Source organism: Sphingomonas kaistensis (assembly GCF_011927725.1).
Classification (GTDB): Bacteria; Pseudomonadota; Alphaproteobacteria; order Sphingomonadales; family Sphingomonadaceae; genus Sphingomicrobium; species Sphingomicrobium kaistense.
This window is the reverse complement of the sequence record NZ_JAATJC010000001.1, coordinates 448,257-503,920: the sequence shown is the minus strand read 5'-3', so window position 1 is coordinate 503,920 and position 55,664 is coordinate 448,257. Positions and strand designations below refer to the sequence as shown.

The following is a 55,664-nucleotide window of genomic DNA, read 5'->3' as shown; positions in this document are numbered from 1 at the left end:
AGCTCGGCGAATTGCGGCACGGCGGCGATCGGGACGACATTGGCATAGGTCAGCCCATGCCCGGCGTGCGGTTCGATCCCGTTCTTGGCGGCCAGCGCGGCAGCGTCGGCGAGACGCCTCAGTTCGGTTTCACGCTCCTCCTCGGGCAGGTGGGCGTAGCGGCCAGTGTGAAGTTCGACTACCGGTGCGCCGAGGCGGACGGCGGCGGCGATCTGCGCCGCGTCGGGCTCGATGAACAGCGACACGCGAATGCCCGCGGCGCCAAGCTCGCCGATGAAGCGGCGCAGATGGTCGAACTGACCGGCGGCGTCGAGCCCGCCCTCGGTGGTGCGTTCCTCGCGCTTCTCGGGAACGATGCAGGCGGCATGGGGGCGGGTCGCAAGCGCGATTCGCAACATCTCGTCGGTCGCCGCCATCTCGAGGTTGAGCGGCAGCGCGATCTCGTTCTTGAGACGGACGAGGTCGTCGTCGCGGATGTGGCGGCGATCCTCGCGCAGGTGCGCGGTGATGCCCTGCGCGCCGGCGGCCTCGGCCACGTGGGCGGCGCGGACCGGATCGGGAAAGTCGCCGCCGCGCGCATTACGGATGGTCGCGACATGGTCGATGTTGACGCCGAGGCGAAGAAACCCGCTCATCGTGCCGACATGGCAGCGCGCCGCGCGATGTTCAATCAGGCGGCCGCGCGGCTTCCGGGCTTGATCGCAGGGATGGCGGCAAGCTCTGGCGGAAGCGCATCGGCGGCGTAGGTCGGGACATCGAGGCGGATCAGCGGGGTGAAGGGTACGCCGAGATCGGCCGTCCCGTTGGAGCGGTCGACCAGCGCAGCGGCGGCGATCACTTCCCCGCCTGCCTCGGCGATGGCCAGAATCGCTTCGCGGCTGGAAAGGCCGGTGGTGACCACGTCCTCGACCATCAGCACGCGGGTGCCGCGGTCGAGGCGAAAACCGCGGCGCAGTTCGAAAGTGCCGGTCGGCCGCTCGACGAACATCGCGGGCAGACCCAGCGCGCGGCCCATTTCGTGGCCGATGATGACGCCGCCCATCGCGGGGGAGACCACGGCCTGCAGCTCGGCGCGAAGAGCGGGATCGATCCGCTCGGCGAGGGCGCGGGCGAGCCGCTCGGCGCGGATCGGGTCCATCAGCACCCGCGCGCACTGCAGGTAGCGCGACGAGCGGAGGCCCGAGGAAAGGATGAAATGGCCCTCGAGAAGCGCTTCCGCCGCGCGGAACTCGGCCAATATCTCCTGCTCGGTCATGCGCTTGCCCCTTCTGCTCATGGTCTTTGGACGACCTTTCCCCTGCCGTGCAAGAGGTGCAGAGACAAGCGCTTGAGAAGGCGGGCACCCCTGCCTATAAGGCCGCCACTTTCAGGCGGCCCAGCCGGGCCCTTCCTGTGATTTGAACCTGTGACCGGGGTCGTGATGAAGTTGAAAACTGGGCTGATCGCGCTTGCTGCCGTCGGGATGATCCCGATGGCGGCGCAAGGACAAACGGCGGCCACCACGGCTGCTCCGGCCGCGCAGAGACAAGCTGCCGCTCCGGCCGCGACGACCGCCGCTCCGGCCGCGACGACTGCCGCTCCGGCCGGCCCGAACGCCGCTGCCGCCAATCCCAGCGCGACTCCGGCTGCCGGCGTCGATGCGACGGGTGCAAGCGCGGTGGCACCGGGCGGTGCCGCGGCCGCCCCGGCGTTCGACTATGCCGCCCCGACCCCCGGAATCGGCATGCCCGACGGGCGGATGGGCCTGCAGGACCAATTCACTCCGGTCGGCCGCGAAGCCTCGGCGTTCCACAACAACTGGCTGCTGGCGCTGTGCGCCGCGATGAGCCTGCTGGTCCTGGCGCTGCTGCTGTGGACCATGGTCCGCTATCGCCGCAGCGCGCACCCGACCCCCAGCCGGACCAGCCACAACACCTTCGTGGAAGTGATCTGGACCCTGGTTCCGGTGCTGGTGCTGGTCGCCATCGCGGTGCCGTCGATAAGGCTGATCCGCCACCAGTACAGCCCGCCGCCCGCCGACCTCACCGTCAAGGTGATCGGCAACCAGTGGTACTGGAGCTACCAGTATCCCGATAACGGCGGCTTTGAGATCGTCTCCAATATGCTCAAGGAGCGCGGCGAGGTCGCGGCCGGCGCCCGCTTCCGCACCGACGCAGACGGCCCGCGCCTGCTGGCGGTCGACGAGCGGCTGGTGATCCCGGCCGGCAAGGTGGTGAAGTTCATCGTCACCTCCAACGACGTCATCCACAGCTTCGCCATGCCGGCGTTCTGGACCAAGACCGACGCCAACCCGGGCAGCCTCAACGAAACCTGGGTCAAGGTCGACAAGCCGGGCGTCTACTTCGGCCAGTGCTCCGAACTGTGCGGCGCGCGCCACGCCTTCATGCCGATCGCGATCGAGGTGATGGCTCCCGACCGCTTCGCCCAGTGGGTCGCGGCCAAGGGCGGCACCATGCCGGGCGCGACCCCGGCGGCGGCCGACAGCACGGCGGCGACGCAGGTCGGCCCGGCAGCGGTGACCGCTCCGGCTCCGGCCGCCGGCGCAGCTGCGGCGGCTCCGCCCAGCGCGGCCCAGTCTGCGGCACCCGGCAACACCACTCCCTCCGTCGCCAATCGCGCGACCGACGGCACCAATTAAGACAGGTACGGACCGATCATGGCCACCACTGCAGACACGCTGAAGCTCGAGCCCGCCAACGCCGGCGGCCATGCCCATGCGCACGACGATCATGACCACAAGCCGGGCTTCTTCGCCCGCTGGTTCATGTCGACCAACCACAAGGATATCGGGACGCTGTACCTGATCTTCGCGATCATCGCGGGGATCGTGGGCGGCGCCCTGTCGGGGATCATGCGGGCCGAGCTGATGGAGCCCGGCATCCAGTATCTGACCCGGGCCTGGCCGATCGGCGCGGGCAGCGCCAACATCGACGAAGCTTATCACCACTGGAACGTGCTGATTACCGGCCACGGCCTGATCATGGTCTTCTTCATGGTCATGCCGGCGCTGATCGGCGGTTTCGCCAACTGGTTCGTGCCGATCATGATCGGTGCGCCGGACATGGCCTTTCCGCGGATGAACAACGTCAGCTTCTGGCTGACCGTTGCCGGCTTCTGTTCGCTGCTGCTGTCGACCGTGACCAGCGGCGGCACCGGCATCGGCGCAGGCACCGGCTGGACCGTCTACGCGCCGCTGTCGACCAGCGGCTCGGCCGGACCGGCGGTCGATTTCGCCATCTTCGCGCTTCACCTCGCGGGTGCCGGCTCGATCCTTGGTGCGATCAACTTCATCACCACCATCTTCAACATGCGTGCGCCGGGCATGACCCTGCACAAGATGCCGCTGTTCGTGTGGTCGATCCTGGTCACCGCTTTCCTGCTGCTGCTGGCGCTGCCGGTGCTGGCGGGCGCGATCACCATGCTGCTGACCGACCGTAACTTCGGCACCGCCTTCTTCGACGCGAGCGGCGGCGGCGACCCGGTCCTGTACCAGCACCTGTTCTGGTTCTTCGGCCACCCCGAAGTGTACATCATGATCCTGCCGGCGTTCGGCATCGTCAGCCAGATCATCGCCACCTTCAGCCGCAAGCCCGTGTTCGGCTATCTCGGCATGGCCTATGCCATGGTCGCGATCGGCGTGGTCGGGTTCGTGGTGTGGGCGCACCACATGTTCACCGTCGGCATGGACGTGAACGTGAAGATGTACTTCACCGCCGCGACCATGATCATCGCGGTTCCGACCGGCGTGAAGATCTTCAGCTGGATCGCGACCATGTGGGGCGGGTCGATCACCTTCCCGACCCCGATGCTGTTCGCGATCGGCTTCATCTTCCTGTTCACCGTCGGCGGCGTGACCGGCGTCGTGCTCGCCAACGGCGGCGTCGACACCTACATGCACGACACCTACTATGTGGTGGCGCACTTCCACTACGTGCTGTCGCTGGGCGCCGTGTTCGGCCTGTTCGCGGGCTTCTACTACTGGTTCCCGAAGATGACCGGGAAGCTCTACAACGAGTTCCTCGGCAAGATTCACTTCTTCGTGATGTTCGCGGGCGTGAACCTGATCTTCTTCCCGCAGCACTTCCTGGGTCTCGACGGCATGCCGCGGCGTATCCCGGACTACAACGACGCCTTCGCTTACTGGAACTACATCTCCACCGTCGGCTACATGATCACCGTGGCCTCGATGGGCGTGTTCTTCCTCAACGTGTTCCTGTCGCTGATGAGCGGCAAGAAGGCCCCCGACAATCCGTGGGGCGAAGGCGCGACGACGCTCGAATGGACGCTGTCGAGCCCGCCGCCGTACCACCAGTTCGACGTGCTGCCGAAGATCGACTGATCTTTCGCACGGCACCGAACACGAAAAAGGCCCGTCCTGCACCAGCAGGGCGGGCCTTTCTCTTTGGGCGCGTTCAGGCCGAGGCGGGCTTGGCGACCTGGTGGATCAGGAGGGCGGTGCCGGCGAGCAGCAGGGCGTCCTCGACGAAGCCGGTGCGGGCCTGACCCCAGCGCTTCATCGCCGCCAGCCGGGCGGCAAGGCCGAGATGGGCGGCGGTGACGGCGGTGAGCGCGGCAAAAAGGCCACCAGCAACCTTGTGTTCGCGTGGTGCGAGCGAGGCGCCTGCGGCCGCCGCGGTCAGGAAGCGGGCGGTGCTGCCCGACAGCACGGTGCGGTTGGGTGCCTTAGGCCATTTGTCGCCGACCATCTCGGCCACCGCGACAGCGAGGAGGCCGCCCGCGACCAGCTTGTTGCCGAGCAGGGGCACCGCCTCGCTGCCCTCTGGAAGCCGGTCGCGCGCGGCGGTGATCGCGACCGCCGCGATGGGGCTGAGGGCGCGTTGGCCCGACAGGGCGCCGATGAGGATTGAGGGAAGCATGGCTGGTCTCCTGGACGGTTCGGCAACCCAACGGGCGCGGGCGTGGGAGGCTCCCGGTGACGATCGTGCTTGGCGACCGGCAGCCATGCGGCCATGCTGAGCCGATGCGTATCCTCCTGCTCCCGCTTGCCGCCCTCGCCCTCACTGCCGCCGGGCCGATCGATCCCGCGCGGATCAAGGCCGACGTCCGGACCCTGTCCTCCGACGCCTTCGCCGGGCGCGGGCCGGGCGAACCGGGCGAGGCAGCGACCATCGCCTTCCTCGCCCGGCAGATGGCGGCGGCCGGGCTCGCCCCGGGCGGCGAGAATGGGGGCTGGTACCAGAAGGTCCCGCTGGTGCGGCTCGACACGCTGCCGGGCGGCACGGCCACCCTGAGCGCCCGCGGTCGTGCGACGGTGCTGCGCGACGGGCCCGACCTCGACATCAACCCTACCAATGCCGGCGTCACCGACGTGCGAAACGCGCCCCTGCTGTTCGCCGGCTGGGGAGCGCCCGATCCGGCACGCGGGTGGGATGCGTTCCAGGGCGTCGACGTGCGCGGCAAGGTGGTGGTGATGCTGGCCGGCGACCCTGACCTCGAGGGCGGCAGGGACCTCGGCTTCGGCGGGCGCGCGCTGGTGGTCGGCGGGCGCGGCGGGACCAAGACGGCGGCGGCGGCCAAGGCCGGTGCGCTTGGCGTACTCTTCATCCACGAGACCGCGGCCTATAGCTGGCCCTACGCGCAGGCCGGCGACAGCATCCGTGTGCCGAGCTTTGCCTACGCACCGCTGAAGCCCAACGCGCTCCAGTTCAGCGGCATCGTGCGCGGGCCGGCGATCCTGCCGGTGCTGGCGCGGCTTGGCCTGACCCTGCCGGCGCTGAAAGCCCGCGCCCGCTCGGCGAGCTTCCGCGCTTTTCCGCTGCAGGCGACGGTCAGCGTCGCCGCGACCAATCGCGCGCGTGAGGTGGTCAGCCACAATGTCGTCGGCGTCCTGCGCGGCGCCGCCCGGCCGGACGAGTTCGTCCTCTATGGCGCCCATTGGGACGCCAACGGCCACAATGGCCCCGACCGGACCGGCGACGCGATCCGCAACGGCGCGGTCGACAATGCCACCGGCACCGCCGAACTGCTGGAGGTGGCGCGCGCCTTCGCCTTGGCCAGGCGCCCTGCACGCTCGGTCGTGTTCGCGGCCTGGACCGCCGAGGAGAAGGGGCTGCTCGGCGCCGAATATTACGCCCAGCATCCGCTCTATTCGCTGGCGCGCACCGCGGCGGTGATCAACCTCGATCCCCATGTCGTCCTGCCCGCCGCCCGCAATCTCGAGCTGATCGGTCCGGGCCAGACCGACCTTGAGTCGCTGCTGGTCAGCGCCGCCCGCGAGCAGGGCCTGCGGGTCGATCCCGAGCCAAGCCCCGAGGCCGGCTGGTACTTCCGCTCCGATCATTATCCCTTCGCCCAGCGCGGCGTCCCGGCGCTGGCCTTCCGTGCCGGGCGCGACCTCAAGGTCGGTGGCCTCCGCGCCGGGCAGCGGGTCGTCGGCGCCTACAACGAGCGCTGCTACCATCAGCCGTGCGACGAATTCTCGCCCGCCTGGACCTTTGCCGGGACCGCGCAGGAAGCGCTTGCCGCTTTCCGGGTCGGGCAGATGGTCGCGAACAGCAGCGCCTGGCCGGGCTGGACCGCGGGGTCCAGCTTTGCGACCGTCCGGGCGGCAAGCGCCGGAGACCGCCGCTAAGAGGTATTGGAGCCGGCCGCGCCCGGCGCTATCCTGTTGAAGAATGGAAGCTTCCGGCTGTTATTACACGATTCTCGGGGTCGAGAGCAGCGCTGACGATGCGGCGATCCGGGTCGCTTATCGAAAGCTGATGCGGCTCTATCACCCCGACGTGAACCGGGCCGAGGAAGCCGCCGCGCAGGCGCAATCGATCAACGAGGCCTATGCGTGCCTGCGCGATCCCGACGAGCGCGCGGCCTATGACCGGCAACGTGCGGCGCCGCGGTCGTCGGCCAGGCCCAATTTCACCGCCGGCCAATGGTCGCCACCGCGCGGCCCCGGCTGGCAGCCGCCACGGCCCAATGCCTATGTCGTCGAGGTCGAGCCGCCGCCGCACAAGATCAGGGTCAGCATCCTGTTTTTGGCGCTGATCGTCACCGCCATTACCTTTGCCGCCACCTCGGCGATCCCGCCGATCGAACCCGTCGCGCCGCCGGTGGTCAAGGTCGACACCACGGCGATTCCTTCAGGCGAGGCGCGTTAGGGCGTTACGGTCCGGGTCGTGCGGATCAGAACCTGAGGCGAGAGCATCTGGCCCTTCATCGGTCCGGCGCCCTTGTCGGGATCGACCGGCGAAGCGAAGATCGCTTTCACCACCTCCATCCCCTCGACCACCTTGCCGAACGGCGCGAAATCCTCGCCAAAGGGAATGGCGCCCAGGGTGATGAAGAATTCGCTGCGCCCGGTGCCGGGGCCGGCATTGGCGAGCAGGATGGTTCCGGGCTCATGCTTGATGCCGGTCTTGCTGGACGGCTCGTGCGCGATCGGCGGGAACAGCAGGCGGGCGTCCTTGGTGATTCCGGCCTGGATCAGCCCATTGCCCTCGCCATAAGGCATCGCCCGGTAGAAGCTGATTCCATCATAGCGCCGGGCATCGACGTAGCGGAGGAAATTGGCGACCGTCAGCGGCGCCCGGCCACGGTCGAGCGCGAGCAGGATCGGCCCCTTGGCGGTATCGAGCCGGACATGGACGATGTCCGCCTTGGCCTCCGCCGTGGCAGCAGCCGGCGCCGTGGGGGTCTGTGCTGCGGCCGAAACCGGGACAAGAAGCGCCAAGGCGCTGAAAGCAAGAACGATTCGGTTGATCATGGCCTCTAGTCTAGCTGCTTCCGCAGGGGAGCAAAGAGGCCTATAGGCGCCTGAATCATGAGCACCGCTGTCCAAACCCACGACCTTCCGGCCGACTGGCGCGACCTGTTCGCGCTGACCAAGCCGCGCGTCATGACGCTGGTGGTGTTCACCGGCCTGTGCGGGCTGCTTGCGGCCCCGGGCTCGATGCACCCGGTATTGGCGTTCACCGCCGTCCTGTGCATCGCGGTCGGCGCGGGCGGGGCGGGCGCGCTCAACATGTGGTACGAGGCGGACATCGACGCCAAGATGAAGCGCACCGCCAAGCGGCCGCTTCCGGGCGGGCGCCTGAAGCCCGAGACCGCCTTCCAGTTCGCGGTCGGCCTGTGCCTTGGCAGCGTGGTGCTGATGGACCTTGCCGCCAATCACCTGGCTGCCGGCATCCTTGCTTTCAGCATCTTCTTCTATGCAGTGATCTACACCGCCTGGCTGAAGCGCCGCACGCCGCAGAACATCGTGATCGGCGGCGCCGCCGGGGCCTTTCCGCCGCTGATCGGCTGGGTCGCGGCGACGGGCAAGGTCGAACTCCTGCCGGTGCTGCTGTTCCTCAACATCTTCCTGTGGACGCCGCCGCACTTCTGGGCGCTCAGCCTGTTCGTGAAGACCGATTACGCCAATGCCGGCGTGCCGATGCTTCCGGTGGTCGCTGGGTTCGAGACGACTCGGCGGCAGATCGCACTCTACACCCTTCCCATGGTGGCGGTGGCCGTCGCGCCCTGGCCGCTAGGCCTTACCGGCGCCTTCTACGGCGTGGTCGCAAGCGTTCTGAGCGCGGTCTTCCTGGTGCTGAGCCTGCGGGTGCTCGCCAACAAGGCGACCGAGCCGGCCGGCATGGGCCCGGAAAAGGCGCTGTTCAAATTCTCCATCCTTTACCAATTCGCCGTGTTCGGAGCCCTCGTCGTGGATCGTTTCCTGTGAGCCCGGAAGACGAGGTCGTGCGCGCCCGGCAGCGCAAGGCGGCGCGGGTCACCGCGATCCTGCTGTTCGCGTTCATCGCGCTGACCTTTGCGGTGACCATCGCCAAGATGACGGTGAACCGGTGACCACCGCGACCGTGGCCAAGGACGATCTCGCCGCCAGGAACCGCAAGGTCGCGGGCCGCGCGGTGCTGTTCGTGCTGTTCATGGTCGGCCTCGCCTATGCGTCCGTGCCGCTGTACCGGATCTTCTGCCAGGTGACGGGCTTCGGCGGGACCACGATGCGGGCCGATGCCGCCCCGGGCGCGCAGGCCGCGCTGGCCCCGGTCGGCGTGCGTTTCGACGGCAACGTCAATTCGGCCCTGCCGTGGACGTTCAAGCCCGAAACCAACAAGACGAAGGTCGTCCCGGGTGCCCGGATCGTCACCTATTACACCGCCAAGAACCTGACCGCGCGCGAAAGCACGGGCACCGCCAGCTTCAACGTGACCCCGGCCATCGCCGGGCAATATTTCAGCAAGCTGGAGTGCTTCTGCTTCACCGAGCAGACGCTCCACGGTGGGCAAAAGGTCGAAATGCCGGTGGTGTTCTTCGTCGATCCGAAGATCCGCACCGACCCCGCGACGCGCCACATCGAGGAGATCACGCTTTCCTACACCTTTTACCCGGTGGAAAAGCGCGCAGAGGCCCGCTAGAGCGCGGTCCATCATCAGTTAAGCGACAAGCTTTCGAGGACCCATGGCCGCGACCCGCAACCATCCGTATCACATCCTTCCGCCCAGCCTCTGGCCGCTGATCGGAAGCTTTTCGGCGCTCGCGCTGGCCGCCGGCGGCGTGCTGTGGATGCACGACAACCCCTACGGCAAGTTCGTCCTGCTGGCCGGCCTGTCGGGCGTCCTGCTGACCATGTTCAGCTGGTGGCGCGACGTGGTGCATGAAAGCCATGCGGGCGACCACACCCCGATCGTGCAGCTTCACCTGCGCTACGGGATGATCCTGTTCATCGCCTCGGAAGTGATGTTCTTCCTTGCCTGGTTCTGGGCCTTCTTCGACAATGCCCTGTTCCCCAGCGCGGTGGAAAGCGTCGGCGGCGTCTGGCCGCCCAAGGACATGCCGGTCATCAACCCGCTCGGCTTCCCGCTGCTCAACACCCTGATCCTGCTGTGCTCGGGCACCACGGTAACCTGGGCCCACCATTCGCTGATCAACGGCGATCGCCAGGGGCTGAAGAACGGCCTGCTCGCGACGATCGTGCTGGGCGTCATCTTCAGCGCCATCCAGGCCTATGAATATGCCCACGCGCCGTTCGGCTTCGTCAGCGCCAGCGGCGGCAACGTCTATGGCTCGACCTTCATGATGGCGACCGGCTTCCACGGCGCGCACGTGCTGATCGGCACCATCTTCCTGATCGTCTGCTACGTCCGCGCGGTGAAGGGCGACTTCACCCCGCAGAAGCATTTCGGCTTCGAGGCGGCCGCCTGGTACTGGCACTTCGTCGACGTCGTCTGGCTGTTCCTGTTCGTCTCCATCTACCTGTGGGGTGGCTGGGGCGCCGAGTGGCACGGCTGACCAGCCCTGGCGGCTCGGCGGGCCAGTGGCTCGCCGGGACCTGCCCCGCTTGCGAGAAGGGCCGGCTATTTGCCGGCCCTGTTCGTTTTGCGGAGCGCTGCAACCAGTGCGGCCTCGATTTCTCGCAATTCAACGTCGGCGACGGACCGGCGGCGTTCCTGATCCTGATCGTCGGCGCGGTGCTGGTGGTCGGTGCGCTGGTGGTCGATGCCTCGTTCGAGCCGGCCTGGTGGGTGCACCTCGTCTGGCTGCCGGTCGGCGCCGCCCTGACGGTGGGCGGGCTTCGGCTGGCGAAGGCGTGGCTGCTCGGCGCCGAATATCGCAACGCCGCCCACGAAGGACGGCCGGTCCGGTGAAGCGCCCTCCCATCTTCGCTACCCTGATTGTCTTGCTCGCGGTCGCGACGATGGTCGGACTGGGGATCTGGCAACTCGGCCGTGCGGACGAAAAGGAAGCCGCCATCGCGCGGATTGCTGCCAACGTCCGGGCCGCCCCGGCCGCGGTGACCCGCGATCTCGACCTGCAGGCCAATCTGTTTCGCCCGGTGCGGGTCGACTGCGCGGGCAGTTCCCCGACGCGGCTGGCGGGCGCGGGCAAGTTCGGCTTTCGCGTGATTGCCGATTGCGCGGCCGGTCTGTCGGCGCCGCTTCCGGTGCAGCTTGGCACGGTGCGCCAGCCTTCACCGACCTCGGCCTGGGCTGGCGGGCCGGTGCTCGGCTATCTCGCGCAGGCACCCGACAGCCGGTCACTGCTTCGCCAGTTGTTCGATCGCAGTCCCGCGGGGACGATGGTGGTCGCCAACCCGCCGCTAGCCGGCCTTGCCGCCAATCCTCCGGCCGACCTCGAGGGCATTCCCAACAATCACCGCAGCTATGCTGTGCAATGGTTCGCCTTCGCCGCCATCGCGCTGGTCATCTACGTGCTGGCCCTGCGGAGGCGCGCGGCGTGACGCAGATCGCAACCCTCGCCAACGGCCTGACCGTCATCACCCGGCCGATGCCGGGGCTTGAGACCGCCAGCATCGCGCTGTTCGCCGACGTCGGCTCGCGTCACGAGGAGGAGAGGCTGAACGGCCTCGCCCACCTGTTCGAGCACATGGTCTTCAAGGGCGCGGGCGGGCGCTCGGCACGGCAAATCTCCGAAGCGATCGAGGATGTTGGCGGCGAACTCAACGCCTGCACCGAGCGCGACCAGACCAGCTTCACCGCCGCGGTGCTGAGCGACCATGTCGGCCTGGCCGTCGAGTTGATCGGCGACCTCGTCTGCCGGCCGGCCTTCGAAGCGGCCGAACTGGAACGCGAGGCGGAGGTCGTTCTGCAGGAACTGGCCGAGGCCGAGGATACGCCGTCCGACATCATCTTCGACCATCTGTGGAGCCAGGCCTTTTCCGGCCAGGCGCTCGGCCGCTCGATCCTCGGCAGCGAGGAAAGCGTCCGGGCGATCCGGGAAGCCGACCTGTTCGCCTGGCGCGACCGTCATTATCGCGGGGCCTCGATGGTGCTGAGCGCTGCGGGTGCAGTGGAGCATGACGCGGTGGTCGCGCTCGCCCAGCGGTATCTGGGGGCGCTCGGCGGCGGGTCCGCCCCCGACGCCGCGCCCGCCCGCTTCACCGCAGCGGCGCGGCACGAGAAAGCCAAGGCCGACCAGGCGCAGATCACCCTGGCCTATGCCGGGCCGGGCCAGAAGGCCGATGATTATCTCGCCGCGCGGCTGTTCGCCGATATCGCCGGCGGCGGCGCGTCGTCGCGGCTGTTCCAGGCGGTGCGCGAGGACCGCGGCCTTGCCTACACCGTCAGCGCGGGCCTCCACGGCCATGACGAGGTCGGGCTTCTTCACGTGCATGCCGCAACCGCTCGCGCCCAGGCCCGGGCCGCGCAGGCGCTGATCGAGGACGTGCTGCATCAGACCGCGGCAGGGCTCGAGCAGCGCGAACTGGATCGCGCCCGGATCCAGGTCCGCGCCGGACAGGCAATGGCGCTCGAGACTCCGTGGGGCCAGGCCGCGCAGGCGGCGCGGCAGTGGCTGGTGCATGGCCGGTTGATCGGACGCGAGGAACTGGGGCAGCGGCTTGCGGCGCTGACGGTCGAGCAGGTCCGCGCGGCGGGCGCCCGGATGCTGGCCGGGGCGCCGGCACGGGCGACCTTCGGCGTGGCGGCGGCGAAAGCGGCATGAGTGACCTTCTGACCATCATCGCCGAGCCGTGGGCCGACTGGGGCCTGATCGACTGCGGCAACGGCGCCAAATATGAGCGCTACGGCCACATCCGCGTGGTCCGGCCCGAGCCGCAGGCGATGTGGGCGCCGGCGCGCGACGATTGGGACCCGGATGCGACCTTCGTGCCCGGCAGCGACGAGGACGGCGGCGGGCGCTGGGTCCAGCACCGCCCGGTCCCGCGCAGCTGGCCGCTCAGCCGCGACGGCGTCCGCTTCGAAGCCAGCCTGACCCCTTTCCGCCACCTCGCCTTCTTCCCCGACATGGCCCCGCAATGGGACTGGATGCGGGCCCGCTCCGAGGGCGCGGAGATCATGAACCTGTTCGGCTATACCGGCGTCGGCACTCTGCTGTTGAGCGAGGCGGGGGCCAAGCTGACCCACGTCGACGCGTCCAAGAAGAGCGTCGAGCAGGGCAAGAACAACGCCCACCTTTCCGAACTCGACGAGCGGCCGGTCCGCTGGATGATCGACGACGCCGCCAAGTTCACCGCGCGCGAAGTGCGGCGGGGGCGGCGCTATGATGGGATCCTGCTCGATCCGCCCAAATTCGGGCGCGGCCCGACCGGCGAGGTGTGGCGGCTGGAAGAGCATCTGCCCGGCCTGATCGAGGATTGCGGCCGCCTGCTCGACGAGAACAGCCGGTTCCTGGTGCTGACCGTCTATGCCGTGCGGATGAGCGCCATCAGCCTGGGCGAACTGCTGCGGCAGACGCTTGGCCACCTCGGCGGCCGGATCGAGGTCGGCGAGATGGCGATGCGCGAGGAGGCCCGGGGCCTGCTCCTGCCGACCGCGCTGTTCGCGCGCTGGGTGCGGGACTAGGCCACAGGCCCGGAGGGCCGGCGATCAGGTCCGCGCCGCCCGCAGCGCCGCTCCGGCGACGAACGGCGCTCCGACGACCAGGAACAGGCTGACGGCGGCTTCGAGCTGCAACGCACCGGCGCGCGGGTCGCCGGCGGCGGAAGCGGCGAAGATCAGCAAGGGAATGGCGAGCGGCAGAAGCAGCAGCGCGCCCAAGGCCGAAGCCTGTCGCAGCCCGGCGGTCATGCTGGCGACGGCGACGGCGAGGGCGGCGAGCCCGGGGGTCCCGATCGCCAGCGTCAGCAGCGTCCGCGCCAGTGCTTCCCCCGACATGCCGAGCAGGGCGGAGGCGGGAAAAGCCGCGATCAGCAGCGGCGGTCCTAAGCCGAGCCAGTGGGCGACCATCCGCGCGAAGGCGACTTCCTCCATCCGCAGCCCGGCAAGCGCCAATTGGTCGAGGTGGCCCGAAGCGCGGTCGGGCTCGACCAGCCGCTCGATCGGGAGCAGGGCGGCGGTCAGCGCGGCGACCCACAGCAGGCCCGGGCCGACCCGTCCGAGCAGCTTCGCGTCGGGCCCCACCGCGAACGGCATCATCGCCGCGACCAGCAGGAAGAACAGGATCGGAAGCAGCGCATTGCCGGTGAGCGTGCGGCGCAGGTCGCGGCGGATCAGCCGGCCGATCACCGCGCCAGCTCCAGCGTCTGCCACCGGGCCCCGCCGAGCGGCTGGTGCGATGCGGCAAGGATCGCCCCGCCGTCCGCTAGGTGACGTGCGACCAGCGCCGCGAGGAGGTCGAGCGACCCGGCGTCGAGGCCGTTGGCCGGCTCGTCGAGCAGCCACAAGGGCGCGCCGCTGAGGCTCACCCGGGCCAGCGAGGCGCGCCGCAGCTGGCCGGTCGAGAGCAGCCTGACCGGGACCTCGGCCAGCGCGTCGAGCCCGGCCGCCGTGAGGGCCGCGGGGACAGCGCCGCCGGCCGGCGCCCAGAAGGCCAGCGCCGCGGCGAGCGGCAGTTCGGGATCGAGCGCGGGGCGTTCGTCGGCGAGCGCGCAGCGGGCGGCCTCGACCCTTCCGCCAAGCGGCCGGAGCAGCCCGGCGGCGAGGCGCAGGAGGCTCGATTTGCCGGTGCCGTTGGGCCCGGTCACCAGCATCGCGTCGCCCGCCTGCAGGACGAGGTCCAGGCCGTCGAACAACAGCCGCCCGCCGCGCCAGCAGGCGACATTGTGCAAGGCGAGCAGGCTCAACCCGCGGCTTCCTCGAAAGCGTTCATGTCCTCGTCGCTGAGCCCGAAATGATGCCCGATCTCGTGGATCAGGATATGGGCGACGAGGTGTTCGAGCGTTTCCTCGCTTTCGCTCCATTCAAGCAGGATCGGTGAGCGGTAAAGGAACACCTGGTCGGGGAAGCGGCCGGATTCATCGACGTTGCGCTCGGTCAGGGGACGGCCGACGTAGAGGCCGGTCAGCTCGTAGGGATCGTCCATCCCCATCTCGCGCAGCGTGTCGTCGTCGGCATATTCCTCGACCCGCAGGACGACCTCGCGCGCGGTGGCCAGGAACGGTTCGGGCAGGCGATCCAGCGCCGCACGGGCAAGCGCTTCGATTTCGCCGAGGCTGGGGGCAGGACCGAAGGCACGCATCGCCACCGTGTAGCGCGTGGGCGCGCAGGCCCCAAGCCGGGTTGTTCCTTTGGCTGCAAGCCCCTAAGAGCCCGCCCAGTCCAGGCACAACCAAGTGCGGAGCGGTGGCCGAGTGGTCGAAGGCGCTCGCCTGGAAAGTGAGTATACGGCAAAACCGTATCGAGGGTTCGAATCCCTCCCGCTCCGCCATTTTCCCCGAATAGACGATGTCGGTCCTCAGCATCAGGACCGCTCTCCGGCGCCGCCTGCCGCCTGCTTGACTTAATATAAGAAAAACCTAAATAAGCGACTTCTTACGGAGAGTCGCATGGATCCGGAGCTTCTCGCTCAATTCGGTGCTCAGGCCGCGAAGGCCGTGAGGCTGCTCAAGTCGATGGCCAACGAATGCCGGCTGCTGGTGCTCTGTCACCTGGCGGCCGAGGGCGAGCTGTCGGTCGGGCAGCTGCAGGATCGCGTCGGGCTGGGTCAATCGGCCCTGTCGCAACACCTCGCCAAGCTGCGCGAGGAGAGGCTCGTCGCCACCCGCAAGGAATCGCAGACCGTTTTCTACAGCGTCTGCGACCCCAAGGCGCAGCAGGTTCTGGCGCTTCTCCACGATCTTTTCTGCCCCGAGCTTGGGGCGTCCACGACCAGCAGGAGCTAGTCGGATGACCACCGCTTCGATCAGCGATCGCCACCTCGACCACGCCGTCGCGCAAGTCGCGGACGTGCTTCACGGCAAGCGTCGCGCACCGCAGGTGAAGGCCTTCTTCGACGAGTCGACCTTCACCGTCAGCTATGTCGTCAGCGACCCCGCGACCAGGCGCGCGGCGATCATCGACAGCGTCTGGAACTTCGACCAGGCCTCGGGCCGCACCAGCTTCGACAGCGCCGACAGGATCGTCGCCTATGTCGAGGCGCAGGGCCTGTCGGTCGACTGGATCCTGGAGACGCACGCCCATGCCGACCATCTGTCGGCGGCGCCCTACCTCCAGCAGAAGCTGGGTGGGAGGATGGCGATCGGGCACGAGATCGTGACGGTGCAGGGCGTCTTCGGGAAGATCTTCAACGAGGGCACCGGCTTCGCCCGCGACGGGTCGCAGTTCGACAGCCTGCTCGAGGATGGCGACGTGCTCGCCGTCGGCGGCATCCCGCTGATCGCGCTGCACGTTCCCGGGCACACTCCGGCCGACATGGCCTATGTCGTCGGCGACGCGCTGTTCACCGGCGATACGATGTTCATGCCGGACTATGGCTCGGCCCGCGCCGACTTTCCGGGCGGTGACGCGCGCCAGCTCTATCGCTCGGTCCGCCGGCTGATGAAGCTGCCGGATGAAACCCGCGTATTCCTGTGCCACGATTACAAGGCGCCAAACCGCGACGAGTTTGTGTGGGAAACCACCATGCTCGCCGAGCGCACCGCCAACGTTCACATCCACGAGGGCGTGAGCGAGGACGATTTTGTCGCCATGCGCACCCAGCGCGACGCGACGCTGTCGATGCCCAGGCTCATCCTGCCCTCGCTGCAGGTGAACATGCGCGGCGGGCACCTGCCCGAGCCCGAGGACAATGGCGTGCGCTACCTCAAGCAACCGATCGACCTGCTATGAGCGACCTGTTCGCCCATGCGCAGCCGCTTCACGGCCTCGTCGGCGGCGTAATGATCGGCCTTGCGGCGGCGCTGATGCTGCTCGGGGCCGGCAGGATCGCCGGTGTGTCGGGCATCACGGCGCGCGCCACCGGGCTTGCCGACAGTGGCATGTCGCGCAGCAGCGCCTGGATGTTCCTGATCGGCTTGCCCCTTGGAGCCCTCCTTGCCGCAGCCCTCACCGGAGCGGGACAAGCCGAGTTCGGTTCTTGGCCAATGCTGGTCGTTGCCGGTCTGCTGGTCGGCATCGGCACTCGGATGGGGAGCGGCTGCACCAGCGGTCACGGCGTGTGCGGCGTCAGTCGGCTGTCCCAGCGCTCGATGATCGCCACCGCCACCTTCATGGCGGCGGGGATCGCCACCGTCGCCTTCACCAATCTCGCGGGAGCTGTGTGATGCATGTCGCTCGACGCTTCCTCCCGCCGCTCCTGTCCGGCGCCCTGTTCGGCGGTGGCCTGAGCATCGGCGGGATGACTGACCCGGCGCGGGTGCGCGGCTTCCTCAACCTGTTCGGCGCGTGGGATCCGACGCTTGCCTTCGTCATGGGCGGCGCCGTCATCGTCATGGCAATCGCCTGGCGCCTGCAGGCGAGGATGGCCCGGCCTTTGTTCGGTGAGCGCTTCGCCCTGCCGGACCGGACCGACCTCGATGGCAAGCTGATTGCCGGCTCCTCTCTATTCGGCATCGGCTGGGGCATCGCCGGCCTGTGCCCCGGGCCAGCCGTCGCTTCTCTCGCGCTGGCGCCCGCCGCCGTCCTTCCGTTCCTGGCCGCCATGCTGGTCGGCATGGCCGCCGCCCGTCTGATTCCCGAGGGCCGCCGGGCGCTTGCACCGCAAGGATCCTGAATCATGAAGCTCGCCGTTCTCACCCCCAATGTCACCGCCCTGGCCCAGCCCTCGGCCAACGACATCGCCGAGCTCGCCCGCCGCGGCTACCGCTCGATCATCGGTAATCGCCCCGAAGGCGAAAGCGATGACCAGCCCGCCTGGACCGAGCTGGAAGCGGCGGCGGCCGCGCACGGGCTCGAGGCCCGGCACATCCCGGTCGTCATAGGCCAGATCACCGACCAGCAGGTCGAAGAGTTCAGGCGCTCGCTGGAAACGCTGCCGAAGCCGATCGCCGTCTTCTGTCGCAGCGGCACCCGCGCCGCGCTGCTGTGGGCCCTGGCCAACCAGGCCAACCTCACCGTCGACGAGCGGATCGGGATCGCCGGCAAGGAAGGCTTCGATCTCGAGCCCTTCCGCCAGCGCCTGTCGCGGGAGGATGGCAGGGCCGATGCCGACGGTTCGAGCGGCTGATGCTCGACACCCTCCACTATGCCCTGGGCCTCCTGTCCGGCAGCCTGGTCGGCTTCACCCTCGGGCTCGTCGGTGGGGGGGGCTCGATCCTCGCCGTCCCCTTGATGGTGTATCTGGTCGGCGTTCAAAATCCCCATGTCGCCATCGGCACCAGCGCCTTCGCAGTGGCCGTCAACGCCGCGATGGGCCTCGCCAACCATGCCCGGGCCGGCACGGTGAAATGGCGCTGCGGCCTGATGTACGCCGGTGCGGGCGTCATCGGCGCTTTCTTCGGATCGACCGCCGGCAAGGCGTTCGACGGGCAGAAGCTACTGTTCCTGTTCGCGATCGTGATGATCGTCGTCGGAATCCTGATGCTTCGCCGCCGCAAGCATGAGGGCGATGCGGACGCCCTGTGCCAGCGCTCCAATGCCGGCAAGGTGCTGGGCGCCGGCCTCGGCACCGGTGGCTTTTCCGGATTCTTCGGGATCGGCGGCGGCTTCCTCATCGTGCCCGGCCTGATCGCCTCGACCGGCATGCCGATGATCAACGCGGTCGGCACCAGCCTCGTCGCGGTGACGGCGTTCGGGCTCACCACGGCCGCAAACTATGCCTTTTCGGGCCTTGTCGACTGGGTGCTTGCAGGCGTCTTCATCGCCGGCGGCGTGATCGGAAGCCTTGCGGGCACACGCGTCGCCAGGCGTCTGTCGAGCTCTGGCCACCTGACCGGCATCTTCGCCGTCCTCATCTTCGTGGTCGCGGCCTACATGCTGTGGAAGAGCGCGGGGACGATCTTCTAAGCCCCGGATTGCCGCTGCGCTGCCGGCTCCTTCCCGCCTCCTAAGCCGGCGATGGCTCGTGCTGTTCGAGGGCGTCGGTGAAGCGGCGGCGCCACCACAGGACGTCCTGCTCGCAGATCACGGTGAACATCGCCTGCCAGCGGCGAATCCGTTCGGCCTGGGGCATGGCCAGCGCGGTGCGGATGGCGTCGGACATCTCCTCGGCGCTATAGGGATTGATCAATAGCGCCTCGGTCAGCTGGGCCGCCGCGCCGGCGAAGCGGGACAGGATCAGCACGCCGGGATCGGCCGGGTCCTGCGCGGCGACGAATTCCTTGGCGACGAGGTTCATCCCGTCGCGGATCGGGGTGACCAGCGCGATCCGAGCGGCGCGATAGACCCCGGCCAGCACGGCCCGCGAATAGCCCTGGTTGACGTAGCGGATCGGCACCCAGTCGAGATCGGCATGGGCCCCGTTGATCCGGCCGGACAGCCCTTCCAGCGTGCTTCGGATCCGCTGGTAGCTTTCCACCGTAGCGCGCGAAGGCGGCGCGATCTGCAGCAGGAAGACTTCCTTCCGCTCCTCGGGATTCTCGATCAAGAAGCGCTCGTAGCCGAGGAAGCGTTCCTCCAGGCCCTTGGAATAATCCAGCCGGTCGACCCCGACGATCATCGCCCGGCCGTTGGCGCTTTCGTGCATCTGGCGCATCGTGCGCTGCGCTTCCTCGCCCTTGGCGAGCGTCGCGAACTCGTCGCTGTCGATCCCGATCGGGCAGGTGATCAGGCGGATCTGGCGCCCTTCGAGGCGGAGGATGCCATCGGCATAATTGCCGCCGCTTTCCAGCACCACGAAATCGACAAAGGACTGCAGCCACTCCTCGGTGTGGAAGCCGATCACGTCATAAGCGAACATGGTGGCGACCAGCTCGGTCGCCTCGGGCAGCGTCAGGAGGAGGCGGCGGGGCGGCCAGGGGGTATGGAGGAAGAACCCCACCCGGTTGCGGCAGCCGCGCTTGCGCAGCTCCTGGCCCAGCGGGATCATGTGATAATCCTGCACCCACACCATGTCGTCGGGCTCGATCAGCGGCACCACCGTCTCGGCGAAGCGCTCATTGGCGCGCTGGTAGCCGCCGGCATAGCCGCGTTCATATTCGGCGAGGTCGACGCGATAATGGAACAGCGGCCACAAGGTGCGATTGGCGTAGCCGTTGTAATATTCCTCGACGTCCTGCTCCTCGAGGTCGACGGTGGCGGTGGTCACCCCGTCGTCCCGGTGAAAGCTAATCTGGCCGGTGAATTCGTCCGTCACCTCGCCCGACCAGCCGAACCACAGCCCGCCGCTTTCGCGCAGCGCCGAGGTCAGCGCCACCGACAGCCCGCCCTGCGCGCCGGCCGCGCCCCCGGTTGCGGCGGACACGCGATTGGAGATGACGATCAGTCGGCTCATCGGATGGAGCTCCATGGCTTGCTGAGCAGGACGGCGCAGTTGATGGTCCCGACCAGCGAATAGGTTTGCGGGTAATTGCCCCACAACTCGCCGGTTTGCGGGTCGATGTCTTCCGACAAAAGGCCGGCGCCGGTCCGGCGCGACAGCATTTCCTCGAACAGCGCGCGGGCGTCGGCCTCGCGTCCGGTCGCCTGGAGCGCCTCGATCAGCCAGAAGGTGCAGACGTTGAAGGCGGTTTCCGGCAGCCCGAAATCGTCCTCGGTGGCGTAGCGCAGCATGTGCGAGCCGCGCCGGAGCCCCTGTTCGACCGCTTTCAGCGTGCCCGTGAAGCGCGGGTCGTCGGGGGTGAAGAAGCGCAGGTCGAGCAGCTGGATCAGGCTTGCATCGAGGTCGTCGCCCTCGAAGGTGGCGGAGATGCGCTGGGTGTCCTCGCGCCAGGCGGCCTCCTCGATCCGCGCCCGGACGGCGGTCGCGCGCCCGGACCAGTGGCCGGCCCGCTCGTCGAGGCCGAGCGCGGCGGCGGCATGGGCCAGCCGGTCGCAGGCCGCCCAGCACATGGCGGCGGAATAGGTGTGGACGTGGCGCCGCGTGCGAAGCTCCCACAGGCCGGCATCGGGCTGGTCGAACAGTTCGAATGCCCGGTCGCCGACCCGTTCCAGCGAAGCGAAATCCTCGGCCGTCGCCATGCGGAGCAGGCGGTGGTCGAAAAAGGCCTGCACGTTGGACAGGACGATCTGCCCGTAGGCGTCGTGCTGCACCTGTTCATAGGCCTGGTTGCCGACCCGCACCGGTCCCATGCCGCGATAGCCGGGGAGACCATTCTCGATCCGCTCTTCCAGCCGAGCCTCGCCGCTCAGCCCGTAAAGCGGCTGGATATGTCCCCCGCGCGCATCGTCGACGATGTTGCGCAAGTAGCCGAGATAGCCTTCGAGCACGTCCAGCGCGCCCAGCCGGTTGAGCGCCTGCACAGTGTAATAAGCGTCGCGGATCCAGCAATGGCGATAGTCCCAGTTGCGCTGCGATCCGGCATGTTCGGGGATGGAGGTGGTCAGCGCAGCGACGATCGCGCCCGATTCCTCATGCTGGCACAGCTTGAGGGTGATGGCGGCGCGGATCACCGCTTCCTGCCATTCGACCGGGGTCGCCAGGCCGCGGACCCATTCCTGCCATTCCCCGGCGGTGCTGGCGAGCATCTCGCTGGTCGAGCGCGACAGGTCGTCGGTGAAAGGCTCGTCGGGGCCGAGGAAGAAGGTCAGCGGGCGCTCGAGCCGGAACAGCCGTTCCTCGCGCACCAGGGTCACCGGCGCGTCGGTGGTCAGGCGCATCGGCAGGGTGGGCAGTGCGAAGCGGATATGGTTGGACCCGCCGGGCAGCGGCTCGGCAGACTCGCCCCAATTCTGGGTCGGGCGCAGCCGCATCCTGATCCGCGGACTGCCGCTGACCGGCCGCACCAGGCGCACGAACGCAGCCGGGCGGTAGGTCCGCCCGAGCCGCCGGAAGCGGGGGCAGAAGTCGGTGATCTCGATCGCGTTGCCGGCGGCGTCGGTCTTGCGGGTGACCAGGATCGGGGTGTTGCGGACGTAGGACTGCTCGACGCTGGATTCCCCGTCGAGGTCGATCGCCCACATGCCGCGCTCCGCCTGTTCGCCGCCGAGCAGGCTGGAGAACAAGGGATCGCCATCGACCCGGGGCACGCAGGCCCAGACCATCGCGCCCGCGCGGTCGACCAGCGCGCTGACCTGGCAATTGCCGATCGGCCAGAGATCGAGCGAACTCATGACATTTCCTCGCATGCATCGTTCAGCCAGCGGTGGACCTCGGCTACGTCGCGCAGCCGGTGGGTCGCGGCCGTGTCGCGTTCTTCCCCGACCAGGATACCGGACCCGCCAAGGTCGCGCACCACGGCAAAGCCATGCTCGTCGGTCAGGTCGTCGCCGATGAAGACCGGGCGGTGCCCGGCATGATCGGGCCGCTGCATCAGGGTCTGGATCGCGGTCCCCTTGTCGCCGTCGGCCGGCTTGATCTCGAACACCATCTTGCCCGGCTGGACCTCCATCCCCGTGCTGAGCGCGACACGCGTGACGGCGGCGCGGCAGGCGTCTTCGGCGCCGGGTGCCTCGCGGTAATGGAGGGCCGCGCCCAACGGCTTCTCCTCGAGCAGCACGCCGGCATGCTCGGCCTGCAACCCGCGCAGGTGGCGAAGTCCTTCCTCAAGGGCGGCGGAGCGGGGCGCCGTTTTCGTGCCGAGTTCGAGCCCGTGGCTTCCGGCCACCGCGACCTCCAGCGGCGCGATCCAGCGGCGGACGTCGGCCGCCGCCCGGCCGCTGACCAGGGTCAGGCGCCCGGCCAGCGCCGCCTGCAGCCGCTCCAGCAGCGGCAGCAGCCCGGGCGCGATCGTGATCGCGTCGGGCCGGTCGGCGATCGGGACAAGGGTGCCGTCGAAATCGAGGAACAGGGCAGCGTCCCGCAGCAAGGTCGGCGGCGGCGTGGGTAGGGGCATGGTCCTCGCGGTGCGTCGTGAAAGGGGGAACAGGCACGCGGCCGGCGCCGGCGTCGCAAAGGATGAACGACAACCCGCCGTGGCTGTTCCGAACGAACCGACCGCGACGCGGAGCGGATCCGGCGTCAGAACGGGAAGAAAGCGTGGATGGCGATCACCGCCACGACCCAGGTCAGCAGGTTCAGCGGGATGCCGAGCCGCACGAAATCCATGTAGGTGTAGTTGCCCATCCGATAGACCAGCACGTTGGTCTGGTAGCCGAACGGCGTCGCAAAGGCCGCGCTTCCGGCGATCATCACGGCGACCAGGAAGGGCCGTGGGCTGACGCTCATCGCCTCCGCCACCGACACCGCGAGGGGTGTGAACAGCACCGCCACCGTGGCGTTGGACAGGATCTCGGTCGCGAACAGGGTCGCTCCGTAGAGCAGGATCAGGGCCAGCAGCGGGCTCAAGCCGTCGAGCGAGCCGATCATCACCTCCGTCGCCGACTGGGCGAGGCCGGTTTCCTCCAGCGCGATGCCGAGCACCACCATGCCGGCGATCAGCATCAGCACGTCGGGACGAAGCCCCTGGTAGGCCTCGTCCGCCGTAATCACCCGCAACAGGATCAGGAGGATCGCGCCGGCAAAGGCCGAGGCGGCGATCGGGGCCGCGCCCCAGGCGGCAACCGCCACCACGCTGACGAACACGAGGAGCGCCGCCGCGGCCTTGGCCCGCTGCAGGGGCCGCCGCTCGGCAAAGGCCGCCGCAACGCCGATCTGGCCTCCGGCAAGGCCCGGCTCGTCCATCCGCCCGGTTGCACGGTCGTCGGCATCCTCGGAGTCGGCGCCGCGAACCAGCAAGCGGCTGAACAACAGCAGATAGACACCGCCGGCGAGCGCGACGCAGACGCCGACGGGGGTGATCTCGAACATGGTGAAGCGCGGCTGCCCGGCCAGCGACGCCATGTCGTTGACCAGCAGGTTGGTCGAGGTGCCGATCAGGGTGCACCCCCCTCCCAGCACAGCGGCGTAGGACAAGGGGATCAGGAAGCGCTTTGCGGAAAAGCCGAGCGACTGCGCGACGTCGCGCACCACCGGGGCCGCAAGCACCACGATGGGTGTGTTGTTGAGAAAGGCCGAGGCGCTGCCGCACAGCGCGATCATCAGCCACAGGCCGGCCCGGCCGATCCGCTGGCACAAGGCCCGCAGGCGGTCGATCGCGGCATCGAGCAGCCCCGACAATTCCATCGCGTAGGCGATCACGAAGAGGGAGGCGAGGGCGATGATCGCCGGGCTGGCGAAAGCCGCCTGGACCTCCACCGGCCGGACCACGCCGGCCGCCAGAAGCACCGCTGCGCCGGTCAGCGCGACGACGTCGGAGCGCGTCCGGTCCATGATCAGCGCGGCCACCACCGCAACGAGCACGAAAAGCGTCAGGGCCTGGGCCGCCGTCATCCGTTGATCGTCACTTCTCCCTGGGCCCGAGGCGGCTCTGTTACACAGGTGCGCTGGGCATGCTACGGATGCCACGATGCTTCGTTCCGCCCGATTGTCGCCGATCCTGTTCGCGTCGCTTGCACTGGCGGCCTGCGGATCGCCCCAGAACAGCCCGGAAAATGATCAGGCCGCAACGCCGATAATTCGGCCGGCGGAGTCCGGCGAGGCCTCGCTTCCGACGGTCGACCGGCCGCTCGAACGGCGCGACCTGCTGCTTGCCGTCGCGGAGGCCGGCAGCAATCATGCGCTCGGACTCGACGACAAGGCCGAGCAACAGAAGCTAGACGGCCGCACCTTTACCCTCCGCATCCGGCTGTGCGGCGATGCTGCCAATCTCGCCCAATCGTTCGACGAGGCGAGAAGGGTCCTCAAGGTCGAGGTCAAACCCGACCTGGCGATGGACAGCGCGATCGTCCGGCAGGTGAGCCCGCAGGCCGTGGCGGTGGAGGGCTTCTGGATCCCGCATCCTTATTTCCTCCAACCCGGCTGCCCGCGCGCGGCCGCGCAAGCTCCGGCGGAAGGCCAGCCGCCGGCGCCGCCTGTGCGGCAGATGGTCGGGATCGCCCAGCTGTTCGGGCCCGAGGACCGACGCGCCGACCAGCGCGGCTCGCGCCCCTACAGCATCACCGAGGAGCTGGCGGAAGGCGAGGCGCCCGAGGCGATCGACCTCATCCTCCAGGGCCGCCTCGAACGCGCCGGGTCGGGAAAGGCGATCACCTGCGTCGATTCGCCCGCTGGCGACCAGCCGGCCTGCCTGATCTCCGCCCGGTTCGACCGGGTCAGGATGGAAACGCTGTCCGGCCGGTCGCTCGGCGAGTGGAGCCGGAGCTGATCGCCTAGTCCTGCGCGCAGATCTCGCGGAAGCCGGCGGCCATGAAGCGGGCCATGCGGTCCTTTACCGCGTGGAAGTCGTCCGACCGGCACAGGCCACCCGATAGCTTGTCGATGCGGCCGGTGCGGGCGAGGGTCAGCATCAGCGCGCCGGTGACGAAGTGATAGCCCCAGAAGATGTCGGAGCGGGAACAGTTCGGCAGCGCCCGCTGCAGCAGGTCGATCAGCCGCAGGACGACGGGATCGAAATGCTGGTCCATCAGGTCGGCGCCCCATTCCGGGGTGTTGGCGACCTGCGCGCCGAGCTTGGCATAATTGCGCCACCCCTCGCCGCCGCTGATGTAGGTGTCGAGGTCGGTATCCAGAAACGCGTGAAGCGCGCCTTCCACCGTGACCTTGTCGCCGACCGAGGCCTCGTAATCGTCGAGCGCCTTCATTCGCCGATCGCTGGTGACCACCGCGCGGCGGGCGAAGACGGCGTCGAACAGCGCCTTCTTGTCGCTGAAATAATAGTTGAGCAGCGTGTGGTGGACCCCGACCTGCTTGGCGACGTCCTTCAAGGTGACGCCGTGCAGCCCGTGCTTGGAAAACAGCTCTTCGGCGGCGTCGTAGATGGCTTCCATCGTCTCGGCGCGTTGCTCGGCCTTGCGGGAGCGGCGAACGGGTTTGACTGCCTCGGTCACGCCCCTGTCCTGTGCTGCGCCGCAGCATTGGTCAAGCCGCCTGAGCCGCTTCAAAAGATATTCACACGCGAGTGAGCGTGCATTGACTTAGGCAGTCGGCTGCTGTCCATTATCGCCCGAAGGCAGTGGAGGCGTCGGCGGCTTATGAGCGTTCAGGCGGAGCAGATAGGCACAGGCGCGGCACCGGCCCGGCGCCGAAGCCCGAGCGTGATCCTGATCACCCTCACCTTTGTATACGTGCTGAACTTCCTCGACCGGCAGCTGCTGGCGATCCTCGCCAAGCCGATCCAGGACGAATTGCAGATCACCGACGGGCAATTGGGGCTTCTGGGCGGGCTCTATTTCGCGATGTTCTATTGCTTCATCGCCATCCCGGTCAGCTGGGTTGCCGACCGCACCAACCGGGTCGCGGTGCTGAGCCTAGCCTGCGGGATCTGGAGCGCGGCGACGATCGCCTGCGGGCTGGCGCGGACCTATCCGCAGCTGGCGCTGGCGCGAATGACGGTCGGGTTCGGCGAGGCTGGCGGCGTTCCGCCCTCCTATGCGCTGATCACCGATACCTTCCCGCCGGGCCGCCGCGGCATGGCGTTCGGAATCTACAATCTGGGACCGCCGATCGGGGCCGCGCTGGGAATCGCGCTGGGCGCGTCGATCGCCGCCGCCTTCAACTGGCGCGATGCCTTTATCGGGATCGGGGTGGTCGGGATCGTCACCGCGCTGGCGCTGCCGTTCTTGGTGCCCGAACCGGCCAAGGGCGCGAGCGACGGGCGGGTCGGTGAGCCGATGGGCCATGCGCCCTTCTGGGGTACGGTGAAGTCCTTCTTCGCCAATCCGGTGCTGAGCCTCGCCGCCTTCGGCAGCGGCGCGACCCAGTTCGTGACTTATGGCCTGGGCAATTTCGCGGTGCTGTTCCTGATGCGGGAAAAGGGCATGACCCTGTCCGAAGTCGCGATCTGGTATGCGCTGGTGATTGTGGTCGGCATGGGCGGCGGGATGCTGGCGTCGGGTCGGATCATCGACAAGGTGACGCGGGCCAGCCGCCGCGGCTTCGCGATCCTGCCCGCCGCCTCGCTGGCAATCGCCATGCCCTTCTATCTCGCCTTCGTGTGGGCGCCGTCGTGGCCGCTTGCGCTGGCGCTGCTGACGGTGGTCATGTTCTTCAACTATTTCTACCTGTCCTGCTCGGTCACGCTTGTGCAGGAGGAAAGCGCCCCCAACCGGCGCGTGCTGGCGGGGGCCCTGCTGCTGCTGGTGATGAACTTTATCGGCCTCGGGCTCGGGCCGACCTGGGTGGGCGCGGCGAGCGACTGGTTCGCGGCGCGCGGGTCCACCAACAGCCTGCAGCTTGCGCTGTACACGCTGACACCCTTCTACGTGATCGCCATCGCCTTGTTCCTGCGCCTCGCACGAACTCTTGGGCGGCAAGAGGAAGCCCGGGCATGAGCAAGCTGCTGTTTTCCCTCGCGATGATCGCCGCGAGTCCTGCCGCGGCGCAGGTCGTGAACGCCCCGGCCGGGACCGTGCGCGGCACGACCTCGGGCAGCCTTAGCGTGTTCAAGGGCATTCCCTATGCCAAGCCGCCGGTCGGCGACCTGCGCTGGCGCCCGCCCGCGGCGCTCGAGCGGTGGAGCGGCGAGCGTGCCACGACCGCCTTCGGACCGGCCTGCGTGCAGCCGTCGGGCGGTGCGCCCAACATCTACAATGGCGTCACCTTGCCGATGAGCGAGGATTGCCTGTCGCTCAACATCTGGACCCCGGCCAAGGCCCGCAACGCGCCGGTGATGGTGTGGATTCACGGCGGATCGCTGCTGACCGGAAGCAGCCGCGAGGCGCTGTACGACGGGCAGCGGCTGGCCGAGCGCGGCATCGTGGTAGTCTCGATCAATTATCGCCTCGGCGTGCTCGGGTGGCTCGCCCATCCCGACCTCGGCAAGGAGAATGCGACCGGCCGGTCGGGCAATTACGGGCTGATGGACCAGATCGCGGCCCTGCGCTGGGTGCGGAAAAACATCGCGGCGTTCGGCGGCGATCCGGCCAAGGTGACGATTGCGGGCGAATCCGCGGGCGGCCTCAGCGCGCTCTACCTGATGACCTCGCCGCAGGCGCGCGGACTGTTTCGCGGGGCGATCGCGCAAAGCTCCTACATGATCTCCATGCCCGAGCTGAAGCGCGCGCGCTTCGGGCTTCCGGCGTGGGAGGTCGGCGGCCAGTTGCTCGGCCAGGCGCTAAAGGCCCCATCCATCGCGCAGATGCGCAAACTGGACCCGGCGGCGCTGACCATCGCGGCGACCGCGGGCGGGTTCTTTCCGTTCGGCGTGGTCGATGGCGAGGTCCTGCCGCAGCAGATGGTCGACGCCTTCGACCGCGGACAACAGGCGCGGGTGCCGGTGCTGGCCGGCTTCAACCAGGGCGAAATCCGCTCGCTGCGGATGCTGGCTCCGAAGAACGCCGCCAGTCCGGCCGACTATGAGCGCGAGATCACGGGCCGCTATCGCGACCTCGCGCCCGCCTTCCTCCGGCTCTACCCGAGCGCCGACCATGCCGAAAGCACGATCGCCGCGACCCGCGACAGCCTGTACGGCTGGACCTCCGAGCGGCTTGCGCGCAAGCAGACCGCAGTCGGTCAGCGCGCTTATCTCTACCTGTTCGATCATGGCTATCCGGCTGCGGACGAGGCCGGGTTGCATGCCTTTCACGCGTCCGAGCTGCCCTACACCTGGGGCACCTTCGACGGGACGCCGCCGCGCTGGCCCAAGGTGCCGGCAACGGCGGCAGAGCGGCGCTTGTCGGACACCATGATCGACTATTGGACCAGCTTCGTGCGCACCGGCCGGCCGGTAGCCCAAGGGGCGCCCGCCTGGCCGGCTTATGGCACGGCGCAGAATTACCTGTGGTTCGCGCAAACACCGACGATCGAGCGCGACCTGTTCCCGGGCATGTTCGAGTTCAACGAGACGGTGATGTGCCGCCGCCGCGCGGCAGGCAAGGACGGCTGGAACTGGAACGTCGGTGTGCTTGCGCCGGAGATCGCGCCGCCCGCCGCCGGCTGCTGAGTTCAGGCCGCGCTGGCGTAGTCGGCGCGCAGGCGCTGCTTGTCGATCTTGCCGGTGGTGGCGAGCGGCATGGCAGCGACCTCGATCACCCGGTCCGGGATCCACCAGTCGGCGACCCGGCCCTTGAGCAGGGCGAGCAGCTCCGCCACCTCGCCGCCGGCCGAGCGTTCGACCACCATCAGCGGACGTTCGCCCCAGCGCGGATCGCTCCGGCCGATCACCGCGACGTGCCGGATCGACGGATGGTCCCCGACGATCGCCTCGATCTCGGCGGGATTGATCCACTCGCCGCCCGATTTGATCAAATCCTTGGAGCGACCGCAGATGATGAGGTTGCCGCTCTCGTCGATCAGGGCGAGGTCACCGGTGTCGAAATAGCCCTCGTCGTCCAACGCGTCGCTGTCGGCGCCGAGGTAGCGGTCTAGGACGCTTGCACCGCGGACCTTGAGGTGGCCCTGTTGCCCGCGCTGGTCGGCCAGCGTCGCGCCATGCTCGTCGGTCAGCTTGAGGTCGAGGCCGATGGCGGGTCGTCCGGAGGTCCCTGCGGTGGCCGCTTCGCCGGGCGGCGACATGGTCCCGATCGGCGATAGCTCGGTCATTCCCCAGCTGGTCTGGACCCGCGCGCCAAGCCCTTGCTCGAGCCGGCGGAGCAGCGCTTCGGGGCAATTGGAGCCGCCGATCAGCACGCGCTCCAGCTTCGGTAAACTAGTCCCGCTGCGCTCGAGATGGTCGAGCAAGCCGAGCCATACGGTCTGCACGCCGACCGCGACCGTGACCTCTTCCTCGGACATCAGCCGGGCGAGGCTGGCGCCGTCGAGCTGGCGGCCGGGGAGCACCAGCTTGGCCCCCACCGCAGGCGCTGCGAAGGGCAGGCCCCAGCCATTGGCGTGGAACATCGGCACCGCGAGCAGCAGGGTGTCGCTGGCGGTCAGGCCGACCACGTCGGCACCGAGCGCGCGCAGGGTGTGGAGGTAATTGGAGCGGTGGGTGTAGGGAACGCCCTTCGGCGCCCCGGTCGTCCCCGACGTGTAGCAGAGGCCGGCCATCGTCTGCTCGTCGAACCGGCCCCAGGCATAGGGGCTGCCGGACTGTTCCAGCAGTTCGTCGAGCGAGCCGGCGCCGCTTTTATCGAGGATGATCAGGTGGCGGAGCCCGGCGCACAGCGCCATCAGCTCCTCGCCAAGCGGCAGGAGGTCAGCGGCAACGGCGAGAACCCTGTCGTCGGCTTCGGTCACCATGGCCGCAAGCTGGGCGGCGGTCAGGCGCGGGTTGAGCGTGTGGCAGACCGCGCCCATTCCCATCACCGCGAAGTAGAGCTCGAAATGGTGGCGGCTGTTCCAGGCCAGCGACGCCACCCGGCTTCCCTCGCCGACGCCAAGGCCGGCAAGCGCCCCCGACAGCCGATTGGCGTGTTTCTGCACCTCGGCATAGGTGGTGCGCTCGGCCGCGCCGTCGGGGCGGGCCGACACGATGTGCCGCGTGCCGAACCATTTGGCGGCATGCGTCAGGAAGCGATCTACCGTCAGCGGATAGTCTTGCATGGTGCTCGCCCGGAGGATGACCGGGATGCGCCGCGAAGGGCGTGCGCATCCCGGAAGAGGGTGCGGCTTAGAAGGACTTCTGCACTTTCAGGCCATATTGCCGCGGCGATCCCGCGAAATAGAGCCCGCTGTTCAGCGCCGCCGGAAAATGCTGATCCGTGAGATTGGTCGAGTAAGCGGTCAGCGTCAGGGTGCCGCTGCGAAGCGCGACCTGGGCGTTGACGATGTTGCGCTCCGGGATCCGGTCGCCGCGGGCAGGATTCTGGAACAGGGTCGCCCACTGCTTGCCGATGTGTCCGAAATTCACCCGCGGAGTCAGCACCGTGTCGCCGCCGAGCGCAAAGTCGTAGCTTGCATTGGCGTTGAAGGTGAAGTTCGGCGCATAGGTCTGGTCGTTGCCTTGGAGGTTGCGGCACAGCGTGGTTTCCGGGCCGCTCTCGGGGAGGCATGGCGACAGGCTGAGCGTCCCGCGCTGGTCGAGCGCGAAGAAGCGGCCGATCTTGCTGTTCAGCACGTTCATGCCGAGGCCGAGGCTGAGCGCGCCGAAGCGGGCCTCGATCTCGCCCTCGATGCCGGTGATCTTGGTCGTGCCCGGCACGTTCACTTCCAGCCCGAACACCGGCAGAGTCGGGTTGCCGATGATGACCTGGAAGTCCTTGTAGCTGTTGTGGAAGGCCGCAACGGTGGTGCGGATCCGGCGATTGGCGAAATAGCCCTTCCAGCCGAGCTCGTAGGAGGTCACGGTCTCGGGGCCGAACGGTGCCGGCGTGCCGAGGCCCACCGGAACGTTGAGGCCGCCCGGCTTGAAGCCGGTGGCGATGAAGCCATAAACATAATGGTCGCGGCTCGCTTCCCAGCCGAGCGACGCCTTGTAGGAAAAGTCGTCCGACTTGGTGAGCTGCTCGGCGACCAGCGGCACGCCGAACTGCAGGATGTCGACGTCGTTGCGGCTGCGGCTGGCGGTGTAGCGACCGCCCAGTTCGACCTTGAGCTGCGGGGTCAGCGCGAAGCCGATCTGACCGAAGGCTGCGAGTGAGCGGTTGGGGTTGATGCCCTGCAGGCGATATTCGCTGGCCGCGCCTGGGGCCGAACTGTTGTCGCTGACGAACTGGAACGGAGCCTTGAAGTCATACTTGTTCCAGGCCCCGAAGGCCCCGATCAGGTAGGTGAAGCGGCTGGTGTCGGGCGAGATCAGCGTCACTTCCTGGCTGAACTGGCGCTCGTCGACGCTGTCGAAGAAGGTCCGGTCGGCGGTGACGGGCGTGAGTGCGGCGGTGCCGTCGAGGTCGGCACGATATTTGGTGTTGCCCTTGGAATAGCCGCTGACCGAGCGCAGCTGCATCCCGCCGGCGAACTCGTAATTCACCCGCAGGATAGTGCGGTAGAATTTGTCGCGGGCTTCCTGCGGCGAATTGAGGCTGATGTCGTAGAGGTCGCGATAGGTCGGGTTGGGCGTCGACGAGCCGATCGGGAAATTCTTGTAATAATCGCGGAACGGGGTGGCCGGATAACCGCCCATGTCGAGGTAGACGAGGTCGGTCTTGGACAGGATCGTCAACTGGCTCGACGGCTTCCACAACAGACTGAGGCGGCCGGCGATGTGACGCTGGTCGCCATTGTTGCCGGTGTAGGGCGCGCCGCCCGGGCCGGTGATGTCGTAGAAGCCGTCGCGGCGCAGCCCGTAGACGGCGACGCGCGCGGCAAAGGTGTCACTGACCGGCAGGTTGACCGCGCCTTCGAAGCCGGCCTGCGAATAATTGCCGACATTGGCGCTGACGTAGCCGCGATTGCCGCCGCCGATGATCGGGTCGTTCGAGTTGACGAACACCGCGCCGCCGGTCGCATTCTGGCCGACGATCGTGCCCTGCGGCCCGCGCAGGACCTGGACGTTGGCGACGTCGTAATAGGGTTCGAGCTGGAAATAGCCGGGGAAGGTCGGTGCGCCATCGCGATAGGTGATGACGCCGGTCGCGGTCTGGGTGTTGTGCTCGCCCTTGCCGATACCGCGGACGTTAAAGTCGATCCCCTGGCCGAAGTTGTTGACCACGATGCTGGGGGTGCCGAACTGCAGTGCATCGACGTTGCTGATGCCCTTTTCGGCAAGGTCGGTGCCGGACAGGACCGAGCCCGACAGCGGCGTGCGCTGGAGATTCTCGCTGCGGCGGCGGGCGGTGACGATGATCTCGCCCTGCGTCGGTGCAGGCGCTTCCGCCTGCTCGGTCGAGGCTCCGGGATCAGCCGGCGGCGGCGTCTGCGCCGAGGCGGTGCCAGTCCAGGCGATTGCGACCATCGACGCGCCGATCAGGCGATTGCGGATCCCCATTGTCCCCTCCTCCAAAGGTAGCGCCAGACGGCGCCATGGGGAGGAAGGTGCCGCAACTTTCGCAAGCTTGCAACACTAATTCTCTCACGAGTGAATGTCTGCGTCGAAGCGGCTTTAGCGCTAGCGCCCGAACAGCTTGTCGAGCTCGCCGCTGACCAGCGGGTGGTAGAGCGACCGGGCGCGTGGATAGGTGCGCTGCGCGATCGGGCGGCCCCAGCTCTGGTCCTTGTTGAGTGCGAGGTAGAGCGGCCGGACGAACTTGCGGCGACCTTGGGCGGCGAGAAACGCTTCGAGCGAGGGCACGGCCGGATCGTAGCGGTTGGCGACCGCCAGGCTGAGCCAGGCGAACTTCACCTCCATATTGCCGACCCCGTCCAGCCCGAACGCGCGGTCGAGGGCGTCGAGGCGGGCGCGGCCCTGTTTGCGCGGCAGGCGATTGAGGAAGCGCAGCCGCTCGTCGGTGGTCCAGCGGGCCCAGGCGGCGGTCGGAAGGGTGCCGCCGGCATGGGCCGCGACGGCGGCGTCGACCTCGGCAAAGGCCTGGGCGTCGGCCGGGACGGCGTTGGCGGGGAGGCCGGGCTCATAGACCCAGCGGTCGAGCTGGAGCAGCTGCTCGAGCGCGGCATCGCCGCGGACCAGGTCGCGGCGAACGGCGGCGAGGAATTGCGCGCTGGTGACCGGCTGGAACGCGTGCTCGTCGAACCATTTGCGCAGGAACGGGTCGAAGCGATCGCGCCCGACGTTGGACTCGATCATGCGCAGGAAGGCGGCGCCCTTTTCATAAGCGATGTCGGTCAGCCCGTCGTCGGGGCTGCGGCCACGCAAATCGATCGCCAGCCTTGTGTCGGCGGTTGGCAGGTTCTTCAGCTCGCCGTTGAGGCTGTCGATCCCGAGCGCGATCTGCTGGTCGGCGACTCGCTTGCCGTAAATCGCCTCGACGACTCGGCTGGTGGCGTAGGTGGTGGTGCCCTCGTTGAGCCAGAAGTCGGCCCAGGTCGCGTTGGTGGCAAGATTGCCCGACCAGCTGTGCGCCAGTTCGTGCGCGATCAGGCTGACCAGGCTCTTGTCGCCGGCGATGAAGGTCGGGGTGAGGAAAGTGAGGGTCGGGTTCTCCATCCCGCCGAAGGGGAAGGAGGGCGGCAGCACGATCATGTCGTAGCGACCCCAGCGATAGGGACCGAACAACCGCTCGGCGGTCTCGACCATCTTTTCCGTGTCCTCGAGCTCCCGGGCCGCGGCGGGCAACGTGGCGGGCTCGGCCCACACGCCGGTTCGGGCGCCAAGCGACTGGAACTTGAGGTCGCCGATGGCGATCGCGATCAGATAGGGCGCGACCGGCTTGTCCATGCGGAAGTCGAAGGTCTGCGTGCCGCCGGTGCTGACGATGATCTCGTCCGACTTCAGGCCGCTCATCACCGCGGTGAGACCCATCGGAACCGTGATGCGCGCCGCCCATGTCTGGCGGATGCCGGGGCTGTCCTGGGTGGGGATCCAGCTGCGGTTGAGAATCGCCTGGCCCTGGCTGAACAGGAACGGCTGGCGCTTGCCGGCGGTCTGTTCGGGGGTCAGCCACTGCAGGGCGGCGGCATCACGGGCGGTGTAGGCGATGCGGATCTTGCGGGTGCCGGGCGCAAGCTGGATCGTCAGCGGCCGCCCGATCGCATTCTGCGCGGCGCCGAACGCGAAGGCGAGCGGTGCGCCGGTCGCGGCGTCGGTGACGGCGCTGACCTGATAGCCGTCGCTGTCGAGAATGATCTCCCTGGCGGTCGGCCGGCGGTCGATGTCGAGGGTCGCGGTCCCTGCCACCGCCCTGGCGGCGAAATCGAAGCGGAGGTCGAGGTCGACATGCGTGACCCGCGCCTCGAGCGGCCGGGCGAAACTGTGGGGATCGGCGGCGTCGGCGGTGGCGAGAACCGGAGACGTCGCGGGGGCCGAGGAGGTTCCGGAAGGAAGTGTCTGGCAGCCCGAGAGGGCAATGGCGGACGCGAGGAGGAGGGCGAGGCGGGTCATGAATCTCTCTTGCCGAACAGGCAGGCGGGCTGCTGCCGAACGCCTGCGGATGGATCCTGTCTACTTCGCCCAACCTGAATATGGGCCTGTTGCGGCGATGGCCGAGGCCCGCTGCCAAGGCAAGTTCGGTGCTTTGGGCGGCCAACAGCGACTTTCCAGCAACAGCCGAAAACCCCTTTGTAATCATAAATTTACGGAATCTTGCGAATCTCCTCCTGCTCGGCTTAAACAAAGGATGGCAACGTCATGCGTTCATATGCAGCCGACACTCGTGCTACCACGTCCGTCGCAGTAATTTCGCTCCTGCTGGTCCTGCCCGCCTCACCGGCACAGGCGCAGGCCACCCCCGATACGATCATCAGCGTCTGCTCTGGTGTAAGCCTGCCGCGGTCGGTCGTGACCTCGATCATCGACCCGGTCGTGACCGGCATCTATGCGCCAATCGAAACCAATCTCAACGGCACGCTTGCGGTGCTGACCAATCCGCTGCTGGGCATCACCGGACTTCCGGCGCCGCTCAGCGTCGACGTCAACGGACTTCGCACCTCCGCCGCGAGCGGATCAAACATCAGGCTCAGGGCGATCGCCAATGACGGCACCCTCATCGGGCCTGGCGACCCCTGCAATGCGCAGGCCGACAGCTTCATCCTGACTAACCCCAAGGGCGTGTCGATCGGCGGCAATGCGATCACCGGTCTCGGTGCGTCGGGCGAGGAAGCGGTCGCCGGCGAGATCAATTCCATCGCCATCGGCAACCGCGCTGGGACCGATGCCCTTGCGCTGGGTTCGATCGCGCTCGGGACCGACGCCAGTGTCGGCGCCGGCGGGACCGGCTCGATCGCGTTCGGCCGGGGCGCCTCGGTCACCGTTGCCAACAGCGTTGCGCTGGGGGCCGGTTCGATCGCGTCGCGCGGACCCCAGGCGGGGTCGGCCGGCGAAGTGTCGGTCGGCGCGCCGGGAGCGTTCCGCCAGATCACCAACGTCGCCGACGGCACCGCCGCCAGCGATGCCGCAACGGTCGGTCAGCTCCAGGCGATCGCCGCCCAGCTGTCGAACAACGCCGTCCAGTACAGCAACAGCAGCAATACCAGCGTCGTGCTGGCCGGGGCGGGCGGGACCACCGTCAGCAATGTCGCGGCCGGTGCGGTGACGGCATCGTCGAGCGATGCGGTGAACGGGTCGCAGCTGTTCGCCACCAACCAGCTGGTCGCGGGCAACACGACCAATATCACCACGCTCCAGGGTGATGTCAGCCAGCTCCAGACCGACGTCGCGAACAACAGCTCGGCGATCACCAACCTGCAGACGAGTGTCGCCGGGAACACGTCCGCCATCACGACGCTGCAGACCGACGTCAGCAACCTGCAGACCAACGTTGCGGGCAACACCACCGCGATCACCAACCTGCAGTCTGGCCTCGCCACGACCAATGTCGCGGTCAGCAACCTCCAGACCAACGTCGGAGCGATCCAGACCAGCGTCTCGAGCAACACCACGGCGATCAGCAACCTGCAGGCGACGGTGGGCGGAAACACCACCGCCATCACCAGCCTGCAGACGGCCGTCGCCGGAAATACCACGGCGATCACCAATCTCGAAGCCAATGTCGCGGGCAACAGCAGCGCGATCACCAGCCTCCAGACCAACGTAGCGGGCAACACCACCTCGATCGCCAATCTCCAGACCAGTGTCAGTGGAAACACCACCGCGATCACCAATCTGTCGATCGACGTGGCCGGCAACACTGCCGACATCGGCCAGCTCGAGGACGTGATGCTCGACGTTCGTGCCGACCTCGATGCACTCGCGCAGACGGTCGCCGACCTCGATCTCGGCAATGCGGGGCCGGTCCGCTACAGCAATGCGGCGACCCCGACGCAGGACAATGGCGGCACGCCGACCAACGACGTGACTCTGGTCGGGGCAGCGCCGGGACCGGTGCGGGTGCACAATGTCGCGGCCGGCGTAGTCGCCGCGGGATCGACCGATGCGGTCAACGGCGGCCAGCTGGCGGCCACCAACGTCACCGTCGCGGCGGCCCAGCAGACCGCCACCCAGGCCCTGCAGGCAAGTCAGAATGCGGTCGCCTATGACAGTTCGGCCCGGACCAGCGTGACGCTGGGCGGATCGGGGGCGAGCCAGGCGGTACAGCTGCGCAATGTCGCGGCGGGGACGCTCGGGACCGACGCGGTGAACCTCAACCAGGTCCGCGACCTTGCCGACACTGCGCTTCGGTCGGCCAACAACTATACCGACCAGCGCCTCGCCGCGTTCAGTTTCGACCTCGGCGAAGCGCGCAAGGAAGCCCGGGCGGGCGCTGCGGCGGCACTTGCCGCGGCGGGCATGCCGCAGGCGATGGACGCTGGCGCCAACATGCTCGCGGCCGGGGTCGGGACCTACGGCGGCAAGACGGCGATTGCGATCGGCGGGTCGCATCGCACGGAAAACGGCAAGGCCGTGTTCCGGATCGGCGTCACCTACGACAGCAACAGCAAGGTGGGTGCAAGCGGCGGGGCAGGCATCCAGTTCTGACCCGGCGCGGGCGGGGAGGAGGCCGCAAGCCGTCTCCTCGCCCCGCTTCCCCTGCGTCCAAAACCAGGGCCCGCTCGCAATGACGGGGGCGGCAAGCTATATGTCGCAGCCATGGCCACCGACAGCGCCCTCCTGTCCGAACCGCCGCCGCGCCGGCGGGCACGGGCGCTGACCCCGCGCAAGGGGCCGATCGCGCGCACGGTCGGGCTCGACGCGCCCTTCTTCGCCGACAAGAACCGCGCCTTCTGGGTGCTGCAATCGGCCGGCTGGGTCGGCTATTTCATGCTCCGGACGCTGTCGGGCATCGCCAATGCGGTGCCGGCGATGTTCGTCGTCCACACGCTGCTGCTGACCGCCACCGGCTATTCGCTGACCCTGCTGCTGGCGAGCCTGTACCGGCGGCTGATCACCATGCGGGCGATCTATACGGTGATCCTGAGCCTTGCGGCGGTCGGCATCGCCTCGGGCTGCTTCTCGGTGATCGAGACGTGGAGCCATGCCACATTCGTGCGGCCGGGGGCGAACCCGGTTGGGGTGCAATTGCTCGGCCCGATCCTGCTCAACTTCGCGCTGCTGGCGGCCTGGTCGGCGCTTTATTACGGGATCAACTATTACCTGCTGCTGGAAGAGGAGATCGACCAGCGGACCCGGCTGGAAAGCCAGGCGTCGAGCGCGCAGCTGGCGATGCTGCGCTACCAGCTCAATCCGCATTTCCTGTTCAACACGCTGAACAGCATCTCGACCCTGGTGCTGTTGAAGCAGACCGAGCGGGCCAATGCGATGCTTGCGCGCCTGTCGAGCTTCCTGCGCTACACCCTCGCCAACGAACCCACCGCCCAGGTCACGCTGGCGCAGGAGGTGGAGACGCTGAAGCTGTACCTCGAGATCGAGAAGATGCGATTCGAGGATCGGCTTCGCCCGCATTTCCGGATCGAGGCGCAGACCATCGGGGTGCGGTTGCCGAGCCTGCTGCTCCAGCCTTTGGTCGAGAATGCGATCAAATATGCGGTGACGCCGAGTGAAACGGGCGCCGACATCTGGGTCACCGCCATTCCGGAGGGGGACAACGTCCGGATCGAGGTGGCCGACAATGGCGCTGGCGGGCAGGATGCGCTGGTCGCCACCCAGTCGACCGGTGTCGGTCTGGCGAACACCCGCGACCGTCTGGCGCAAGCCTATGGCGAGCGCCACCGTTTCGCGACACGCAAGAACGAACAAGGGGGATTCAGCGTTATCGTCGAGATTCCGCTCGATGCACGGCCGCTCGGGCTGTGACCGGCGGCGAACCCAAAAAAGGACCTGCATGACCATTCGCACCATCCTCGTCGACGATGAGCCGCTGGCCACCCAGGGGCTGATGCTACGGCTTCAGGCGCATGACGATGTCGAGGTGATCGCCACCGCCAGCAACGGCCGCGAGGCGATCCGCGCGATCAAGACCCACAAGCCCGACCTCGTCTTTCTCGACATCCAGATGCCGGGGTTCGACGGATTCTCGGTGATCCAGGGGCTGATGGACGTCGATCCGCCCTTGTTCGTCTTCGTCACCGCTTATTCGGAGCATGCCCTGCGTGCGTTCGAGGTCCAGGCGGTGGATTATCTCGAAAAGCCGGTGCTCGAGGACCGGCTTGCGACAACCATGGAGCGGGTCCGCCAACGGATGGCCGAGCGCGGCGCGCAGCAGCACGCCGAACGGCTGGCCGAGGCGCTGGCCGAACATGCCCCCGAAGCCGCCGAGGAGATTGGCGAGAGCGCTCCGGCCGCAGCGCCCGAATCCGGCCGGTTCGAGAAGATGATCAACATCAAGGACCAGGGGCAGATCTTCCGTGTCGATGTCGACACGATCGAGCGGATCGATGCCGCCGGCGACTACATGTGCATCCAGACCGGAGACAATACCCTGATCCTTCGCGAGACGATGAAGGATTTGGAGAAGCGTCTCGACCCGCGTCGGTTCCAGCGCGTCCACCGGTCGACCATCGTCAACCTCGACCTCGTCCGGCAGGTCAAGCCGCACACCAATGGCGAATGCTTCCTGGTGCTGAACTCGGGCGCGCAGGTGAAGGTCAGCCGCAGCTATCGCGACGTGGTGGCGCGTTTCGTCCACTAGGGGGCGGCACGCTGGTTGCCGCCCGGCCCCTATACGATAGATTGCGGTCATGGCGAACAAGGGCGGGGACTTGCTGACAGAAGCGCTTGGAGGGTTCGACTTCAAGCGCATCCTCGGCATTGCCGATGCCCTGCCGATGCCGCTGGCGCTGATCGACCGCAACGAGCGCTACCTGTTCTGCAACCAGGCGCTGGCCGAATTCCTGGAACGGCCGCGGAGCGACATTCTCGGGCATGGGATCGGCGAGGTGATCGGCAAGGCGGCCTACGAGATCCGCAAGCCGCTGATCGCCGCCGCGCTGAAGGGCGAGCGGCAGTGGTTCGCCGCGCAGTATGATCACCCCAGCCGCGGCACGGTGGCAATCCAGACCCAGTATCTTCCGCAGGTCGAGGCCGACGGGTCGATCTCGGGGATCGTGATCCTGGTCACCGACGTGACCGAGCAACGGGTCGCCGAGCGGGCCTTGCGCGAATCCGAGGCGCGCTTCCGGCGGATCGCCAACAATGCCCCGGTGATCATGTGGGTGACCCGGCTCGACCGGCACCGCGAGTTCGTCAACGACGAATATCTCAGTTTTACCGGGGTCGCCCGCGACCAGGTCAATGCGCACGAATGGCGCGACTTCATCCATCCCGACGATTTCGAGCGAGTGGTGGTGGAAAGCATGGCCGGCGAGGCCAGCCGGCGGCCCTTCAGCCTGGAAGCGCGCTACAAGAGGGCGGACGGGGCCTATCGCTGGCTGAGTTCGGTGTCCTCGCCCCGGTTCGGGCCGGACGGGGAGCTGATCGGGTTCATCGGTGCGGCCTTCGACGTCACGGTGGCCAAGGAGGCCGAGCGCGAGCTTCGCCAGCAGGTCGACGAGCGCACCGCCGAGGTCCGCGAAAGCGAAGTCCGTCTCCGCGCCATCTTCGACAGCGTGCGCGAAGTGGTGGTGCTGCTCGAGCCCGACGGGACTGTGATCCAGCTCAACCGCACCGAAGCGAGCTGGCGCGACAAGCGCGCCGACGAGGCAATCGGCAAGAAATTGTGGGAAGCTCCGACCCTCTCCGCCTACCCGGAGCATAAGGAGGCCGTCAGCGGCGCCATTGCACTGGCGGCGACCGGGGTGCCGGTCACGCGCGACATCATTCTCGAGCGGGCGGGCTCGCCTACGGCTTATCTTGACGTGTCCTTCCGCCCGGTCGCCGACCGTGACGGGTCGGTCATGTACATCCTGTTCGAAGCGCGCGACGTCACCGAGCTCAAGGCCGCGCAGGAGCAGCTTCGCCAGAGCCAGAAGATGGAAGCGCTGGGCCAGCTGACCGGCGGTATCGCGCACGACTTCAACAACCTCCTGACGGTGGTGGTCGGCGGGCTCGACCTGATCGTCCGCCGGGCCGAGGACCCCAAGCTGCAGCGCTACGCCAAGAATGCGCTTGAGGCGGCCGAGCGCGGTGCGCGGCTGACGGCGCAATTGCTGGCGTTCAGCCGCGTCCAGCGGCTCGAGGTGCGACCGACCCTGGTGGCGCCATTGATCGCAAACATGCGCCCATTGCTGCGCAACGTGCTGGGGCCGGGGATCGAGAAACGGATCCAGCTCGACGATGCCGCCATCCCGGTGCTGGCCGATCCGACCCAGCTCGAGCTTGCGGTGCTCAATCTTGCGATCAATGCCCGCGACGCGATGCCCGAAGGCGGTCTGTTGAGCATCACCACGTCGCCGGTGACTGTCAGCGACGATCCCGAGCTGGAGGCGGGCGACTATGTCGAGCTGAGCATCGGCGACACCGGATCGGGCATGCCTGAGGAAGTGGTCGCCCGCGCGTTCGAGCCGTTCTTCACGACCAAGGAAGTGGGCAAGGGCACCGGGCTCGGCCTGTCGATGGTCTATGGCGTCGCGCGCCAGTCGGGCGGCACGGCGCGGATCGAGAGCCGGCCGGGCGAAGGAACCACCGTTCGCCTGTACTTCCGTCATGCCGAGGGTTCGCAGGCGAAGCTGGAAGCGGAAGCGGTCGCCGAGGAAAGCGAGGACCAGGCGGCCGAACCTGCGGCGCGGGTGCTGGTGGTCGACGACGATCCCGACGTCCGCGGCTTCGTCGTCGCGAGCCTTGAGGACCTTGGCTACCAAGTCGCCGAAGCGGCAGATGGCGAGGCGGCGCTGACGGAATACCGGCGCGAAATGCCCGACCTGGTGGTGCTCGATTATCTGATGCCCGGCATGTCGGGGGCCGACGTCGCCCGCGAGATCCGCCAGGCCGCGCCCGAGCAGCGGATCCTGTTCGTGTCAGGCTATAACGAAACCGATGCGATCAGGGCCGCGGCGCCCGGCGCCGCACTGCTTGCCAAGCCGTTCCGGACCGAAGCGCTGGCCGCCTGCGTCCGCAAGGTGCTGAGCGGGGGCTAGCTGGCGAGCTTGCGGGCGTCGAGGCCCATGACCAGCTGGTTGGCGCGGTCGTAGGACAAGGGCTTGCCGAACAGATAGCCTTGGATGGTGTCGCAGCCCAGTTCGCGCATCCGCTCGAAATCCTCGGCCGTCTCGACACCTTCGGCGGTGACCGACATGCGGAAGTCCTTGGCGAGCTGGACGATCGACTTGATGATCGCGACGTTGCCCGGGCGGGTGCCGGCATCGCGCACGAAGCTGCCGTCGATCTTCAGTTTATGGAACACCGCCTTGTTCAAATAGCCGATCGAGGAATAGCCGGTCCCGAAATCGTCCAGCGCGATTCCGACGCCAAGCGCGCGGAGGCGGCCAAGGATGTCGAGGCTGCGGCTCGAGCTGTCGAGGAACACGCCTTCGGTCACTTCCAGCTCGATCCGGTTGCCCGGCAGCTTGTGGCGGGCAAGCGCCTGGCTGACCACGTTGGGCAGGTTGGGCAGGATGATCTGCTTGGGGCTGACGTTCAGCGCGACGGTGATCGGGGCGGGCCAGGTCGCGGCGGCGCGGCAGGCTTCCTCAATGATCAGCTCGCCGAGCGGACCCATCAGGCCGCATTCCTCGGCCACGGGGATGAACACGTTGGGCGGCACGAAGCCGCGGCGCGGGTGGTTCCAGCGGACCAGCGCCTCGAACCCGACCAACTTCTGATTCTTGGCGCTGACCAAGGGCTGGAAGGCGAGGTAGAATTGGCGTGATTCAAGCGCGGCGCGGAGGTCGGCCTCGAGCCGGACCCGGTCTTCCTGCTCGCTCTGCAGTTCGGAACTGAAATAGCGCACCACCCCGCGGCCGGCGTCCTTGGCTTGATACAGCGCGAGGTCGGCCTTGAGGATGAGGTCGTCGACGGTGGCGCCGTCGATCGGGCCGAACGCGCAGCCGACCGATACGCCGATGCGGATTTCGGTGCCGTCGATCGAATAAGGCTCGGCGATGGCGACGATGATCCGGTCGGCAAGCTGCTCGACCTTGCGGCGGCTTTGCCCGTCGGGAATGACGATCGCGAATTCGTCGCCGCCGAGGCGCCCGACATGGCCGTCGGCCGCGACTTCGTCGCACAGCCGCTTGGCGACCGCCTGCAGCACCGCGTCGCCCTTGGGGTGGCCGAAGGTGTCGTTGACCGGCTTGAACCCGTCGAGGTCGAGGAACATGATCGCGCAGGGGACATTGCCCGCGGTGGCGCCGCGCAGCGCATCGCCGAGCAGCTGGCGGACCCGGCCACGGTTGGGCAGGCCCGATAGCACGTCGACATTGGCGAGGTGGGTCAGCCGTTCCTGGGTGTGGCGGACGTCGGTGATGTCGAGCCCGACGCCGCGGAAGCCTTCGAACCGGCCGGCGGTGTCGATGATCGGGTCGCCCGACAGCGAGATCCAGCGATTGCCGCGCGCGGTGCGCAACTCCATCTCGAGGTTGGTGAAGGTCTGCTTGTCGAGCAGGACCTGGCCGAGGTCGGAATGGCCGCCGAGCAGCGACGGCAGCGAATGGCCGAGGATCTGGGTCGACGGCTTGCCGATCAGCGAGCCCATCCGGCTGGAGATGTAGATGACGCGGTTGTCGGCATCGACCTGCCACAGCCAGCCGACACCGCGCTGCTCATATTCCTGCAGCAGCAGCGAGGCGCTTTCGGATTGCGAGCCCATGTCGGCGCTGGTCTTGAGCTGGGCGGCGGCCCACCGCGCGACGGTGAGGATGCCGATGATCGACACGCCCGGTACGAACAGCATGGCCAGCAATTGCTGGAGCTCGATCGTCGAATGCATGAACAGCAGGGCAATCACCAGACCGGCGGTGAAGGCACTCATCCAAGCCACCGCACAGGCGAACACCACGACCAGGCCGAGCCCGGCGATACCGACCCCGGCGATCAGGGTTCCGGCAATGATCTGCCCGGTCGTCGACAGGGTCGGGAAGAGATAGACCGGAAGGCTCAGCCACAGGCCGGCGCGGAGCACCACGTCGCCGATCATCATGGTCAGCGGCACCGATTGGCCGGCCCGCCCGACGCAGGTCACCGCCTGGCTCTGGCTCCAGCGCATGGCGAGGTAGTTCGCCGCCGCGACGAGGCCCGCCCAGCCGAGCAGCAGCACCGGCGAGATCGAACCCCACAGGGCTGCCGTGAACAGGCAGGCCGCGGCGATGTTGGTGAGCGCGAAGAAGGGGGCGAGCTGGCCGCGGGCGATCAGCTGCACATCCTTCAGCGGAGACGCCGCAGAGCCGCTTTCGCGGGCAAATCCAGCCGATTCGCCGTCGGGAAGCCGAGCGGCGATCATTCGCTTGTAACGGTCGGGGGCTTCGTACATCGGCTCGCTGAGACTCCTGAACGAACAGGAGTTAGGACTTCTGGGTTGAGACGGAGTTAAGAAAGCCGGGCCAGAAGCAGGTTCGGATCGAGCCGCGGACTGCCCTCGGCAGCGCGTTCGGCGCCGCGGATCGCCTCGGCAATGGCCCGGTTGACCGGTGCGGGAAGGCCAAGTGCGGCGGCCCGAGCGACCACGGTGCCTTGCAGCTCGTCGATCTCGGTCAACCGGCCGCGCTGGAGATCTTCCCACATCGAGGAACGCGCGGCGGCGTCGATCCGGACCCCGCGCCTGGCGACGATTCGGAACAGGAAGTCGGGCAGGCGCAGCAGGCGCGGGAATCGAGTGACCGGAATCTTGCCGAGGCTCCACGGGGCGATCCCCTCGGCCCGCAACACCGCCAGCGCCTCGTCCTGCGCGGCGGCGAGGATGCGGCGCCAGCGACGGTCGCCAAGCTGTTCGCGCAGGGTCAGGCCGGACAGGGCGTTCAGTGCATTGTTGAGGTTGTAGACGAGCTTGCCCGCAAGCACCGCGGCCATGTCGTCATGGGCAATGATGTCGAGATGGGGGGCGACGAGGGGCGGCGCATCGGCCGCGATCACCAGCGGACCGGAGGTGCCGCGATGGAACCGGCCGTGGCCCCGGTGCAGCACATTGAAGCTGACCATGCCGGCATGGACCTCGCGGCCCGGAAGCGCGGCGCGCAGCAGGTCGGCATTGCCAAGCCCGTTCTGGAGACTGATCACGGCGGCGTCAGCGGGCGCATGGGCGGCGATCAGTTCGGCCATCCCGGCCGTGTCGCCGCTCTTCACCGTGACCAGCACGAGCCCGGCCCCGGTCAACGCTGCGGCGGGATCGGTGTCGACCCTGATCCGGCCGGGCTCCAGCCGCTCGCTCCACCCTTCGAAGCTGGTGAGGGTAAGGCCACCGGCGGTGATCTCGTCGGCGATGCGCGGGCGGGCCAGCAGGACGACCTCGGCACCGCCAAGGGCGAGCAGGCCACCGATGAAGCAGCCGATGCTTCCGGCCCCGGCGATGACGATCTTTCCGCTCACGCCCCGGTGGTGGCCTTTGGACCACCGGTTGACAAGGCGGTCGCTTGGCCGGAAAGACGCGGGGCAATGCTCCGGACCTGGCATCACTGGCGGAATATCCAGACGGCGGCGCGATGGCGCTGGCGGTAGGCCACCTGCACCTTCCACCAGTTTGACCACACCAGATGCGACCCGCCCTCACCCGGCGGGTTTTTTGTTGTTCCTCGAGGCCAGATCCATGACCCAGACCGCCCACTATACCGCCGTCATTCCGGCCACCCCGCCGGTCGACGCCGGGCCCGTTCCCAATCCCTTGCCGCGCCTGCTGGCGGGCGAGGATCTGAGCGCCGACGACAGCCAGCACCTATTCGAGCGGCTGGTGCTGGGACGGCTCGAGCCGGGCGAGATCGGCGGCATGCTGATCGCGCTCCGAATGAAGGGCGAGACGCCCGAGGAGATGATCGGCGCGGCGCAGGCGCTGCTGGCGGCGGCGACCCCGTTCGAACGGCCGGACGGCCTGTTCGCCGACTGTTGCGGCACTGGGGGAGACGGGTCGGGGACGATCAACGTGTCGACGGCGGCGGGCTTTGTCGCGGCGGCGGGCGGGCTCAAAGTCGCCAAGCATGGCAATCGCTCGGTCTCCAGCCGCTGCGGGTCGGCCGACGTCCTCGAGGCGCTTGGGGCGCGGATCGAGCTCGACCCGGCGCAGGCGCGGCAAGTGCTCGACGAGACCGGCTTCACCTTTCTCTTCGCGCCCGCCTACCATTCGGGAATGAAGCATGCGGCAATCGTGCGCCGGCAACTCAGCGTGCGGACGGTGATGAACCTGCTCGGCCCCTGCGTGAACCCGGCCCGGCCGCCGGTGCAGCTGCTGGGCGTTGCGGACGCCCGGATGCTGCGGCGGATCGCGCAGGTGCTTCAGGCGCTGGGGGTCAGCCATGCGCTGGTGGTGCATGGCGCGGGACTGGACGAGGTGGCGCTGCACGCGGAAACCCGCGCGATCCGGCTGAGGGACGGCGAGCTCGAGGAGCTGGTGCTGACCCCCGAGGATGCCGGCTTTGAACGGATGCCCTTGAAAGCGCTCGAGGGCGGCGATCCGGCCGATAATGCGAAGCGGCTGCGCGATCTGCTGGAGGGCGGCGGAAGCCGGGCGGAGCAGCAGGCGGTAGCGCTGAACGCGGGCGCCTTGCTGTGGACCGCCGGGCTGGCGCCAAGCTTTGCCGGAGGCGCGGGCAAGGCGCTCGACCTGCTCGTCACGGGCGCGGCGGGGCGGACACTGCATGGTTTCGTCGAGGCGACCCGTGGCTGACGTGCTCGGGCAGATCATCGCGCACAAGCGGACGGAGGTGGCGGCCCGGCTGCGCGGCTTCGACCCGACCGGGATTGCGCCGACCACCCGCAGCCTGCGTGCGGCGCTGGGCCGGCCGGGCGCCCGCTTCCTGATGGAAGTGAAGCGCGCTTCGCCCTCGGGCCATCGCTCGCCGCACTCGGTGGAGACGGCGATCGAGGCCTATGCGGGGGTCGCCGACGGGGTGAGCTGCCTGACCGACCAGCGCTTCTTCGGTGGCTCGTTCCATGCGCTGGAGACGGTCCGCGCGCGGTTCGACGGACCGCTGCTGGCCAAGGATTTCGTGGTCGACCCCCGCCAGGTGGCCGAGGCGCGGCGGCATGGCGCGGACGCGGTGCTGTGCATGCTGTCGGTGCTGGGCGACGACGAAGCGCGCGGCGTGATGGCGGAGGCCGAGCGGCTTGGCATGGACGTTCTGGTCGAGGTCCATGACGAGGCGGAGCTTGCCCGCGCGCTTGGCCTAGGCGCGACATTGGTCGGGATCAACAACCGTGACTTGAAGACGCTGACCACCGATCTGGCGGTGACCGAGCGGCTGGCGAAGCTTGTGCCGGACCATGTCACCTTGGTCAGCGAATCGGGAGTGGCGACGCGGGCCGACGTCGAACGGCTTGGCGCCCATGCCGACGCCTTCCTGGTCGGATCGTCGCTGATGGCGGCGGACAACGTGTTCGAGGCGGCCCGCGCATTGGTGTTCGGGCGGGTAAAGGTTTGCGGGCTGACCAGGTTGGAGGACGTCGCAGCGGTGGCTGCAGCCGGCTCGACCCATGCCGGGATCATCGTCGTGCCCGGCACGCCGCGGGCCGTCGCCCGAGAGCAGGCCCGCGCCCTGGCGGAGGCGATCCGCGGCGCGGGGATGAAGCCGACCTACGTGTTCCGCAACGAGGAACCGCGCGATGCCGCGGTGGTCGCACAGGCTCTCGATCTCGCGGTGGTGCAGCTCCACGGCCAGGAAACGCCCTCGGCGGTGGCCGAACTGCGCAACGGCTTCGAGGGCGAGATCTGGACCGCTGGCTTCGAGGAGCGCGGCGGCGACCGCCTCCTGTTCGATTCGCCCGGCGGCGGGACCGGCGCGAGCTGCGACTGGGGCGCGGTCGCCGCGCACCCGGCCAGGGCCAGCGCCTTCCTGGCCGGGGGAATCGGCCCCGACAACGCCCGCGCGGCGCAGGCGACAGGGGTCTATGGCCTCGATGCCAGCTCGCGGCTCGAATCGGCGCCGGGCATCAAGGATCACGACAAGATACGGGCGCTGTTCGACGCGCTGCGACTTCCCGACCGGAGAATTTCTGATGAAGCATGACGGACGTTTCGGCCGGTTCGGGGGATGCTTCGTGCCCGAAATCCTGGTCCCCGCACTCGAGCAATTGGAAGCGGCCTTCCTCGAAGCCGAGGGCGACGCCGCCTTCCAGTCAGAGCTTGAGGAACTGCTTACCACTTATGCCGGGCGGCCGACCCCGCTGACCCGCTGCCGCAACCTCGGCAAGGGCACGCAAGCGCGCATCTATCTCAAGCGCGAGGACCTCCTTCACGGCGGTGCGCACAAGACCAACCAGGTGCTCGGCCAGGCCCTGCTGGCCAAGCGGATGGGCAAGCGCCGGCTGATCGCCGAGACGGGCGCTGGCCAGCATGGCGTTGCGACGGCGCTTGCGGGCGCCCTGTTCGGGCTGGAAACCGAGATCTTCATGGGTGCGGACGATGTCGCCCGGCAGCAGCTGAACGTGTTCCGGATGGAGCTGATGGGGGCCAAGGTGGTGCCGGTCACCGCCGGCGACCGGACGCTCAAGGACGCGGTCAACGAAGCGCTGCGCGACTGGACCGCGACCTTTGCCGACACCCATTATCTGCTCGGCACCGCCGCCGGGCCGCACCCTTTCCCGACCATGGTCCGCCAGTTCCAGCGGGTGATCGGCAAGGAGGCGCGCGCCCAGGTGCTGGAAATCGAGGGCCGCCTGCCCGACGTGGTCACCGCCTGCGTCGGCGGCGGGTCCAACGCGATCGGCATGTTCGCCGACTTCGTCGCCGACGACGGCGTACGGCTGGTCGGCTGCGAGGCGGCGGGCAAGGGACTGCACGGGCACGAGCATGGCGCGACCATCCTCAAGGGCACGCCGGGCATCCTGCACGGGACCGAGACCCTGCTGCTGCAGGACAGCGACGGGCAGATCGCGGACACCTGGTCGATGTCGGCCGGGCTCGACTATCCCGGCGTCGGACCGGAGCATGCGTTTCTCAAGGAGAGCGAGCGGGCGGAATATGTCGGGATCACCGACGCCGATGCGCTGGCGGCGTTCCAGGCGCTATCGCGATCGGAGGGGATCATCCCCGCCTTCGAAAGCGCCCATGCGATCGCCTTTGCCCTGGCCGAAGCGGAGCGGGCGGAGAAGGACACGATCATCCTGGTTAACCTGTCGGGCCGGGGGGACAAGGACATGGCCAGCGCGGTCAAGCTGCTGAAGCCGGAGGCCGCGCAATGAGCCGCTACGCGCAGATGTTCGAACGACTGAAGCAGCGTAATGAAGGGGCGTTCGGTGTTTTCCTGATGCTGGGCGATCCCGACAAGGAAACCAGCGCGCGCCTGCTCGATCGCGTGGTCGAGGCTGGCGCGGACATGGTCGAGGTCGGCATCCCCTACAGCGACCCGGTCGCCGATGGTCCGGTGATCCAGGCCGCGTCCGAGCGGGCGCTGGCGGCAGGGATGCGGGTCGACGACAGTTTCGACCTGATCCGCGGGCTTCGCGAACGGAATCCGGCGGTGCCGATCGGCATCCTCACCTATGCCAACATCCTCCACGCCCGCGGGCGGGAGAAGTTCATGGCCGACGCTGCCGAAGCGGGGGCGGATTCGATCCTCGTGGCCGACGTGCCGAGCCTTGAGGCGATCCCCTACAGCGAGGCGGCCAGAGCGGCGGGGCTGGAACTGGTGATGATCGCCGCGCCCAACACGCCTCCGCCGGTGCTGCAGCGAATCGCGGCGCTGTCGGGCGGCTACACCTATTGCGTGGCCCGGGCCGGGGTGACCGGGACCAGCACCACGCTTGCACTTGATCATGACGCCCTGTTCGCCGGCCTCGCCGAGGCGGGAGCACCGCCGCCGGTGCTCGGCTTCGGCATCTCGACGCCGGAGCAGGTCCGCCAGGCACTGGCCAGCGGCGCGGTGGGAGTGATCGCCGGATCGGCGCTGGTGAAGTGCGGCGCGGACGCCGACGCGCTCGGCGAACTTGTCACCGCCCTCAAGGGCGCTACTGGCCTCCTGAACCAGTAAGGGGAAAGCAATGCCCGTATCGCTTGCAGGCCGCACCGCTATCGTCACCGGAGCCGGTGGGGGCCTTGGCCGCACCCACGCGCTGCTGCTGGCGCGGGCCGGGGCGACGGTGATCGTCAACGACGTGCCCCAGAATATCGCCCAGGCCGAAGCGGTGATGGACGAAATCCGCTCCGCGGGCGGGCAGGCCTCGGCGTTCGGTGCAAGCGTCACCAACGAGGACGCGGTGGCCGAAATGGTGGCCAAGGCGGGCGCGGTCGACATCCTCGTCAACAATGCCGGTATCCTGCGCGACAAGAGCTTCGCCAAAATGACCCTGGACGAATTCCGGCTGGTGATGGACGTCCATCTGATGGGCAGCGTCATCTGCACCAAGGCGGTGTGGGACGGGATGCGGGAGCGCAATTACGGCCGGATCGTCATGACGACGTCGAGCTCGGGCCTGTACGGCAATTTCGGCCAGACCAATTATGGCGCGGCGAAGATGGCGCTGGTCGGCTTCATGCAGACCCTCGCCATCGAGGGCGCCAAGAACAACATCCGCGTGAATGCGCTGGCGCCGACCGCGCGCACCGCGATGACCGAGAATCTGCTGCCCCCGCAGGCGCTGGAGCTGCTCGGCCCCGAATATGTCAGCCCCGCGCTGCTCGCGCTGGTGGACGAGGAAGCGCCGACCCGGACCATTCTGGCGGCTGGCGCGCAGGGCGTCGAGCAGGCGCACATCACGCTGACCAAGGGCATTTCGATTAAGGGACTGGACGACCTGGAGGCCGCGTCGGTCATCCTGCAGCGGCTGGACGAGATCGGCGAGCTGTCCACCGCCACCGTGCCCGCGAGCGGGATGGAGCAGGGCCAGGTCGAGCTCGGCAAGGCACTCGGCTGAAACTGCGCAGCCGCCCCTCGGGCCCGCTGGCCGGCGCCTTTCCCGTCCCGGGCGACAAGTCGCTGTCGCACCGCGCGCTGATCTTCGGCGCGCTGGCGGAGGGGGAGACGGTGATCGCCGGGCTGCTGGAAAGCGCCGACGTGCTGGCTACCGCCGACGCGCTGCGGGCGTTCGGGGTCAGGGTGGAGCAGTTCGGGCCGGGGCGCTGGCGGGTGATCGGGGGCAAGTGGCGCTCGCCCGATGCGCCAATCGATTGCGGCAACAGCGGGACCGCGGTGCGGCTGCTGATGGGCGCGGCGGCAGGACAGGGCGTGCGCGCGACCTTTACCGGCGATGCGTCGCTGTCGAAGCGGCCGATGCGGCGGGTGACCGGGCCGCTCGAGGCGATGGGGGTGCGGATCGAGGGCGGCGACCGGCTGCCGCTGACGGTCGAGGGACCGGTGACGCGGGGTATCGCGCACCTCAATGTGCCAGCGAGTGCGCAGGTGAAATCGGCGGTGCTGCTGGCGGGGTTGGGAACTGACCAGTCGGTCGAGGTGGGTGAGCCGGTGCCGAGCCGTGATCATACCGAGATCATGCTGGCCGAGTTCGGGGTCGACGTTGCGCGCGAGGGGCAGATCGCCCGGCTGGGCGCGAAGCGGACTTTGGAAGCGCGGCTGGTCGAGGTCAGCGGCGATCCCTCGTCGGCTGCGTTCGCGCTGGGCGCGGCGGCGATTGTGCCGGGGTCAGAGGTGAGCGTGAAGGACGTACTGCTCAATCCGCACCGCTCGGGGTTCGTCATGGCGCTGCAGCGGATCGGGGCGGACCTGGCGATGTCCAACATCCGCGGGCGCGGCGGCGAGACGATCGGCGACGTGCGGGTGCGGTTCGGACCGCTGTTCGGGGCCGAGTTCACGGCCGAGGAAATCCCTTCGATGGTGGACGAGATCCCGATGCTGGCGGTAGTCGCCGCCGGGGCGCGGGGCGAGACTCGGATCGAAGGCCTCGACGAGCTTCGCCACAAGGAAAGCGACCGGCTGGCGCTGATGGCCGAGGGGCTGAGCGCCTGCGGCGTCGATGCGCGGGCCGAGGGCGATGCGCTGGTGATCCAGGGCGGTCAGATCCGCGGCGGCGGCCAGGTGCGGACCGAGGGCGATCACCGCATCGCGATGAGCCACCTGGTGCTGGGGCTCGCCGCACAGGCGCCGATCACGGTCGATGAGGCCGAGATGATCGGGACCAGCTTCCCGACGTTCCGCGACGCGATGCGGGCCCTCGGCGCGAAGATCGAAGAGGTGGCGACGTGAGTTGGAACAGCTTCGGGCGGCTTTTCCGCTTCACCAGCTGGGGCGAGAGCCACGGGCCGGCGATCGGCGTCGTGGTGGACGGCTGCCCACCGGGCCTCGCGCTCGATGAAGCGCATGTGCAGGGCTTCCTCGACCAGCGTCGGCCGGGAACGGGCAAGAACGTGTCGCCGCGGCAGGAGCCCGACCGGGTGCGGATCCTGTCGGGGCTGTACGAGGGGCGGACGACCGGCACGCCGATCGCGATGATGATCGAGAATGTCGACCAGCGCTCAAAGGATTACGCCGGCCTGCCGCCGCGGCCGGGGCACGCAGACGCCGCCTATGACGCGAAATACGGCTTCCGCGATCCGCGCGGGGGTGGCCGGGCAAGCGCGCGCGAAACCGCGATGCGGGTCGCGGCAGGCGCCATCGCGCGACTGATCATTCCCGAGGTGACGGTGACCGCCTCCGTGGCCGAGCTCGGCGGCGAGGCGGATCCAGAGCGGTGGGAAAGTCTGCTCGACGAGGCGCGCGGCAACCAGGACAGCCTTGGCGCGGTGATCGAGTGCGTCGCCGAGGGCGCGTCGCCCGGCTGGGGGGCGCCCATCTACGCCAAGCTCGATGCCGACCTTGCGGCGGCGGTGATGGGGATCAACGCGGTGAAGGGCGTCGAGATTGGGGAGGGCTTTGCGGCCGGCCGGGCGAGCGGGCGGGCGAGCCTTCCGCTGATGCAGGCCAGCGGCATCGACGGCGGAATCGCGACCGGTCATCCGATCCGCCTCCGCGCTGCGTTCAAGCCGACCAGCAGCATCGGCATCGGCGGGCGGCACGATCCATGTGTCGGGATCAGGGGCGCGCCGGTGGTCGAAGCAATGGTCGCGCTGGTCTTGGCCGATCACAAGCTGCTGCACCGGGGACAGTGCGGCTGACGCCCTAGTGGCATTTGAAGCGGTCGAACGGCTCCAGGCAGTCGCGGCAGCGCCATTGGCTCTTGCACGGGGTCGAGCCGAAGCGGCTGACTTCTTCGACATCCGCTGAGCCGCATTGCGGACAGTGGACTTCGCCCGAGGGCAGGGGCGGGGCGATGCCGTAGCGGCGGAGCTTCTCGTGGCCCTCCGGCGTGATCCAGTCGGTGGTCCAGGGCGGGCTGATCACGGTCTCGATCGTCGTCCCGCGATAGCCGGCCGCGTCGAGCGCGGCGCGGATGCTCTGCTCGATGAACAAGGTCGCGGGGCATCCCGAGTAGGTCGGGGTAATGACCACCCTCTCTTCCGAGACGTCGCGGACGATGCCGAGTTCGACCACCGAGACGGCCGGGATCTCGGGATCGGGGACTTGCGCCAGGACGTCCCAGATCGGCTGCATCACACCCGCTCGATCACCATCGCAATGCCTTGCCCGACGCCGATGCACATGGTCGCCAGCGCATAGCGGCCGCCGGCCTGTTCAAGCTGCAACGCGGCGGTTCCGGCGAGGCGCGCACCGCTCATACCGAGCGGATGGCCGAGCGCGATGGCACCGCCATTGGGGTTCACGCGGGCGTCATCGTCGGGGAGGCCGAGCTGGCGCAGGACGGCGATGCCCTGCGCCGCAAAGGCTTCGTTGAGTTCGATCACGTCCATCTGGTCGAGCGTCAGGCCAAGGCGGGCGAGCAGCTTGGTGGTCGCCGGGGCCGGGCCGATGCCCATGATGCGCGGCGGCACGCCGGCGACGGCGCAGCCCAGCACGCGGGCCTTGGGCGTGAGGCCGAAGCGCTTCGCCGTTTCTTCAGATGCGATCAGAAGCGCGGCGGCGCCGTCGTTGACGCCCGAGGCATTGCCGGCGGTGACGGTGCCGTCCTTGCGGACGATGGGCTTCAACGCGGCCAGTTTGTCGAGCGGGGTCAGGCGCGGATGTTCGTCCCTGTCGACCGTCGTCACCTCGCCCTTGCGGCCGGGAATATCGACGCCGACGATCTCGGCGGCAAAGCGGCCGTTGCCCTGCGCGGCGGCGGTCTTTTCCTGGCTGCGCAGCGCGAACAGGTCCTGGTCCTCGCGGCTGATCGAGAACTCGTCGGCGACGTTCTCGGCGGTCGAGGGCATGGTGTCGTCGCCATAGGCATCGCGCATCTTCGGATTGACGAAGCGCCAGCCGATGGTGGTGTCGTAGATCTCGGCGTTGCGGTCGAACGCCGAGGTCGCCTTGGCCATCACGAACGGCGCTCGGCTCATGCTTTCGGAGCCGCCGGCGATGAGCAGGTCGCCCTCGTCAGAGCGGATCGCTCGGGCAGCCATCGCCACCGCGTCGAGGCCCGACCCGCACAGGCGATTGAGGGTCACGCCGCCGCTGTCGTGCGGAAGGCCCGCCAGCAGCCCGGCCATCCGCGCGAGATTGCGATTATCCTCGCCCGCCTGGTTGGCGCAGCCGAGGATGATGTCGTCCAGCGCCGCCCAGTCGACGCCCGGATTGCGGTCCTTGAGCGCGCGGACGGGGATGGCGGCGAGGTCGTCGGCACGGACCGAGGACAAGGCGCCGCCATAGCGGCCGATTGGAGTGCGGACGTAATCGCAGATGAAGGCGTCGGTCATTCCGCGCTGATCACCCCGCGGCGGATCTGGTCGAGCTCGATGCTCTCGAACAGGGCCTTGAAGTTGCCCTCGCCGAAGCCCTCGTTCCCCTTGCGCTGGATGAGCTCGTAGAAGATCGGGCCGATCACTTCCTGGGTGAAAATCTGCAGCAGCAGGCCCTGTCCCTCCGTCGGCGCGCCGTCGAGGAGGATGCGGCGCTTCTTCAATTCTTCCATCGGCTCGCCATGCTCCGGCACGCGGGCGTCGAGCAGGTCGTAATAGGTGTCGGGCGTATCCTGGAACGGGATGCCGCGCGACTTCAGGATGTCGACGCTGGAATAAATGTCGGTAGTGCCGAGCGCGATGTGCTGGATGCCTTCGCCGTTATACTTGCGGAGGAACTCCTCGATCTGGCTCTTGTCGTCCTGGCTCTCGTTCAGCGGAATGCGGATCTTTCCGCAGGGGCTGGTCATGGCCTTGGAGAACAGGCCGGTGACCTTGCCCTCGATGTCGAAATAGCGAATCTCGCGGAAGTTGAAGAGCTTCTCGTAGAATTCGGCCCAATGGTTCATCCGCCCGCGGCGGACGTTGTGGGTCAGGTGGTCGAGATAGGTGAGGTGGCTGGCCGACGCCTGCATCGCCTCTTCGTGGCCGGGCAGATAGTCGAACAGGTCGGCATAGGCGTCGCCGTGATCGCCGTACTGGTCGATCAGATAGAGCAGCGAGCCGCCGATGCCCTCGATCGCGGGCCAGCCGAGGCCCTTGGCGGTGACGTCGGTGGCGCCGAGTTCCAGCGCGCGGGCGTGGGCGGCGGCGGCGTCCTTGACCCGAAAGGCCATGGCGACCGCCGAGGGGCCATGCTCCTTCGAGAAGTCGGCGGCATGGCTTTCGTCATGCGCGTTGATCAGGAAGTTGATGTCGCCCTGGCGGTGCAGGGTAATGTCCTGCGTGCGATGCCTGGCCACGGCCGGGAAGCCCAGCTTGGCGAACAGGTCGCGCAACAGCTGGGGTTCGGGGGCGGCATATTCGACGAACTCGAAGCCGTCGGTGCCCATCGGGTTCTCGAGGCCGAGCGGCCCCTTTTCGAGCGTGGCGGTAGCCATTGGGGGGATCTCCTTGTCACCGGTCCCTTGCGCCGGGCATGGTCCCTTTTCAAGCTTTGCAAGGGGTGACGGGCATGTGGGAAGAACGGGACGGCGCGCTGCATCGGAGCTTCCGCTTCGCCGATTTCAGCGAGGCGTTCGGCTTCCTGACGCGGGTCGCGCTGCATGCCGAGAAGGTCGATCACCATCCCGAGTTCACCAGCGTCTGGAACCGGGTCGACTTCCGCCTGACCAGCCACGACGCGGGCGGGGTAACCGACCGAGATCGCGCGCTGGCGGAGGTAATCGACCGACTTGCGGCTCAGTAGTAGCGACCGCTGATCTGCCGATTCTTGCGGGCGCCGAGTGCAGCACCGATCAGGGCGCCGACCGGCATTGCAAAGGGCAGCGGAATGGCGATCAGGGCGCCAACGGCCGCATATTTGGTAAG

At 68.2% G+C, this 55,664-nt stretch carries 54 protein-coding genes and 1 tRNA gene (2 of these 55 cut by a window edge); 34 read left to right on the top strand and 21 right to left on the bottom strand.

The window, feature by feature from the left end; translation table 11 throughout:
* Together GGQ97_RS02385 and pyrE are read right to left on the bottom strand one after the other, a co-directional pair.
* Positions 1–635 carry the 5' portion of a pyridoxine 5'-phosphate synthase gene (locus GGQ97_RS02385; RefSeq protein WP_168067463.1) on the bottom strand. Its footprint begins 94 nt before the window's first position, so only the first 635 of its 729 coding nucleotides appear in the window; the start codon lies at positions 633–635; its stop codon lies beyond the left edge, outside the window.
* Positions 636–670: 35 nt separating this feature from the next.
* Entirely contained in the window at positions 671–1,255 is a 585-nt protein-coding gene (gene pyrE / locus GGQ97_RS02380) for an orotate phosphoribosyltransferase (RefSeq protein ID WP_168067462.1), read from the bottom strand.
* A gap of 165 nt (positions 1,256–1,420) precedes the next feature.
* Here pyrE and coxB point away from each other — a divergent pair, with 165 nt between their 5' ends.
* Positions 1,421–2,638 carry a cytochrome c oxidase subunit II gene (coxB, locus tag GGQ97_RS02375; protein WP_245197815.1) on the top strand — a complete coding sequence of 406 codons (1,218 nt, stop codon included), beginning with the start codon at positions 1,421–1,423 and terminating at the stop codon, positions 2,636–2,638.
* An 18-nt stretch (positions 2,639–2,656) separates the two neighbouring features.
* Positions 2,657–4,339 (top strand): cytochrome c oxidase subunit I, encoded by a 1,683-nt coding sequence (ctaD, locus tag GGQ97_RS02370; protein WP_168067461.1) that lies wholly within the window; start codon positions 2,657–2,659, stop codon positions 4,337–4,339.
* Positions 4,340–4,412: 73 nt separating this feature from the next.
* Here ctaD and GGQ97_RS02365 read toward each other — a convergent pair whose 3' ends face one another.
* Positions 4,413–4,877, bottom strand: a complete 465-nt coding sequence (locus GGQ97_RS02365) for a DUF4126 domain-containing protein (RefSeq protein WP_168067460.1) — start codon at positions 4,875–4,877, stop codon at positions 4,413–4,415.
* A gap of 56 nt (positions 4,878–4,933) precedes the next feature.
* Between GGQ97_RS02365 and GGQ97_RS02360 the strand changes: the two genes are divergently transcribed.
* Both GGQ97_RS02360 and GGQ97_RS02355 read left to right on the top strand, forming a co-directional pair.
* Positions 4,934–6,592: a M28 family peptidase gene (locus GGQ97_RS02360; RefSeq protein ID WP_168067459.1), complete on the top strand. Its 1,659-nt coding sequence runs from the start codon at positions 4,934–4,936 to the stop codon at positions 6,590–6,592.
* 43 nt (positions 6,593–6,635) lie between these two features.
* Positions 6,636–7,115, top strand: coding sequence for a J domain-containing protein (locus GGQ97_RS02355; protein WP_168067458.1), 480 nt, complete (start codon positions 6,636–6,638; stop codon positions 7,113–7,115).
* On the opposite strand, the gene GGQ97_RS02350 is transcribed toward GGQ97_RS02355, so the two are convergent.
* Entirely contained in the window at positions 7,112–7,720 is a 609-nt protein-coding gene (locus GGQ97_RS02350) for a peptidylprolyl isomerase (RefSeq protein ID WP_209022777.1), read from the bottom strand. The genes GGQ97_RS02355 and GGQ97_RS02350 overlap by 4 nt on opposite strands.
* Before the next feature lie 57 nt (positions 7,721–7,777).
* Between GGQ97_RS02350 and GGQ97_RS02345 the strand changes: the two genes are divergently transcribed.
* Genes GGQ97_RS02345 through GGQ97_RS02315 form a run of 8 tightly spaced genes read left to right on the top strand, consistent with a single transcriptional unit; the run spans position 7,778 to position 13,277 of the window.
* On the top strand, positions 7,778–8,677 hold the full coding sequence (locus GGQ97_RS02345) for a heme o synthase (protein ID WP_168067457.1): 900 nt from the start codon (positions 7,778–7,780) through the stop codon (positions 8,675–8,677).
* Complete coding sequence (locus tag GGQ97_RS14495) at positions 8,674–8,802, top strand: hypothetical protein (protein WP_280740497.1); 129 nt, start codon at positions 8,674–8,676, stop codon at positions 8,800–8,802. Before GGQ97_RS02345 ends, GGQ97_RS14495 begins: the two co-directional genes overlap by 4 nt.
* Complete coding sequence (locus GGQ97_RS02340; protein WP_342448428.1) at positions 8,799–9,371, top strand: cytochrome c oxidase assembly protein; 573 nt, start codon at positions 8,799–8,801, stop codon at positions 9,369–9,371. Before GGQ97_RS14495 ends, GGQ97_RS02340 begins: the two co-directional genes overlap by 4 nt.
* Positions 9,372–9,414: 43 nt before the next feature.
* On the top strand, positions 9,415–10,245 hold the full coding sequence (locus GGQ97_RS02335; protein WP_168067456.1) for a cytochrome c oxidase subunit 3: 831 nt from the start codon (positions 9,415–9,417) through the stop codon (positions 10,243–10,245).
* The gene (locus tag GGQ97_RS02330) at positions 10,233–10,601 is read left to right on the top strand and encodes a DUF983 domain-containing protein (RefSeq protein WP_168067455.1); all 369 of its coding nucleotides are present in this window, start codon (positions 10,233–10,235) and stop codon (positions 10,599–10,601) included. The genes GGQ97_RS02335 and GGQ97_RS02330 overlap by 13 nt, the downstream gene beginning before the upstream one ends.
* Positions 10,598–11,194: an SURF1 family cytochrome oxidase biogenesis protein gene (locus GGQ97_RS02325; RefSeq protein ID WP_168067454.1), complete on the top strand. Its 597-nt coding sequence runs from the start codon at positions 10,598–10,600 to the stop codon at positions 11,192–11,194. Before GGQ97_RS02330 ends, GGQ97_RS02325 begins: the two co-directional genes overlap by 4 nt.
* Entirely contained in the window at positions 11,191–12,417 is a 1,227-nt protein-coding gene (locus GGQ97_RS02320; RefSeq protein WP_342448427.1) for a M16 family metallopeptidase, read from the top strand. Before GGQ97_RS02325 ends, GGQ97_RS02320 begins: the two co-directional genes overlap by 4 nt.
* Complete coding sequence (locus GGQ97_RS02315) at positions 12,414–13,277, top strand: class I SAM-dependent methyltransferase (protein WP_168067452.1); 864 nt, start codon at positions 12,414–12,416, stop codon at positions 13,275–13,277. Before GGQ97_RS02320 ends, GGQ97_RS02315 begins: the two co-directional genes overlap by 4 nt.
* 24 nt (positions 13,278–13,301) lie before the next feature.
* Here GGQ97_RS02315 and GGQ97_RS02310 read toward each other — a convergent pair whose 3' ends face one another.
* From GGQ97_RS02310 to GGQ97_RS02300, 3 genes are read right to left on the bottom strand one after another with little or no spacing between them, the layout of a single operon-like run.
* Positions 13,302–13,964 carry a heme exporter protein CcmB gene (locus tag GGQ97_RS02310; RefSeq protein ID WP_342448426.1) on the bottom strand — a complete coding sequence of 221 codons (663 nt, stop codon included), beginning with the start codon at positions 13,962–13,964 and terminating at the stop codon, positions 13,302–13,304.
* Positions 13,937–14,497, bottom strand: coding sequence for a heme ABC exporter ATP-binding protein CcmA (gene ccmA / locus GGQ97_RS02305; protein ID WP_168067048.1), 561 nt, complete (start codon positions 14,495–14,497; stop codon positions 13,937–13,939). Before ccmA ends, GGQ97_RS02310 begins: the two co-directional genes overlap by 28 nt.
* Positions 14,494–14,892: a metallopeptidase family protein gene (locus tag GGQ97_RS02300; protein WP_168070648.1), complete on the bottom strand. Its 399-nt coding sequence runs from the start codon at positions 14,890–14,892 to the stop codon at positions 14,494–14,496. The genes ccmA and GGQ97_RS02300 overlap by 4 nt, the downstream gene beginning before the upstream one ends.
* A 98-nt stretch (positions 14,893–14,990) precedes the next feature.
* On the opposite strand from GGQ97_RS02300, the gene GGQ97_RS02295 reads away from it, so the two are divergent.
* The 7 genes from GGQ97_RS02295 to GGQ97_RS02265 all read left to right on the top strand — a co-directional run bounded on the left by GGQ97_RS02295 (position 14,991) and on the right by GGQ97_RS02265 (position 18,596).
* Positions 14,991–15,081: transfer RNA gene (locus tag GGQ97_RS02295), tRNA-Ser, on the top strand.
* Between the two features lie 118 nt (positions 15,082–15,199).
* On the top strand, positions 15,200–15,535 hold the full coding sequence (locus GGQ97_RS02290) for an ArsR/SmtB family transcription factor (protein ID WP_168067451.1): 336 nt from the start codon (positions 15,200–15,202) through the stop codon (positions 15,533–15,535).
* Between the two features lie 4 nt (positions 15,536–15,539).
* Positions 15,540–16,481, top strand: a complete 942-nt coding sequence (locus tag GGQ97_RS02285; RefSeq protein ID WP_209022776.1) for an MBL fold metallo-hydrolase — start codon at positions 15,540–15,542, stop codon at positions 16,479–16,481.
* A complete protein-coding gene (locus tag GGQ97_RS02280) occupies positions 16,478–16,915 on the top strand; it encodes a YeeE/YedE family protein (protein WP_168067450.1) in 438 nt (145 codons plus the stop codon). Before GGQ97_RS02285 ends, GGQ97_RS02280 begins: the two co-directional genes overlap by 4 nt.
* On the top strand, positions 16,915–17,364 hold the full coding sequence (locus GGQ97_RS02275; protein ID WP_168067449.1) for a DUF6691 family protein: 450 nt from the start codon (positions 16,915–16,917) through the stop codon (positions 17,362–17,364). Before GGQ97_RS02280 ends, GGQ97_RS02275 begins: the two co-directional genes overlap by 1 nt.
* Before the next feature lie 3 nt (positions 17,365–17,367).
* The gene (locus GGQ97_RS02270) at positions 17,368–17,817 is read left to right on the top strand and encodes a protein tyrosine phosphatase family protein (RefSeq protein WP_168067448.1); all 450 of its coding nucleotides are present in this window, start codon (positions 17,368–17,370) and stop codon (positions 17,815–17,817) included.
* Positions 17,817–18,596: a sulfite exporter TauE/SafE family protein gene (locus tag GGQ97_RS02265; protein WP_425338706.1), complete on the top strand. Its 780-nt coding sequence runs from the start codon at positions 17,817–17,819 to the stop codon at positions 18,594–18,596. Before GGQ97_RS02270 ends, GGQ97_RS02265 begins: the two co-directional genes overlap by 1 nt.
* A 40-nt stretch (positions 18,597–18,636) precedes the next feature.
* Here the strand turns inward: GGQ97_RS02265 and GGQ97_RS02260 are convergent, their stop codons facing one another.
* The 4 genes from GGQ97_RS02260 to GGQ97_RS02245 all read right to left on the bottom strand — a co-directional run bounded on the left by GGQ97_RS02260 (position 18,637) and on the right by GGQ97_RS02245 (position 23,958).
* A complete protein-coding gene (locus GGQ97_RS02260) occupies positions 18,637–20,022 on the bottom strand; it encodes an alpha,alpha-trehalose-phosphate synthase (UDP-forming) (RefSeq protein WP_168067447.1) in 1,386 nt (461 codons plus the stop codon).
* Positions 20,019–21,800 carry a glycoside hydrolase family 15 protein gene (locus GGQ97_RS02255; protein ID WP_168067446.1) on the bottom strand — a complete coding sequence of 594 codons (1,782 nt, stop codon included), beginning with the start codon at positions 21,798–21,800 and terminating at the stop codon, positions 20,019–20,021. Before GGQ97_RS02255 ends, GGQ97_RS02260 begins: the two co-directional genes overlap by 4 nt.
* On the bottom strand, positions 21,797–22,522 hold the full coding sequence (gene otsB / locus GGQ97_RS02250) for a trehalose-phosphatase (protein WP_168067445.1): 726 nt from the start codon (positions 22,520–22,522) through the stop codon (positions 21,797–21,799). Before otsB ends, GGQ97_RS02255 begins: the two co-directional genes overlap by 4 nt.
* Positions 22,523–22,647: 125 nt before the next feature.
* Positions 22,648–23,958, bottom strand: a complete 1,311-nt coding sequence (locus GGQ97_RS02245; protein ID WP_168067444.1) for an SLC13 family permease — start codon at positions 23,956–23,958, stop codon at positions 22,648–22,650.
* Between the two features lie 76 nt (positions 23,959–24,034).
* Between GGQ97_RS02245 and GGQ97_RS02240 the strand changes: the two genes are divergently transcribed.
* Positions 24,035–24,832, top strand: coding sequence for a hypothetical protein (locus GGQ97_RS02240; protein WP_168067443.1), 798 nt, complete (start codon positions 24,035–24,037; stop codon positions 24,830–24,832).
* 4 nt (positions 24,833–24,836) lie between these two features.
* On the opposite strand, the gene GGQ97_RS02235 is transcribed toward GGQ97_RS02240, so the two are convergent.
* Entirely contained in the window at positions 24,837–25,514 is a 678-nt protein-coding gene (locus tag GGQ97_RS02235; RefSeq protein WP_342448425.1) for a TetR/AcrR family transcriptional regulator, read from the bottom strand.
* A gap of 207 nt (positions 25,515–25,721) precedes the next feature.
* Between GGQ97_RS02235 and GGQ97_RS02230 the strand changes: the two genes are divergently transcribed.
* Positions 25,722–26,957 carry a spinster family MFS transporter gene (locus GGQ97_RS02230; RefSeq protein ID WP_342448424.1) on the top strand — a complete coding sequence of 412 codons (1,236 nt, stop codon included), beginning with the start codon at positions 25,722–25,724 and terminating at the stop codon, positions 26,955–26,957.
* The gene (locus GGQ97_RS02225) at positions 26,954–28,567 is read left to right on the top strand and encodes a carboxylesterase/lipase family protein (RefSeq protein ID WP_168067441.1); all 1,614 of its coding nucleotides are present in this window, start codon (positions 26,954–26,956) and stop codon (positions 28,565–28,567) included. The genes GGQ97_RS02230 and GGQ97_RS02225 overlap by 4 nt, the downstream gene beginning before the upstream one ends.
* Positions 28,568–28,569: 2 nt before the next feature.
* On the opposite strand, the gene GGQ97_RS02220 is transcribed toward GGQ97_RS02225, so the two are convergent.
* From GGQ97_RS02220 to GGQ97_RS02210, 3 genes are all read right to left on the bottom strand, one after another.
* Positions 28,570–30,108 (bottom strand): AMP-binding protein, encoded by a 1,539-nt coding sequence (locus tag GGQ97_RS02220; RefSeq protein ID WP_168067440.1) that lies wholly within the window; start codon positions 30,106–30,108, stop codon positions 28,570–28,572.
* 67 nt (positions 30,109–30,175) lie between these two features.
* The gene (locus GGQ97_RS02215; protein ID WP_168067439.1) at positions 30,176–32,431 is read right to left on the bottom strand and encodes a TonB-dependent receptor; all 2,256 of its coding nucleotides are present in this window, start codon (positions 32,429–32,431) and stop codon (positions 30,176–30,178) included.
* Positions 32,432–32,551: 120 nt separating this feature from the next.
* Positions 32,552–34,441, bottom strand: a complete 1,890-nt coding sequence (locus tag GGQ97_RS02210; protein ID WP_168067438.1) for a M1 family metallopeptidase — start codon at positions 34,439–34,441, stop codon at positions 32,552–32,554.
* A 246-nt stretch (positions 34,442–34,687) separates the two neighbouring features.
* Between GGQ97_RS02210 and GGQ97_RS02205 the strand changes: the two genes are divergently transcribed.
* From GGQ97_RS02205 to GGQ97_RS02190, 4 genes are all read left to right on the top strand, one after another.
* The gene (locus GGQ97_RS02205) at positions 34,688–36,973 is read left to right on the top strand and encodes a YadA family autotransporter adhesin (RefSeq protein ID WP_168067437.1); all 2,286 of its coding nucleotides are present in this window, start codon (positions 34,688–34,690) and stop codon (positions 36,971–36,973) included.
* A gap of 111 nt (positions 36,974–37,084) precedes the next feature.
* Entirely contained in the window at positions 37,085–38,248 is a 1,164-nt protein-coding gene (locus tag GGQ97_RS02200) for a sensor histidine kinase (protein ID WP_168067436.1), read from the top strand.
* Between the two features lie 28 nt (positions 38,249–38,276).
* Positions 38,277–39,083: a LytR/AlgR family response regulator transcription factor gene (locus GGQ97_RS02195; protein WP_168067435.1), complete on the top strand. Its 807-nt coding sequence runs from the start codon at positions 38,277–38,279 to the stop codon at positions 39,081–39,083.
* Between the two features lie 49 nt (positions 39,084–39,132).
* Positions 39,133–41,466 carry a PAS domain-containing protein gene (locus GGQ97_RS02190; protein ID WP_168067434.1) on the top strand — a complete coding sequence of 778 codons (2,334 nt, stop codon included), beginning with the start codon at positions 39,133–39,135 and terminating at the stop codon, positions 41,464–41,466.
* Here the strand turns inward: GGQ97_RS02190 and GGQ97_RS02185 are convergent.
* Together GGQ97_RS02185 and GGQ97_RS02180 are read right to left on the bottom strand one after the other, a co-directional pair.
* On the bottom strand, positions 41,463–43,796 hold the full coding sequence (locus GGQ97_RS02185; RefSeq protein ID WP_168067433.1) for a putative bifunctional diguanylate cyclase/phosphodiesterase: 2,334 nt from the start codon (positions 43,794–43,796) through the stop codon (positions 41,463–41,465). The genes GGQ97_RS02190 and GGQ97_RS02185 overlap by 4 nt on opposite strands.
* Before the next feature lie 56 nt (positions 43,797–43,852).
* The gene (locus GGQ97_RS02180; RefSeq protein ID WP_209022775.1) at positions 43,853–44,848 is read right to left on the bottom strand and encodes a 2-dehydropantoate 2-reductase; all 996 of its coding nucleotides are present in this window, start codon (positions 44,846–44,848) and stop codon (positions 43,853–43,855) included.
* A 217-nt stretch (positions 44,849–45,065) separates the two neighbouring features.
* Between GGQ97_RS02180 and trpD the strand changes: the two genes are divergently transcribed.
* Genes trpD through GGQ97_RS02145 form a run of 7 tightly spaced genes read left to right on the top strand, consistent with a single transcriptional unit; the run spans position 45,066 to position 52,514 of the window.
* A complete protein-coding gene (gene trpD, locus GGQ97_RS02175) occupies positions 45,066–46,136 on the top strand; it encodes an anthranilate phosphoribosyltransferase (protein WP_168067432.1) in 1,071 nt (356 codons plus the stop codon).
* Complete coding sequence (trpCF, locus tag GGQ97_RS02170) at positions 46,129–47,475, top strand: bifunctional indole-3-glycerol-phosphate synthase TrpC/phosphoribosylanthranilate isomerase TrpF (protein ID WP_209022774.1); 1,347 nt, start codon at positions 46,129–46,131, stop codon at positions 47,473–47,475. The genes trpD and trpCF overlap by 8 nt, the downstream gene beginning before the upstream one ends.
* A complete protein-coding gene (gene trpB / locus GGQ97_RS02165) occupies positions 47,465–48,649 on the top strand; it encodes a tryptophan synthase subunit beta (protein WP_168067430.1) in 1,185 nt (394 codons plus the stop codon). The genes trpCF and trpB overlap by 11 nt, the downstream gene beginning before the upstream one ends.
* A complete protein-coding gene (gene trpA / locus GGQ97_RS02160) occupies positions 48,646–49,437 on the top strand; it encodes a tryptophan synthase subunit alpha (RefSeq protein WP_168067429.1) in 792 nt (263 codons plus the stop codon). Before trpB ends, trpA begins: the two co-directional genes overlap by 4 nt.
* Positions 49,438–49,447: 10 nt before the next feature.
* Positions 49,448–50,320, top strand: coding sequence for an SDR family NAD(P)-dependent oxidoreductase (locus GGQ97_RS02155; protein WP_168067428.1), 873 nt, complete (start codon positions 49,448–49,450; stop codon positions 50,318–50,320).
* On the top strand, positions 50,317–51,606 hold the full coding sequence (gene aroA, locus GGQ97_RS02150) for a 3-phosphoshikimate 1-carboxyvinyltransferase (protein WP_168070638.1): 1,290 nt from the start codon (positions 50,317–50,319) through the stop codon (positions 51,604–51,606). The genes GGQ97_RS02155 and aroA overlap by 4 nt, the downstream gene beginning before the upstream one ends.
* Entirely contained in the window at positions 51,603–52,514 is a 912-nt protein-coding gene (locus GGQ97_RS02145; protein WP_168067427.1) for a chorismate synthase, read from the top strand. The genes aroA and GGQ97_RS02145 overlap by 4 nt, the downstream gene beginning before the upstream one ends.
* Positions 52,515–52,518: 4 nt before the next feature.
* Here the strand turns inward: GGQ97_RS02145 and paaD are convergent, their stop codons facing one another.
* From paaD to hppD, 3 genes are read right to left on the bottom strand one after another with little or no spacing between them, the layout of a single operon-like run.
* The gene (gene paaD, locus GGQ97_RS02140) at positions 52,519–52,950 is read right to left on the bottom strand and encodes a 1,2-phenylacetyl-CoA epoxidase subunit PaaD (RefSeq protein WP_168067426.1); all 432 of its coding nucleotides are present in this window, start codon (positions 52,948–52,950) and stop codon (positions 52,519–52,521) included.
* Positions 52,950–54,152 carry a 3-oxoadipyl-CoA thiolase gene (pcaF, locus tag GGQ97_RS02135; RefSeq protein WP_168067425.1) on the bottom strand — a complete coding sequence of 401 codons (1,203 nt, stop codon included), beginning with the start codon at positions 54,150–54,152 and terminating at the stop codon, positions 52,950–52,952. Before pcaF ends, paaD begins: the two co-directional genes overlap by 1 nt.
* Positions 54,149–55,234 (bottom strand): 4-hydroxyphenylpyruvate dioxygenase, encoded by a 1,086-nt coding sequence (gene hppD, locus GGQ97_RS02130; RefSeq protein WP_168067424.1) that lies wholly within the window; start codon positions 55,232–55,234, stop codon positions 54,149–54,151. Before hppD ends, pcaF begins: the two co-directional genes overlap by 4 nt.
* A gap of 74 nt (positions 55,235–55,308) precedes the next feature.
* Here hppD and GGQ97_RS02125 point away from each other — a divergent pair, with 74 nt between their 5' ends.
* Complete coding sequence (locus GGQ97_RS02125) at positions 55,309–55,542, top strand: 4a-hydroxytetrahydrobiopterin dehydratase (RefSeq protein ID WP_245197813.1); 234 nt, start codon at positions 55,309–55,311, stop codon at positions 55,540–55,542.
* On the opposite strand, the gene GGQ97_RS02120 is transcribed toward GGQ97_RS02125, so the two are convergent.
* Positions 55,536–55,664 carry the 3' portion of a hypothetical protein gene (locus GGQ97_RS02120; protein WP_168067422.1) on the bottom strand. The gene runs 21 nt beyond the window's last position, so 129 of the gene's 150 nt are visible here — the last part of the coding sequence; its start codon lies off the right edge, out of view — the gene reads right to left on this strand; it ends in the stop codon at positions 55,536–55,538. The two genes, GGQ97_RS02125 and GGQ97_RS02120, sit on opposite strands and share 7 nt — an antisense overlap.

Coding starts and splice junctions, on each gene's coding strand:
- pyrE (WP_168067462.1), bottom strand. CDS start 1,255: ATGACCGAGCAGGAGATATTGGCCGAGTTCCGCGCGGCGGAAGCGCTT.
- coxB (WP_245197815.1), top strand. CDS start 1,421: ATGAAGTTGAAAACTGGGCTGATCGCGCTTGCTGCCGTCGGGATGATC.
- ctaD (WP_168067461.1), top strand. CDS start 2,657: ATGGCCACCACTGCAGACACGCTGAAGCTCGAGCCCGCCAACGCCGGC.
- GGQ97_RS02365 (WP_168067460.1), bottom strand. CDS start 4,877: ATGCTTCCCTCAATCCTCATCGGCGCCCTGTCGGGCCAACGCGCCCTC.
- GGQ97_RS02355 (WP_168067458.1), top strand. CDS start 6,636: ATGGAAGCTTCCGGCTGTTATTACACGATTCTCGGGGTCGAGAGCAGC.
- GGQ97_RS02350 (WP_209022777.1), bottom strand. CDS start 7,720: ATGATCAACCGAATCGTTCTTGCTTTCAGCGCCTTGGCGCTTCTTGTC.
- GGQ97_RS02345 (WP_168067457.1), top strand. CDS start 7,778: ATGAGCACCGCTGTCCAAACCCACGACCTTCCGGCCGACTGGCGCGAC.
- GGQ97_RS02335 (WP_168067456.1), top strand. CDS start 9,415: ATGGCCGCGACCCGCAACCATCCGTATCACATCCTTCCGCCCAGCCTC.
- GGQ97_RS02315 (WP_168067452.1), top strand. CDS start 12,414: ATGAGTGACCTTCTGACCATCATCGCCGAGCCGTGGGCCGACTGGGGC.
- GGQ97_RS02300 (WP_168070648.1), bottom strand. CDS start 14,892: ATGCGTGCCTTCGGTCCTGCCCCCAGCCTCGGCGAAATCGAAGCGCTT.
- GGQ97_RS02290 (WP_168067451.1), top strand. CDS start 15,200: ATGGATCCGGAGCTTCTCGCTCAATTCGGTGCTCAGGCCGCGAAGGCC.
- GGQ97_RS02285 (WP_209022776.1), top strand. CDS start 15,540: ATGACCACCGCTTCGATCAGCGATCGCCACCTCGACCACGCCGTCGCG.
- GGQ97_RS02280 (WP_168067450.1), top strand. CDS start 16,478: ATGAGCGACCTGTTCGCCCATGCGCAGCCGCTTCACGGCCTCGTCGGC.
- GGQ97_RS02275 (WP_168067449.1), top strand. CDS start 16,915: ATGCATGTCGCTCGACGCTTCCTCCCGCCGCTCCTGTCCGGCGCCCTG.
- GGQ97_RS02270 (WP_168067448.1), top strand. CDS start 17,368: ATGAAGCTCGCCGTTCTCACCCCCAATGTCACCGCCCTGGCCCAGCCC.
- GGQ97_RS02265 (WP_425338706.1), top strand. CDS start 17,817: ATGCTCGACACCCTCCACTATGCCCTGGGCCTCCTGTCCGGCAGCCTG.
- GGQ97_RS02260 (WP_168067447.1), bottom strand. CDS start 20,022: ATGAGCCGACTGATCGTCATCTCCAATCGCGTGTCCGCCGCAACCGGG.
- GGQ97_RS02255 (WP_168067446.1), bottom strand. CDS start 21,800: ATGAGTTCGCTCGATCTCTGGCCGATCGGCAATTGCCAGGTCAGCGCG.
- otsB (WP_168067445.1), bottom strand. CDS start 22,522: ATGCCCCTACCCACGCCGCCGCCGACCTTGCTGCGGGACGCTGCCCTG.
- GGQ97_RS02245 (WP_168067444.1), bottom strand. CDS start 23,958: ATGACGGCGGCCCAGGCCCTGACGCTTTTCGTGCTCGTTGCGGTGGTG.
- GGQ97_RS02240 (WP_168067443.1), top strand. CDS start 24,035: ATGCTTCGTTCCGCCCGATTGTCGCCGATCCTGTTCGCGTCGCTTGCA.
- GGQ97_RS02225 (WP_168067441.1), top strand. CDS start 26,954: ATGAGCAAGCTGCTGTTTTCCCTCGCGATGATCGCCGCGAGTCCTGCC.
- GGQ97_RS02220 (WP_168067440.1), bottom strand. CDS start 30,108: ATGCAAGACTATCCGCTGACGGTAGATCGCTTCCTGACGCATGCCGCC.
- GGQ97_RS02215 (WP_168067439.1), bottom strand. CDS start 32,431: ATGGGGATCCGCAATCGCCTGATCGGCGCGTCGATGGTCGCAATCGCC.
- GGQ97_RS02210 (WP_168067438.1), bottom strand. CDS start 34,441: ATGACCCGCCTCGCCCTCCTCCTCGCGTCCGCCATTGCCCTCTCGGGC.
- GGQ97_RS02205 (WP_168067437.1), top strand. CDS start 34,688: ATGCGTTCATATGCAGCCGACACTCGTGCTACCACGTCCGTCGCAGTA.
- GGQ97_RS02200 (WP_168067436.1), top strand. CDS start 37,085: ATGGCCACCGACAGCGCCCTCCTGTCCGAACCGCCGCCGCGCCGGCGG.
- GGQ97_RS02195 (WP_168067435.1), top strand. CDS start 38,277: ATGACCATTCGCACCATCCTCGTCGACGATGAGCCGCTGGCCACCCAG.
- GGQ97_RS02190 (WP_168067434.1), top strand. CDS start 39,133: ATGGCGAACAAGGGCGGGGACTTGCTGACAGAAGCGCTTGGAGGGTTC.
- GGQ97_RS02185 (WP_168067433.1), bottom strand. CDS start 43,796: ATGTACGAAGCCCCCGACCGTTACAAGCGAATGATCGCCGCTCGGCTT.
- trpD (WP_168067432.1), top strand. CDS start 45,066: ATGACCCAGACCGCCCACTATACCGCCGTCATTCCGGCCACCCCGCCG.
- trpB (WP_168067430.1), top strand. CDS start 47,465: ATGAAGCATGACGGACGTTTCGGCCGGTTCGGGGGATGCTTCGTGCCC.
- trpA (WP_168067429.1), top strand. CDS start 48,646: ATGAGCCGCTACGCGCAGATGTTCGAACGACTGAAGCAGCGTAATGAA.
- GGQ97_RS02155 (WP_168067428.1), top strand. CDS start 49,448: ATGCCCGTATCGCTTGCAGGCCGCACCGCTATCGTCACCGGAGCCGGT.
- paaD (WP_168067426.1), bottom strand. CDS start 52,950: ATGCAGCCGATCTGGGACGTCCTGGCGCAAGTCCCCGATCCCGAGATC.
- pcaF (WP_168067425.1), bottom strand. CDS start 54,152: ATGACCGACGCCTTCATCTGCGATTACGTCCGCACTCCAATCGGCCGC.
- hppD (WP_168067424.1), bottom strand. CDS start 55,234: ATGGCTACCGCCACGCTCGAAAAGGGGCCGCTCGGCCTCGAGAACCCG.
- GGQ97_RS02125 (WP_245197813.1), top strand. CDS start 55,309: ATGTGGGAAGAACGGGACGGCGCGCTGCATCGGAGCTTCCGCTTCGCC.